The sequence below is a fragment of the Cupriavidus sp. 05N40 genome, assembly GCF_056397305.1.
Genome location: NZ_JBFTND010000037.1, coordinates 1 through 54,364 on the forward strand (window position 1 = coordinate 1; position 54,364 = coordinate 54,364).

General features: G+C 67.9%; 56 protein-coding genes and 2 pseudogenes (1 of these 58 cut by a window edge). 25 read left to right on the forward strand and 33 right to left on the reverse strand.

Annotated elements, in window-relative coordinates; genetic code table 11:
• From AC1DO7_RS11135 to AC1DO7_RS11155, 5 genes and pseudogenes are all read left to right on the forward strand, one after another.
• A pseudogene (locus AC1DO7_RS11135) lies at positions 1–226 on the forward strand (hypothetical protein); the annotation flags it as partial.
• Positions 227–356: 130 nt separating this feature from the next.
• Entirely contained in the window at positions 357–650 is a 294-nt protein-coding gene (locus AC1DO7_RS11140; RefSeq protein ID WP_441612168.1) for an EF-hand domain-containing protein, read from the forward strand.
• Positions 651–677: 27 nt separating this feature from the next.
• Entirely contained in the window at positions 678–1,391 is a 714-nt protein-coding gene (locus AC1DO7_RS11145; RefSeq protein ID WP_441612167.1) for a response regulator, read from the forward strand.
• The gene (locus AC1DO7_RS11150; RefSeq protein WP_477116109.1) at positions 1,391–2,725 is read left to right on the forward strand and encodes an ATP-binding protein; all 1,335 of its coding nucleotides are present in this window, start codon (positions 1,391–1,393) and stop codon (positions 2,723–2,725) included. The genes AC1DO7_RS11145 and AC1DO7_RS11150 overlap by 1 nt, the downstream gene beginning before the upstream one ends.
• Positions 2,726–2,852: 127 nt before the next feature.
• On the forward strand, positions 2,853–3,350 hold the full coding sequence (locus tag AC1DO7_RS11155; protein ID WP_441612165.1) for an FAD synthase family protein: 498 nt from the start codon (positions 2,853–2,855) through the stop codon (positions 3,348–3,350).
• A 28-nt stretch (positions 3,351–3,378) separates the two neighbouring features.
• Here AC1DO7_RS11155 and AC1DO7_RS11160 read toward each other — a convergent pair whose 3' ends face one another.
• From AC1DO7_RS11160 to yfiR, 4 genes are all read right to left on the reverse strand, one after another.
• Positions 3,379–4,359: a hypothetical protein gene (locus tag AC1DO7_RS11160; protein ID WP_477116110.1), complete on the reverse strand. Its 981-nt coding sequence runs from the start codon at positions 4,357–4,359 to the stop codon at positions 3,379–3,381.
• Positions 4,360–4,562: 203 nt separating this feature from the next.
• The gene (yfiB, locus tag AC1DO7_RS11165; RefSeq protein ID WP_441612163.1) at positions 4,563–5,069 is read right to left on the reverse strand and encodes an outer membrane lipoprotein YfiB; all 507 of its coding nucleotides are present in this window, start codon (positions 5,067–5,069) and stop codon (positions 4,563–4,565) included.
• Positions 5,070–5,158: 89 nt separating this feature from the next.
• Positions 5,159–6,439, reverse strand: a complete 1,281-nt coding sequence (gene dgcN, locus AC1DO7_RS11170) for a diguanylate cyclase DgcN/YfiN (protein WP_477116111.1) — start codon at positions 6,437–6,439, stop codon at positions 5,159–5,161.
• Entirely contained in the window at positions 6,436–7,020 is a 585-nt protein-coding gene (gene yfiR, locus AC1DO7_RS11175; protein ID WP_441612160.1) for a regulatory sequestration protein YfiR, read from the reverse strand. Before yfiR ends, dgcN begins: the two co-directional genes overlap by 4 nt.
• Positions 7,021–7,281: 261 nt before the next feature.
• On the opposite strand from yfiR, the gene AC1DO7_RS11180 reads away from it, so the two are divergent.
• The gene (locus AC1DO7_RS11180; RefSeq protein WP_441612159.1) at positions 7,282–7,665 is read left to right on the forward strand and encodes a hypothetical protein; all 384 of its coding nucleotides are present in this window, start codon (positions 7,282–7,284) and stop codon (positions 7,663–7,665) included.
• An 18-nt stretch (positions 7,666–7,683) separates the two neighbouring features.
• On the opposite strand, the gene AC1DO7_RS11185 is transcribed toward AC1DO7_RS11180, so the two are convergent.
• Positions 7,684–8,145: an Lrp/AsnC family transcriptional regulator gene (locus AC1DO7_RS11185; protein ID WP_441612158.1), complete on the reverse strand. Its 462-nt coding sequence runs from the start codon at positions 8,143–8,145 to the stop codon at positions 7,684–7,686.
• A 129-nt stretch (positions 8,146–8,274) separates the two neighbouring features.
• On the opposite strand from AC1DO7_RS11185, the gene AC1DO7_RS11190 reads away from it, so the two are divergent.
• Positions 8,275–8,904 (forward strand): LysE family translocator, encoded by a 630-nt coding sequence (locus AC1DO7_RS11190; RefSeq protein WP_441612156.1) that lies wholly within the window; start codon positions 8,275–8,277, stop codon positions 8,902–8,904.
• A gap of 64 nt (positions 8,905–8,968) precedes the next feature.
• On the opposite strand, the gene AC1DO7_RS11195 is transcribed toward AC1DO7_RS11190, so the two are convergent.
• Positions 8,969–9,859 (reverse strand): LysR family transcriptional regulator, encoded by an 891-nt coding sequence (locus AC1DO7_RS11195; RefSeq protein ID WP_477116112.1) that lies wholly within the window; start codon positions 9,857–9,859, stop codon positions 8,969–8,971.
• 200 nt (positions 9,860–10,059) lie between these two features.
• Here AC1DO7_RS11195 and AC1DO7_RS11200 point away from each other — a divergent pair, with 200 nt between their 5' ends.
• Positions 10,060–11,628: an MFS transporter gene (locus AC1DO7_RS11200; protein WP_441612153.1), complete on the forward strand. Its 1,569-nt coding sequence runs from the start codon at positions 10,060–10,062 to the stop codon at positions 11,626–11,628.
• Here the strand turns inward: AC1DO7_RS11200 and AC1DO7_RS11205 are convergent.
• Genes AC1DO7_RS11205 through AC1DO7_RS11230 form a run of 6 tightly spaced genes read right to left on the reverse strand, consistent with a single transcriptional unit; the run spans position 11,625 to position 17,255 of the window.
• Positions 11,625–12,611, reverse strand: a complete 987-nt coding sequence (locus AC1DO7_RS11205; protein WP_441612152.1) for a tripartite tricarboxylate transporter substrate binding protein — start codon at positions 12,609–12,611, stop codon at positions 11,625–11,627. The two genes, AC1DO7_RS11200 and AC1DO7_RS11205, sit on opposite strands and share 4 nt — an antisense overlap.
• Positions 12,612–12,648: 37 nt before the next feature.
• Entirely contained in the window at positions 12,649–13,665 is a 1,017-nt protein-coding gene (locus AC1DO7_RS11210; RefSeq protein ID WP_441612151.1) for a tripartite tricarboxylate transporter substrate binding protein, read from the reverse strand.
• 38 nt (positions 13,666–13,703) lie between these two features.
• Positions 13,704–14,327: a YbhB/YbcL family Raf kinase inhibitor-like protein gene (locus tag AC1DO7_RS11215; RefSeq protein WP_477116113.1), complete on the reverse strand. Its 624-nt coding sequence runs from the start codon at positions 14,325–14,327 to the stop codon at positions 13,704–13,706.
• Positions 14,324–14,950, reverse strand: a complete 627-nt coding sequence (leuD, locus tag AC1DO7_RS11220) for a 3-isopropylmalate dehydratase small subunit (RefSeq protein ID WP_441612279.1) — start codon at positions 14,948–14,950, stop codon at positions 14,324–14,326. Before leuD ends, AC1DO7_RS11215 begins: the two co-directional genes overlap by 4 nt.
• A gap of 2 nt (positions 14,951–14,952) precedes the next feature.
• Complete coding sequence (gene leuC / locus AC1DO7_RS11225; RefSeq protein ID WP_441612149.1) at positions 14,953–16,353, reverse strand: 3-isopropylmalate dehydratase large subunit; 1,401 nt, start codon at positions 16,351–16,353, stop codon at positions 14,953–14,955.
• A 2-nt stretch (positions 16,354–16,355) separates the two neighbouring features.
• A complete protein-coding gene (locus AC1DO7_RS11230) occupies positions 16,356–17,255 on the reverse strand; it encodes an isocitrate lyase/PEP mutase family protein (protein ID WP_477116114.1) in 900 nt (299 codons plus the stop codon).
• A 165-nt stretch (positions 17,256–17,420) separates the two neighbouring features.
• Here AC1DO7_RS11230 and AC1DO7_RS11235 point away from each other — a divergent pair, with 165 nt between their 5' ends.
• Positions 17,421–18,224, forward strand: coding sequence for a GntR family transcriptional regulator (locus AC1DO7_RS11235; RefSeq protein WP_477116115.1), 804 nt, complete (start codon positions 17,421–17,423; stop codon positions 18,222–18,224).
• Between the two features lie 69 nt (positions 18,225–18,293).
• Here AC1DO7_RS11235 and AC1DO7_RS11240 read toward each other — a convergent pair whose 3' ends face one another.
• Both AC1DO7_RS11240 and purT read right to left on the reverse strand, forming a co-directional pair.
• On the reverse strand, positions 18,294–19,010 hold the full coding sequence (locus AC1DO7_RS11240; RefSeq protein WP_441612146.1) for an aspartate/glutamate racemase family protein: 717 nt from the start codon (positions 19,008–19,010) through the stop codon (positions 18,294–18,296).
• Between the two features lie 78 nt (positions 19,011–19,088).
• Positions 19,089–20,294: a formate-dependent phosphoribosylglycinamide formyltransferase gene (purT, locus tag AC1DO7_RS11245; protein ID WP_441612145.1), complete on the reverse strand. Its 1,206-nt coding sequence runs from the start codon at positions 20,292–20,294 to the stop codon at positions 19,089–19,091.
• A 249-nt stretch (positions 20,295–20,543) separates the two neighbouring features.
• Here purT and AC1DO7_RS11250 point away from each other — a divergent pair.
• The 3 genes and pseudogenes from AC1DO7_RS11250 to AC1DO7_RS11260 form a co-directional block, all read left to right on the forward strand.
• Positions 20,544–21,023 (forward strand): annotated as a pseudogene (locus AC1DO7_RS11250) (SDR family NAD(P)-dependent oxidoreductase); the annotation flags it as partial.
• A 91-nt stretch (positions 21,024–21,114) separates the two neighbouring features.
• Complete coding sequence (locus AC1DO7_RS11255; protein ID WP_441612142.1) at positions 21,115–21,636, forward strand: LysR family transcriptional regulator; 522 nt, start codon at positions 21,115–21,117, stop codon at positions 21,634–21,636.
• A gap of 221 nt (positions 21,637–21,857) precedes the next feature.
• Complete coding sequence (locus AC1DO7_RS11260; RefSeq protein ID WP_441612141.1) at positions 21,858–22,409, forward strand: RrF2 family transcriptional regulator; 552 nt, start codon at positions 21,858–21,860, stop codon at positions 22,407–22,409.
• A gap of 199 nt (positions 22,410–22,608) precedes the next feature.
• Here AC1DO7_RS11260 and AC1DO7_RS11265 read toward each other — a convergent pair whose 3' ends face one another.
• Positions 22,609–23,814 carry an NAD(P)/FAD-dependent oxidoreductase gene (locus AC1DO7_RS11265; RefSeq protein WP_477116116.1) on the reverse strand — a complete coding sequence of 402 codons (1,206 nt, stop codon included), beginning with the start codon at positions 23,812–23,814 and terminating at the stop codon, positions 22,609–22,611.
• 443 nt (positions 23,815–24,257) lie between these two features.
• On the opposite strand from AC1DO7_RS11265, the gene AC1DO7_RS11270 reads away from it, so the two are divergent.
• Both AC1DO7_RS11270 and AC1DO7_RS11275 read left to right on the forward strand, forming a co-directional pair.
• Positions 24,258–24,707: a cupin domain-containing protein gene (locus AC1DO7_RS11270; RefSeq protein WP_441612139.1), complete on the forward strand. Its 450-nt coding sequence runs from the start codon at positions 24,258–24,260 to the stop codon at positions 24,705–24,707.
• 108 nt (positions 24,708–24,815) lie between these two features.
• Positions 24,816–25,211: a copper resistance protein CopQ gene (locus tag AC1DO7_RS11275; protein WP_441612138.1), complete on the forward strand. Its 396-nt coding sequence runs from the start codon at positions 24,816–24,818 to the stop codon at positions 25,209–25,211.
• Between the two features lie 24 nt (positions 25,212–25,235).
• Here the strand turns inward: AC1DO7_RS11275 and AC1DO7_RS11280 are convergent, their stop codons facing one another.
• Positions 25,236–25,490 (reverse strand): DUF3175 domain-containing protein, encoded by a 255-nt coding sequence (locus tag AC1DO7_RS11280; RefSeq protein WP_441612137.1) that lies wholly within the window; start codon positions 25,488–25,490, stop codon positions 25,236–25,238.
• A 62-nt stretch (positions 25,491–25,552) separates the two neighbouring features.
• Here AC1DO7_RS11280 and AC1DO7_RS11285 point away from each other — a divergent pair, with 62 nt between their 5' ends.
• Complete coding sequence (locus AC1DO7_RS11285) at positions 25,553–25,804, forward strand: hypothetical protein (protein ID WP_441612136.1); 252 nt, start codon at positions 25,553–25,555, stop codon at positions 25,802–25,804.
• A 62-nt stretch (positions 25,805–25,866) separates the two neighbouring features.
• Here AC1DO7_RS11285 and AC1DO7_RS11290 read toward each other — a convergent pair whose 3' ends face one another.
• On the reverse strand, positions 25,867–26,340 hold the full coding sequence (locus AC1DO7_RS11290) for a YbhB/YbcL family Raf kinase inhibitor-like protein (protein ID WP_441612278.1): 474 nt from the start codon (positions 26,338–26,340) through the stop codon (positions 25,867–25,869).
• A 324-nt stretch (positions 26,341–26,664) separates the two neighbouring features.
• On the opposite strand from AC1DO7_RS11290, the gene AC1DO7_RS11295 reads away from it, so the two are divergent.
• On the forward strand, positions 26,665–26,832 hold the full coding sequence (locus tag AC1DO7_RS11295; protein ID WP_441612135.1) for a hypothetical protein: 168 nt from the start codon (positions 26,665–26,667) through the stop codon (positions 26,830–26,832).
• A gap of 788 nt (positions 26,833–27,620) precedes the next feature.
• Positions 27,621–29,276 (forward strand): AMP-binding protein, encoded by a 1,656-nt coding sequence (locus tag AC1DO7_RS11300; RefSeq protein WP_441612133.1) that lies wholly within the window; start codon positions 27,621–27,623, stop codon positions 29,274–29,276.
• A 37-nt stretch (positions 29,277–29,313) separates the two neighbouring features.
• Here the strand turns inward: AC1DO7_RS11300 and AC1DO7_RS11305 are convergent, their stop codons facing one another.
• Complete coding sequence (locus tag AC1DO7_RS11305) at positions 29,314–30,522, reverse strand: GNAT family N-acetyltransferase (RefSeq protein ID WP_441612132.1); 1,209 nt, start codon at positions 30,520–30,522, stop codon at positions 29,314–29,316.
• Positions 30,523–30,842: 320 nt separating this feature from the next.
• Here AC1DO7_RS11305 and phaP point away from each other — a divergent pair, with 320 nt between their 5' ends.
• Positions 30,843–31,403 carry a TIGR01841 family phasin gene (gene phaP / locus AC1DO7_RS11310; protein WP_441612130.1) on the forward strand — a complete coding sequence of 187 codons (561 nt, stop codon included), beginning with the start codon at positions 30,843–30,845 and terminating at the stop codon, positions 31,401–31,403.
• Positions 31,404–31,575: 172 nt separating this feature from the next.
• Here the strand turns inward: phaP and AC1DO7_RS11315 are convergent, their stop codons facing one another.
• The 4 genes from AC1DO7_RS11315 to AC1DO7_RS11330 form a co-directional block, all read right to left on the reverse strand.
• Complete coding sequence (locus tag AC1DO7_RS11315; RefSeq protein WP_477116117.1) at positions 31,576–32,814, reverse strand: thiolase family protein; 1,239 nt, start codon at positions 32,812–32,814, stop codon at positions 31,576–31,578.
• 32 nt (positions 32,815–32,846) lie between these two features.
• On the reverse strand, positions 32,847–33,818 hold the full coding sequence (locus tag AC1DO7_RS11320) for a quinone oxidoreductase family protein (protein WP_441612128.1): 972 nt from the start codon (positions 33,816–33,818) through the stop codon (positions 32,847–32,849).
• Positions 33,819–33,916: 98 nt separating this feature from the next.
• On the reverse strand, positions 33,917–35,518 hold the full coding sequence (locus AC1DO7_RS11325) for an AMP-binding protein (RefSeq protein WP_441612127.1): 1,602 nt from the start codon (positions 35,516–35,518) through the stop codon (positions 33,917–33,919).
• A gap of 4 nt (positions 35,519–35,522) precedes the next feature.
• Positions 35,523–36,086 carry a VOC family protein gene (locus tag AC1DO7_RS11330; protein WP_441612126.1) on the reverse strand — a complete coding sequence of 188 codons (564 nt, stop codon included), beginning with the start codon at positions 36,084–36,086 and terminating at the stop codon, positions 35,523–35,525.
• A 463-nt stretch (positions 36,087–36,549) separates the two neighbouring features.
• Here AC1DO7_RS11330 and AC1DO7_RS11335 point away from each other — a divergent pair, with 463 nt between their 5' ends.
• Both AC1DO7_RS11335 and AC1DO7_RS11340 read left to right on the forward strand, forming a co-directional pair.
• Positions 36,550–37,806 (forward strand): MFS transporter, encoded by a 1,257-nt coding sequence (locus AC1DO7_RS11335; RefSeq protein WP_441612125.1) that lies wholly within the window; start codon positions 36,550–36,552, stop codon positions 37,804–37,806.
• Between the two features lie 24 nt (positions 37,807–37,830).
• Complete coding sequence (locus tag AC1DO7_RS11340; protein WP_441612124.1) at positions 37,831–38,631, forward strand: SDR family NAD(P)-dependent oxidoreductase; 801 nt, start codon at positions 37,831–37,833, stop codon at positions 38,629–38,631.
• Here AC1DO7_RS11340 and AC1DO7_RS11345 read toward each other — a convergent pair.
• The 7 genes from AC1DO7_RS11345 to AC1DO7_RS11375 all read right to left on the reverse strand — a co-directional run bounded on the left by AC1DO7_RS11345 (position 38,619) and on the right by AC1DO7_RS11375 (position 45,786).
• A complete protein-coding gene (locus tag AC1DO7_RS11345; RefSeq protein ID WP_441612123.1) occupies positions 38,619–39,644 on the reverse strand; it encodes a LacI family DNA-binding transcriptional regulator in 1,026 nt (341 codons plus the stop codon). The genes AC1DO7_RS11340 and AC1DO7_RS11345 overlap by 13 nt on opposite strands.
• Before the next feature lie 163 nt (positions 39,645–39,807).
• Positions 39,808–40,779: a Bug family tripartite tricarboxylate transporter substrate binding protein gene (locus tag AC1DO7_RS11350; protein WP_441612122.1), complete on the reverse strand. Its 972-nt coding sequence runs from the start codon at positions 40,777–40,779 to the stop codon at positions 39,808–39,810.
• Positions 40,780–40,904: 125 nt separating this feature from the next.
• Positions 40,905–41,411, reverse strand: coding sequence for a 2,4'-dihydroxyacetophenone dioxygenase family protein (locus AC1DO7_RS11355; RefSeq protein WP_477116118.1), 507 nt, complete (start codon positions 41,409–41,411; stop codon positions 40,905–40,907).
• An 89-nt stretch (positions 41,412–41,500) separates the two neighbouring features.
• On the reverse strand, positions 41,501–42,577 hold the full coding sequence (locus AC1DO7_RS11360) for a Bug family tripartite tricarboxylate transporter substrate binding protein (protein WP_441650033.1): 1,077 nt from the start codon (positions 42,575–42,577) through the stop codon (positions 41,501–41,503).
• Positions 42,578–42,753: 176 nt separating this feature from the next.
• Complete coding sequence (locus tag AC1DO7_RS11365) at positions 42,754–43,731, reverse strand: quinone oxidoreductase family protein (RefSeq protein ID WP_477116119.1); 978 nt, start codon at positions 43,729–43,731, stop codon at positions 42,754–42,756.
• Positions 43,732–43,901: 170 nt separating this feature from the next.
• Complete coding sequence (locus AC1DO7_RS11370; protein WP_441612118.1) at positions 43,902–44,936, reverse strand: LacI family DNA-binding transcriptional regulator; 1,035 nt, start codon at positions 44,934–44,936, stop codon at positions 43,902–43,904.
• Positions 44,937–45,243: 307 nt separating this feature from the next.
• Positions 45,244–45,786, reverse strand: coding sequence for a VOC family protein (locus tag AC1DO7_RS11375; protein ID WP_441612117.1), 543 nt, complete (start codon positions 45,784–45,786; stop codon positions 45,244–45,246).
• Positions 45,787–46,010: 224 nt separating this feature from the next.
• Between AC1DO7_RS11375 and AC1DO7_RS11380 the strand changes: the two genes are divergently transcribed.
• Both AC1DO7_RS11380 and AC1DO7_RS11385 read left to right on the forward strand, forming a co-directional pair.
• A complete protein-coding gene (locus AC1DO7_RS11380; protein WP_441612116.1) occupies positions 46,011–46,790 on the forward strand; it encodes an SDR family NAD(P)-dependent oxidoreductase in 780 nt (259 codons plus the stop codon).
• 130 nt (positions 46,791–46,920) lie between these two features.
• The gene (locus tag AC1DO7_RS11385) at positions 46,921–47,355 is read left to right on the forward strand and encodes an ester cyclase (RefSeq protein WP_441612115.1); all 435 of its coding nucleotides are present in this window, start codon (positions 46,921–46,923) and stop codon (positions 47,353–47,355) included.
• A gap of 291 nt (positions 47,356–47,646) precedes the next feature.
• Here AC1DO7_RS11385 and AC1DO7_RS11390 read toward each other — a convergent pair whose 3' ends face one another.
• A complete protein-coding gene (locus AC1DO7_RS11390) occupies positions 47,647–48,066 on the reverse strand; it encodes a phasin family protein (protein WP_441612114.1) in 420 nt (139 codons plus the stop codon).
• 273 nt (positions 48,067–48,339) lie between these two features.
• On the opposite strand from AC1DO7_RS11390, the gene AC1DO7_RS11395 reads away from it, so the two are divergent.
• The 3 genes from AC1DO7_RS11395 (at position 48,340) to AC1DO7_RS11405 (ending at position 51,359) form a co-directional block, all read left to right on the forward strand.
• On the forward strand, positions 48,340–49,503 hold the full coding sequence (locus AC1DO7_RS11395; RefSeq protein ID WP_441612113.1) for a CaiB/BaiF CoA transferase family protein: 1,164 nt from the start codon (positions 48,340–48,342) through the stop codon (positions 49,501–49,503).
• Positions 49,504–49,583: 80 nt separating this feature from the next.
• A complete protein-coding gene (locus AC1DO7_RS11400) occupies positions 49,584–50,555 on the forward strand; it encodes a Bug family tripartite tricarboxylate transporter substrate binding protein (protein WP_441612112.1) in 972 nt (323 codons plus the stop codon).
• A gap of 9 nt (positions 50,556–50,564) precedes the next feature.
• Positions 50,565–51,359 carry an enoyl-CoA hydratase gene (locus AC1DO7_RS11405; protein ID WP_441612111.1) on the forward strand — a complete coding sequence of 265 codons (795 nt, stop codon included), beginning with the start codon at positions 50,565–50,567 and terminating at the stop codon, positions 51,357–51,359.
• A gap of 59 nt (positions 51,360–51,418) precedes the next feature.
• Here AC1DO7_RS11405 and AC1DO7_RS11410 read toward each other — a convergent pair whose 3' ends face one another.
• From AC1DO7_RS11410 to AC1DO7_RS11420, 3 genes are all read right to left on the reverse strand, one after another.
• Positions 51,419–52,534 carry an NAD(P)/FAD-dependent oxidoreductase gene (locus tag AC1DO7_RS11410; RefSeq protein WP_441612110.1) on the reverse strand — a complete coding sequence of 372 codons (1,116 nt, stop codon included), beginning with the start codon at positions 52,532–52,534 and terminating at the stop codon, positions 51,419–51,421.
• Positions 52,535–52,665: 131 nt separating this feature from the next.
• Positions 52,666–53,880 carry an SMP-30/gluconolactonase/LRE family protein gene (locus AC1DO7_RS11415; protein WP_441612109.1) on the reverse strand — a complete coding sequence of 405 codons (1,215 nt, stop codon included), beginning with the start codon at positions 53,878–53,880 and terminating at the stop codon, positions 52,666–52,668.
• 60 nt (positions 53,881–53,940) lie between these two features.
• On the reverse strand, positions 53,941–54,364 hold the final stretch of the coding sequence (locus AC1DO7_RS11420) for a Bug family tripartite tricarboxylate transporter substrate binding protein (RefSeq protein WP_441612108.1). 551 nt of this gene lie beyond the right edge of the window; the window shows 424 of its 975 coding nt (coding positions 552–975); its start codon lies beyond the right edge, outside the window; the stop codon is at positions 53,941–53,943.

The following is a 54,364-nucleotide window of genomic DNA, read 5'->3' on the forward strand; positions in this document are numbered from 1 at the left end:
GGCCTATGTGCCGCCGCCGCCCCCGCAGCCGGTCTACGTCGCGCCGGCGCCCAAGGTGGTGTATGTCGCGCCCCCGCCGCCCAAGGTCGTGTACGTCGCACCGCCGCCGCCGAGGGTCGTCTATGTCGCGCCGCGCGCGGTCTATTTCGCGCGGGCGCCGCGTGCGGCGGTATGGGTACCGGCGCACTGGGCTGGCGGCGTCCTGGTACCCGCGCACTGGGCGTAACGGCACCATCATCCACCCGGTATCCGGTCCTTCCGGTCCTTCCGGTCCTTCCGGTCTTTCCAGCCCTTTCAACCCTTCGGCATCCATCACCAGGCCGGCACCGAGTGTCGGCTACACCACGGAGTCCATCATGAAGAAGATGATCGCAGTTCTTATCTTGTGTATTGTTTCTGCAGGCGCGTCCGCTCAGGTCGCCGCGCCGCCCGCGGGTGGCGGTGCCCGGATCGAGCGTGCGATGCAGCAATTGCAGGCGCGCTTCGCCAGCGCCAACACGACGCACGACGGCAAGCTGACCCGGGACCAGGCGGCGGCCGGCATGCCGATGGTCGCCAGCCGCTTCGACGAAATCGACACGCAGCGCGCCGGCTACGTCACGTTGGCGCAGATCGAGGAATTCATGAGACAGAAATCGATGGCCCGCTGATTCCCCGATCATCGCCGGAGACGCACCATGGAGCAGTCGAACAGGATCATCGTGCTCGATGATGAAGCCGAGTTGCGCAATATGCTGCAACGGTTCCTGACCGGGCACGGCTTCCAGGTGCGCGTGGTCGCCGACGGCAAGCGCCTCGACCGCTACCTGCAGCGCGAGCCGTACGACCTGCTCGTGCTGGACCTGATGATGGAGCCGGAAGACGGCCTGACCATCTGCCGCCGGCTACGCGCCGAAGGACAGACACTGCCGATCCTGATGCTGACCGCCAAGGGCGATCCGGTCGACCGGGTGGCCGGGCTGGAGACCGGCGCCGACGACTACCTCGCCAAGCCGTTCGTGCCGGACGAGCTGGTCGCGCGCATCCGTGCGCTGCTGCGCAGGCAGAGAATGGCGGCCGGCGAGCCGACCGTGACCTCGCAGACCCTGCGCTTCGGCGAATTCCAGTTCGACGTCGGCAAGCAGACGCTGATGCTGCGCGGCGAACCGGTCGAGGTGCATTCCGCGCAGATGCTGCTGTTGCACGCCCTGGGGTCGTCGCCGAACCGGCCGGTGAGCCGCGAGAACCTGCTCGCGCGCGCCCGCGGCCGCGACCACGACGCGCTCGACCGCAGCATCGACGTGCAGATCCTGCGGCTGCGCCAGATCCTCGAAGAAGATCCTTCGAAGCCGCGTTTCATCAAGACCGTGTGGGGCGTAGGCTATATGCTGATCGCCGGCATCGAGTCGTGATGCGGCTCGCGCTGCCCCGTTCGCTGCTCGCGCGCAACATCGCCTTGCTGGTGGCGCTCGTTGCGCTCACCCAGGTCTGCTCGCTCACTGTCTTGCTGCATTTCGTGCAGCGCCCGCACATCGAACGCGCGGCGGTCATCTTTTCCAACTACGTGAAGACGCTCGATGGCGTGCTTGCCGCCATGCCGGCCGACGAGGGCCGCGCGGCGGCCGCGCGGCTTGGCGCCATGGCGCAGCCGCCCGGGCAAGTCGCACTCGAGCCGCCGCCCAGTCCGGTCCGCATTTTTCGTACGTACCAGCGCGATGTCTTCATGGAAGCATTGCAGCGCTATCTGCCGCCGGACATGCCGGTACGATGGCAGACCGGCGAGGGGGACGCGGAGCGGCTATGGATCCGCGTGCATGTGGCCGGCGCGCCCAGCTGGATCGCCTTGCCGATGACCGAAGACGCGCGCGCGAGCGGCATCGCCGCCGCGCTCGCGCTGTCGGCGGCCTTTGCGTTGCTCGCGGCACTCACGGGCTACCTGATCCAGCTGCACATCAACCGTCCGCTGCAGGACCTGGCACGGGCGGCGCGCCACGTCAGCGCCGGCGAAGCCCCGGTGCCGCTGCCCACGGACGGGCCGACCGAGATCGCCCAGGTGAGCGGCGCGTTCAACCAGATGACGCAGGCCTTGCAACAGGCCGAAGCGACCCGCACGCTGATGCTGGCCGGCGTGTCGCACGACATCCGCACGCCGCTGACCAAGCTGCGCCTCGCCATGGCGATGGCGATCCCGCGCGGCGCCGACGACACCTTCGTGGCATCGGTGGAGGGCTATCTCGACCAGATCGACACCATCCTCCAGCAGTTCATGGACTACGCGGGCAGCGGCGAGCGCGAGGTCCCGCAGCCCGGCGATGTCGATGCGCTCATCAGCCAGCTCGCGGCGGATTTCGCGGGGCTCGGGCACGAGTTCGAGCTGTCGCTCGGCGGCATGCCGGTGTTCCCGTTCAGGCCGGTAAGCCTGATGCGCCTGCTGATGAACCTGATGCAGAACGCGGTCGTCTACGGACGGGCGGGTTTTGCCGTGCGCACCTGGGCCGAAGGCGATACGGCGTACGTCGCCGTGTGCGACCGGGGCAACGGCATCGGCGCGGAGGAACTGGAACAGCTCAAGGCGCCGTTCAGCCGCGGCAGGAACGCGCGCGGCCATTCGGGCGGCAYCGGGCTCGGACTCGCGATCGTCGAACGCATCGCGCGCCTGCATGGCGGCTCGCTGCGGTTCCGCGCGCGCGACGRCGGCGGTCTCGAAGCGGTGGTGGCACTGCCGCTGAAAGGGCATTCCGCGTAGAGGCGGGACACGCCGCCCCCAATCCCCCCCTTATTCCCTCGATTGCCCTGCGCCCCACCGCACTATCATCGCGGGCGATCCCGCCGTGCGGTCCCCGCCGGCAAGCCATCCCCGACAGCGTTCACCCATGACCGACAACCTGCCACACACGCACGGCGCAACCACCCTGCCTCTCTACGCGCTCCCGGCCCGCGGCCTGGCCGTGGGCGTGTTCGATCTCTTCCATGTCGGCCACCTGCGCTACCTGCAATACATCCGCGCGCGCTGCGCCACGCTGGTGACGGTGGTCACGCGCGATGCCACCGTGCTGGCCAGGAAGGGGCGCACGCCGGCCGTGCCGGAGGCCGAGCGGCTGGAAATCGTGCGGGGGCTGGGGTGGGTGGACGAGGCCTTGCTCCAGCCGGGCGGGCTGGATGACACCGAAGGCGCGGTGCGCTGGGTGGCGGACCTGGGAGTCGATCACGTCTTCATCGGCGAGGACTGGCGCGGCAGCGCGCGCTGGGAGCGGCTGGCGCCACGGCTGGCGGCGCTCGGCATCGGGCTGAGCTGGACGCCGCGCGCCAGCGAGGTCTCGACCACGGCGCTGCGCGAGCGCATTCTGGCCAGCCTGGAGCGCGCCGCTTAACGGTGCGTAGCGGTGCGGGCGCGGCGCTTCAGGCTGGCGGGCGCAACCCGGCCAGCCGGCCTTCGAGCACCCCGCCGATGCGCAGCAGCAGCCTGTCTTYCGGCGTATGGCGCTCCAGCACCAGCCGCACGAGCCGCAGCGCCTTCTCCCAGTAGCCGTTCAGGCAGGCATTGGCGATGCGCGAGTAGGCATACCACTGCGTCAGGGCGGAGAAGCCAAGCAGGTTATGCGCGCCGATGATGGTGTCGAAGGCCGGATCCGGCACGCGCCAGGCCTTGCCATAGACCGCCTCGAGCCAGCCATGCGGATCCTGCAGCTGCCACACCTGACCGGCGGGGCTGCCGGCTTGTTCAAGTTGCAGCGGGCCGGGGAAGCGGGTCACGCGCTGGTGGCTGGCGGGCGTGCCGCCGCCGGTCCAGAAGCCGCCCAGCAGCGTGGCACCATCCGCTTGCGGCTGCAGGCCGCAGAGGTCCAGCACCACGTCCAGGCGCGGATGATGGTAGGTCGCCATATTGTCGATGGCGAAGACAGGCTGCGGGCGCTGCCAGCCGTGGGCGCTCAGGATGGCGTGCGCGGCCGGCAGTTCCGCCACCAGCAGGCCCAGGTCGAGGTCCTTGTCGAACGGAAGCAGGCGGCCTTCGCGCACCAGCCCGAGCAGGGTGCCGGCATGCGCGAAGGCGCGCACCCCGCTGCCCGCGAGTTGCGCCAGCACCTGCCACAGCAGAGCCTGTACCTGCGGATCGGCAAGCTTGCGCATGGCGGGCTGCGGATTGTGGACCAGCGGCGCCGCGCACAAGGCTTCGAGCGCCTGCCGCTCCACCAGCACGCCCTCTTCGATGCGCTGCTGATGCAGCAATGCGGTGCCGAGGAAGAACAACCAGTACGGCAGGAGCGCCGGATGCGCCTGCGGCGCCGCCAGCAGGTTCTGGCAGACCTGCTGCACGGCGGCGGCGTAGCCCTGTTCGAGGCCGAGCTGGCACCATTGGCGAATATCGTCCGGCGGCAGCACGCCGCCTTGCTGCAGGCGTGCGGTCAGCGCGCCAAACTGGGCGGCGGCCTGGGCGGCGCCCTGGCCGGCCGGATGTGGTGCCGGTTGTGTGTCYATGCTGCTGCGTTGTCGATGCGGAGCCGCCAGTCTAGGCGCAATGCGCGGCGGGCAATCGCCGGATCAGCGGGCAGGCTTGCACGCAAACTTCACGCAAGGCGCGTCCCCTACTCCACCGTCACCACGATGGCAACCCGCCGGTTCTCCGCGCGGCCCGCGGCGGTGCGGTTGTCCGCCACCGGGCGGCTCTTGCCCAGCCCGCGCACCTCGATGTCCTGCGCCGCGAAGGCATTCACGGCCAGCACCCTGGCCACTGCCTGCGCGCGCCGCACCGAGAGTTGCTGGTTGTAGTCGGCCGGGCCGGAGTCGTCGGTGTGGCCGTCGAGCCGGACACGGCCGATGCCCGCGCTCTTCAACGCCATGCCGATGCGCAGCACGATCGCCTCGTGGTCGGTGCCGATGGTGTCTTCGTTCAGGCCGAACAGCACTTTCTCGGACAGGTTCAGCTCCCAGCCGCTCTCGGTCTGCGTGAAGCCTTGTTCCTTGAGCGTCTCGATCTGCGGAACGCTGAGCCCGGCGCCGCTCGTGCTCTGGCAGGCGCCCAGGGCCAGCGTGGCGGCGGCCAGGACGGCGGCCAGGCATCGCCTTGCGCTTCCCGACAGGTTCGATGACACGATGCTTCTCCTATCCTCTTTGCGATTTGTACGGCGCCCATGGCGCTGCTTTCGCGCCGGCGCCGGCGCACCCTGCTCCCGGCACTGGCCTATTGCGGCTCGGCGACGGGCTCGCCGGCAACCAGTCCCGGCTCCGCGATCTGCCAGCGTCGCCCGCGGCCGCGCTTGGCCTCGTACATCGCCTCGTCGGCCTTGTGCAGCAACTCGGCGGCGCTCTGCCCATGCTGCGGGAACACCGACAGGCCGATGCTGAGCGAGGCCTCGATGCTGGTGCCGCCGCTGAGCCGGACCGGATCCTTCATGCGCTGCAGGATGTGCTCGGCCACCTGGACGATGTCGGCGGGCCGGCGCAGGGGCGTGACCAGCACCGCGAACTCGTCGCCACCCAGCCGCGCGACCAGGTCGCCCTCGCGCAGGCAGGCACGGATGCGCTGGGCGATGCCGGCCAGCACTTCGTCGCCGGCGGCATGGCCAAAGGTGTCATTGATCTCCTTGAACGCATCGCTGTCCAGGTAGAGCACGCCCACGTGCGAGCGGGAAATCGCGGCAAAGCGCACGGCGCGGTGCAGCGCATCCTCGAACGCGCCGCGGTTGAGCAGCCCTGTCAGGCTGTCGTGGCTGGCGCGGTGCGCCAGCGAGCGATTCTCGTGCTGCAGCTGGTCCTGCCAGCTTTCGAGCTCGTCGAGCAGGCCGTTGAAGTCCTCGCCCAGCGCATTGAGCTCGGCAATGCGCGCCGGCGGCGTGCGCTGGTCGAACGCGCGCCCGGAGCGCACCGCGTGGGCCACGCGCATCAGGTTGCGCACCGGCTCGATGATATGCACCAGCATGCGGCTCGACATGTAGTGCGCGCTCACCGCGGTCAGCAACAGGCAGGCCAGCAGGCCAAGCAGGCCGCTGAGCACGAACTGGAACAGCTTGGCGGGATCGGCCGACAGGCGCACGGTGCCTACCACCTGGGTCTCGTGCAGGATGACCTGTTCCACCGGGCCTGGCGCCATCAGCCTGCTCGCCATGCGCTGCAGGCCGGCGAGGCGCTTGTTGGCCGGGTGATGCCATTCGGCCAGCAGCCGGTTGTCGCGGTGGTAGACGCTGGCCTGCGCCACCTCGGCGGTGGCGATGGCCACCAGCGCTTCGCTTGCCGCCGCCGGGTCGCGGAACACCACCGGGGCCTCCAGCGTGTAGGCGAGCGAGCGTGCGATCAGGTGCAGGTTGTGGTCGGCGTAGACGCGCAGTGCGGCCAGGCCGAGCGCCGTGAGCGAGAGCCCCGCCGTGCAGACGGCGATCAGCGCCACGCTCAGGTGGATGCGGCGCAGCGTGTGGTAGAGCGTGGGGCGCGCGGCCGCCGCGCCGGGGCGGGAGCGCGGCCTCATGACGCCGCCCCCCGCCGGCGCCCGAGCTGCAGCACGCCGGGATGGATATGGATGCCGCTGCGCGCGACGGAATCGAGGTTGACGCGGAACGAGACGCGGTTGTCCGCCACGCTCAGGCAGAACATGCTGCCGACCTCGCACTCGAAGTCTTCTTCGGTGATGACCAGCACGGGGCGCCCGCCCAGATCGGCCGCGACCTTCTTGCGGCTGGCGTCGGTCATCGCGGCCAGGTAGACCGAGTCGCAGCCTGTCATCGAGCCCGCGGCCATGACATCGATGCGCCGCGACTGTATCGGGCGCCCGCTGGCCAGCGTGCCGCCGTCGGACAGCTTGCCGGCGTAGCGCGCCGAGCTGTCCACGCACAGGCGCAGCACCTCGCGTTCGACGGGCCAGCGCGCATAGCCGAGCAGGCTGTACACGGTGCGCATCACCGCCTCGGAGCGCGGCTGGGCCGTATCGGCCGCGGCGCCGGGCGGCTGCACGCACAGCAGCGCCGCGAACAGGGCCGGCACGATGCGCAAGAGAAGAAGCCGGCGCAAGCGCTTCGAGCGGTTGCTCGCATCGCCTGGGTCAGTAGCCATGGAATGGGGCAAGGAGGGGTGCCTGCCAATTGTCTTGTTCGGGGCAGACCAGGTCGCAGCATGCGCGCCGGTCTGGCTCTGGCTAGAAAAACGGCAGCGCGCCGATGCAACGCACCCGCAAGCCTTGCTAGCCCACTCCCTATATCGGCGCGCCGGCAGCGATATTTACCCCGGCGCACGGCCGGGACGGAGGCGGGGGCGGAGGCTTAGGCGGACTTTGCCTACAATGCCTGGAACATCCAGGCACGACCCCGCGCCCCAATGAACGAGACCGAAACCCCGCCGCCCGCGCGCAAGCGCCTGACCCTGCCGGCCCGGCTCTACCTGCTGGGCGCCGTCATCCTCGGCGCGGGCTGGATCGGTGCTGCGCTGATCTACCTGAACGCCGCGCGCGAAGAGGCCTCCGCCGACTTGCTGTACGGCCCGGGCTGGCAGCGGCAATACGATTTCCAGCTCGAGCGCATCGGCGGCAAGGCAGCGGTGCTGGCGGCCGAGTTTTCGCAGTGGTTCGGCGGCCTGTGGCACGGGAGGCAACTGGCGATCACGCTGGCGATCCTGGCCACGGCGGCGGCCCTGCTGTGCTTCGCGGTGGCGCGCGAAGTAGCGCTGGCGGCCCGGCATCGCGGCGGGGACAGCGAGGGCTGAAGGGCGCCCCGCCTGCCTTCAGAGCAACGGCAAACCCGCGTTGCGCTTGACCTCGCGCAGCGACAGCATCGACTCGACGGCCGTCACGCCGGGCAAGGTGCGCAGCACATCGCGCATGAAGATGCCGTAGTCGTCCAGGTCCCGCGACACCACCAGCAGCAGGTAGTCCGCGCTGCCGGAGACGTTATGGCAGGAAATGATGCGCGGAATCGCCTGCACCTCGCGCTCGAAGCGGTCGGACAGTTCGCGGCTGTGCACGCCGAAGCGCACCTGCGTGAACGCCATCACTCCAAGCCCGAGCGCCTGCCGCGACAGCAACGCGCGATAGCCCTCGATATAGCCCTCCGCCTCCAGCCGCTTCAGCCGGCGCGCGCAGGGCGTCTCGCTGAGCCCTGCGGATTCCGCCACGCTGGCGTTGGTGGCGCGGCCGTCGGCCTGTACCGCCATCAGGATCGCGCGATCCACTTTATCGAGTTCCATCGTCCTGCCTCCACGGAATCCCGGAAGATTAGCGCATTCCCCCAATTTCCATAACTTTTCCGTGGAAAAACGCCAAAAATCCCTCCGCGCCGTGCGTCATCATGACGCCATCCCCGACAGGAGTGCATCATGGTTTCGCTTCACCTGCTGCTCACGTTCATTGGCGCGCTGGCCGTGGTCTACGCCTTGCCCGGCCCCGACATGGCGCTGGTGCTGCAGACCAGCACCAGCCGCGGCGTCCGCCATGGCCTGGCCAACGCGGCCGGGCTGGCGCTCGCGCGCGCCACCCATGTCACGTTGTCTGCCTGTGGCGTGGCCGCGCTGCTGCGCGCCGCGCCGTGGCTTTACCAGGGCGTGCGCGTGGCGGGCGGGCTCTACCTTGCCTGGGTGGCCATCCAGATCCTGCGCAGCCCCGCCTTCGGCATCGACACCGGCGCGGGCGGCGCCGGCGCGGCCGCGCCCCTGCGCGCCTCGGTCGCGCGCGGCGCGCTGAGCAGCCTGCTGAACCCGAAGGCGCTGTTGTTCTGCTCGGTGCTGCTGCCGCAGTTCGTCGATCCGCACGGCGCGCCGGTGTGGTCGCAGGTGGTGGAACTTGGCGTGGTGCTGGTGCTGACCGGCATCGCCTTCGACCTGGCCTGCGTGTTCGGCGCCGCGCGCATGGCCGCCTGGCTGCGCGGCAGCCCGCGCGCGCAGGCGGTCCAGCGCTGGTCGTTCTCGGCGGTGCTGCTGGCGTTTGCGGCACGGCTGTCGATGGAGTGAGTGCCTGCCTCCGCCCGCCCCGCCGGCGCGCATCGGGCGGTCTGCCGCGCCGCCGAGGCTGCCATCATCGAACGGGTTCCGGGCCGGGCGGCGGCCGCGACACCAGTTCGATATAGCGCCGGATCGCCGCACCCCGTTCGTGCCTGCGCGACATCAGCGAGAGGTAGGAAGTCACCCCGAGCCCGGCGATCTCGCGGTACACCAGGCTGGGCAGGCTGATATGGCCGGCCACCGCGTTCGGCACGATCGCCACCCCTTCGCCCAGCGATACCAGCGTCAGCACCGCGACCAGCCCGCCGGGCTGCGGCCCCAGCCGCGGCGCGAAGCCGCCCTGCTCCGCGGTGGAAAGCGTGCCCGAGACCTGCTCGGGCAGGATAAACGTCTCTTCCTTGAGATGCGCAGGCTGGATCTCGGGCAGGCCACGCAGCCAGGACGCGGCATGCAGCGCCAGGATGAAGCCTTCGGGGGCCAGCGGCAGCGCGTCCACGCCCTCGGGCACGCGCACCGGCGAGCGCACGTAGGCAATATCGAACCGGCCATCCCTGACCTGGTCCGGCAGGCTGTCCATCGGCGCCTCGCGCACCAGCAGGCGTACATCGGGGCAAGCGGCGCGGAAGGCCTCCACCTGCCGCTGCAGCACGCCCGAATACGCCGCCGAGGCCACATAGCCGATATGGATCTCGCCGGTTTCGCCGCGCGCCTCGCGCTGCGCATGCAGTTGCGCTGACTCGAACTGCGCCACCACCGCGCGCGCTTCCACCAGCAGCACCTCGCCGGCCGGCGTCAGCGCCACCGACCGCTGGTTGCGCTCCAGCAGCCGGATCCCTAGCGCGGACTCCATCTCCTGGATCTGCCTGGTCAGGGTGGGCGTGGAAATGCCAAGCCGGGCCGYGGCCCGCGTGAAATGCAGGTCCTGGGCAACGGCGATGAAGTAGCGGAAATGACGCAGTTCCATTGGTTGCCAACCACTCCCAAGGCTTTGTTAGCTAGTAGGCAACAAAATAGCATGGCCAGCGCAACAACGCCGGCCACGGCCAGACGTATGCTGGCGCTCCTCTAGACAGGAAGCAACGACATGCGGTATACGGCGAACCAGCGGCGAAAAGGCCGCCTGCGCGGCACAAGTGGCGCAAYTGTTTCATCGGGGGCAATAGCATGAGCGGCGGCACCGGCTCCCGCGCGGCGCTCCTGACGGCGTCCGGCGCCTGCGCCCTGATCGTGCTCGACACCAATATCGTGGCCGTCACGCTGCCGCGCATCGCGGCGGACCTGCATGCCACGTTCTCCGATATCGAATGGGTGGTCAGCGCCTATATGCTGACCTTCGCCGGCGGCCTGCTGCCGGCGGGCAGCCTGGCCGACAAGTTCGGCCGCAAGCGCATGCTGCTGGTGGGACTGGCGGTGTTCATGCTGGCCTCGCTGGGTTGCGGCCTTGCCGCCACCAGCCTGCAGCTGAACCTGGCGCGCGCGGCCAAGGGCGTGGGCGCGGCGCTGCTGCTGACCTCGGCCCTGGCCACCATCGCGCATGCGTTCCACGACGAGCGCGAGCGCGCCCGCGCCTGGGCGTTCTGGGGCGCGTGCATGGGCATGGCCACGCTGGTGGCGCCCGGGCTGGGCGGCATCATCAGCCAGACCATGGGCTGGCGCTGGGTGTTCCTGCTGAACCTGCCGGTGGGCTTGCTGCTGGGCGCCATGGTGATCCGGCATGTGGAGAACTCGCGCGATGCCGGCGCCGCGCGCATCGATGCGAGCGGCGCCCTCACCTTCAGCGGCAGCCTGTTCCTGATGATCTGGGCCCTGATCGAGGCCAACCGCATCGGCTGGGGCGATCCGCACACGCTGCTGCGCGTGGCCGGCGGCGCGGCGCTGTTCGCGCTCTTTATCGTCACGCAGCGCGTGCAGCGCCGGCCGATGCTGGACCTGTCGCTGTTCCGTAACCCGCGCCTGATCGGCGCGCTGCTGGCGATGGCGGCCTACGCCGGCTGCGCGCAGGTGATGATGACGCTGATCCCGCTCTACCTGCAGACCGGGCTGGGCTTCTCGGCCATCGCCTCGGGCGCGGCGATGTTGCCGTTCGCGCTGACCATGCTGGTCTTTCCGCGCATCGGCGTGCGCCTGTCGCACCGGATCGACGCATCCACCATGCTGGTGACCGGCCTGGTGCTGGTCGGCCTGGGCAACCTGCTGAGCGCGTGGGCCGCCACCACCATGAGCTACCTGCCATTCGCGCTGGCAATGGCGGTCACCGGCAGCGGCGCGGGCCTGCTCAACGGCGATACGCAGAAGAACATCATGGCCTGCATCCCGCGCGAACGCTCGGGCATGGCGTCGGGCATCAGCACCACCACCCGCTTCAGCGCCATCGTGCTGTCGTTCGGCCTGCTCGCCGGCCTGCTGGCCTGGCACATGCAAGCGCTGTTCGATGCGGCCTTGCGCGCCCTGGCGCCCGGCGCCTTGCCGCAGGACGCCGCTGCCCGCGTCGTGGCGCGCGTGGCGGCCGGCGACCTCGACGGCGCGCTGGCCGCCTTCGCCCCGCCGCTGCGCGACACGCTGGCGCCGCTCGCGCGCGGCGCGTTCGCGGGCGGCTTTTCGTGGGTGCTGTGCGTGGCCGCGGCGGCGGCGCTGACGAGTGCCGTGCTGGTGCGCCTGCTGATGCGCGACAACACCGTGCGCCAGCCGGCGCGCGAAAAAGTGGCGGCGGAGGTAGCGAGTGATGCCGGCTAGTCGATGCGCATCTGCGCATCGTGCACGATCTTGCCCAGGCGCGCTTTCTCCTGCTGGATAAAGCGCGTGAACTCGACCCGCGTGCCGGCCACGGGCCGGTAGCCATAGGTCTCGAACTGCGCGCGCAGGGCCGCGTCGCCCTGGAACGCGGCCTGCGTGGCCTGCGCGATTCGGTCCAGCACCGGCCCCGGCGTGCCCCGGGGCGCGTAGATGCCGCCCCAATGCTCCATGCGGATGCCGGCAAAGCCCTGCTCCACCGTGGTGGGCACATCGGGCAGCGACGGCGCCCGCTGGTCGTCGGCCACCGCCAGCGCGCGCAGCTTGCCACCGCGCACGAAGCCCATCACGCCCACCGGCGCTTCCGAAGCCAGGTCGATCTGGCCGCCGATCACCGCGTTGAGCGTCTCCGATCCGCTCTTGTAGTGCACCAGCGTGACCGGCACGCCCAGCGCCGCCTGCACCATCTCCGCGACGAAATGCCCGGTGCTGCCCGCGCCCGCGGTGCCGAACGTGATGCCGCCCCTGGCCTTGCCATAGGCCCGCAGGGATTTGAGATCGCTGAACGGCGCGGCGCTGCCCGCCACCATCACCGACGGCGCGGCGTTGGTGCTGACCACGGGCACGAGGTCGCTGTCCGCATAGGGCATCTTCGGGCGCAACAGCGCGTTGGCCACCGCGCCGTTGCCGGCGATCAGCAGCGTGTAGCCGTCCGGCGCGCTCTTGGCGACGAACTCGGTGCCGATGATGCCGCCCGCGCCCGGCTTGTTGTCCACGATCACGCTCTGGCCCAGCTGCGCGCCAAGCGCGCGCGCGATCATGCGGGTGGTGATGTCGCCCGGACCGCCGGCCGCGAACGGCAGCACCAGGCGGATTGGCCTGGCTGGCCACCGTGGCTGCGCAAAGGCGGGCAGGCCCGCCAGCGCGAGCGCCAGGCACGCGGCGGCGCGCGTCATTGCGGCGCGCCGGTCGGTTGAATGCTTCATGTCTTGCTCCTGGTCGTTGCCTTGCCGTGCGGCATGCCTACTCGAACGGGTAGCGCTTGACCAGCGCGCCGAGTCGCTCGCTGTCCTGGCGCACCTGGGTCGCGAACTCGGCGGGCGAGTTGACCACCGGCTCGGCGCCGGCGGCGGCGATGGTCTTCTGCACGTCCGGGTCCTTCACGGCTTCGCGTAGCGCGGCCACCACGCCCTGCGTGACCGCGGCCGGGGTGCCCTTCGGCGCGAACAGGCCGTACCACGTGACCGACTGGAACTGCGGGTAGCCGGCCTCGGCGGTGGTGGGCACTTCCGGCAGCGCGGCCGCGCGCTTTTGCCCCTGGGTGGCCAGGATCCGCAGCGTGCCGGCCTTGTAGTGCGGCAGCGCCGCGGTGATGCCGGTAAACGACAGGTTGACGTTGTTGGCGATCAGGTCCGTGACGATGGGTCCGGTGCCGCGGTAGTTGACGATGATGAGATTGGGCAGGCCGGTTTCTTCCGCCAGTTGCCTGCCGGAGATGCGCGCCACGCTTTCGCCGGTGCCCAGCGAGCACGCCCTGCCCACTGCCTTGCAGTACTGCACGAACTCGGCCATGGTCCTCACCGGCAGCTTGCCGCTCGCCACCACGGCGGCGGGCGACTGCGAGATGGCCGTGACAGGCTCCAGCCGCGCGAGCGGGTCGATGCCTTTCAGGCCCGGCGTGTATTTGGTGACGACGATGGCGGGCACCTGCAGCAGCAGGGTGTAGCCGTCGGGCCTGGCTTCCATCACGCGGCGCGTGCCGATCAGGCCGTCGGCGCCGGGCAGGTTCTCCACCACCACGGGCTGTCCCCACAGCACGCCGAGCTGCTTCGAGACGGCGCGCGCGGTGGCGTCGGTGCCGCCGCCGGCGGCGTAGGGCACCACCAGGGTGACAGGTCGCTCAGGGCGCCAGGCTGCCTGCGCTGCGGCGGCCATCGCCGGTGCCTCGGCGCAGGCCAGCAGCCATGCCGCGCAGGCGAGTGCTGCCGGCGCCGGCCCCGGGCGCCGGCGGCCGGCTTGTTGTTCGGTACTGGGTTGCATGTCGTCTCCTTGTGTTTTTGTCGGGTACATCCGGGCGCTCACGGCAACGCCGCGGCCGGCGCCAGCACGCGGCCGCGCCAGTCGCGCTGGAACACGCCGTCGAGGCGGCCACGCGCGACGGCGTGCCGGCGCAGCCACGCCACCAGCGTGGCGCGCTCCAGCGCCGCGGGCGGCGAAGCCGACAGCGCGTAGAGCTGGAACACGTAGCGGTGCGGGCCGTGCCCGTGCAGGGGACGCGGGCCGTCATAGCCCGCCGCGCCCAGGCCGTTGAGCGCCAGCGTCACGCCTGCCGGCGCCTGCCCGCCGGCGAGCGCGCCTTCGGCCAGGCCGCGCCRCGCGGCCGGTCCCCACGCCAGCGCATGCACCAGCGCGCGGGCCAGCGGCACGTCCGGGTCTTCCACCAGCAGCAGCCAGTGCGTGGCGGCTCCCGGCAGCGGGTTCCAGTCCAGCGCGGGCGAACGGTTGGCGCCGACGCCGGTGCCGGCGCTGCGCAGCGGCATCGCGCCGCCATCGGAAAACGCGGGGCTGCGCAACGCCAGCGTGGCGGGCAGCGCCGCTAGCGATGCATCGTTGCAGGCCAGCGCGGTATCGCCGGCATGGCGCCCGCGCAGCAGCAGGCCGATCCAGCGCACTACCCAGGGGGGCGGCATCCGGCTTGTCATGGCGCGCTCTTGCGTTCCACCGTCCACGCCCATGGCCTGCGCGCGCGGTCCGCCTGCTGCCAGGCGCGGATCAGGTGATCGTCCTTGAGCGTGAGGCCGATATCGTCCAGGCCGTGCAGCAATGCTTCGCGCCGCAGCGGGTCGATCGGAAAGGCGATGACAGTGCCGTCGGGCGCGGTCAGCGTGGCTGTCACCAGGTCCACCCGCAGCGCAGCGCCGCGCGCGCACTGGGCGGCCAGCGCCTGCACCGCCTGCGCCGGCAGGTGGATCGGCAGCATGCCGTTCTGGAAGCAGTTGTTGTAGAAGATGTCGCCGTAGCTCGGCGCGATCACGCAGCGCACGCCCATGGCCATCAGCGCCCACACCGCGCCCTCGCGCGAGGAGCCGCAGCCGAAGTTGGCGCCGGCCAGCAGCACCGGCGCGCTCCGGAACACAGCCCGGTTGAGCACGAAGTCCGGGTCCTCGCTGCCGTCGGCGCGATAGCGCAGCGCCTCCAGCGCGTACGGACCCAGCGCCTCGCGCGACAGGCTGGTCAGGCGCTCGATGCGGATGATCACGTCGGTGTCGACGTTGGCCCGCATCAGGGGCGCGGCGGCGCCCGTTACCACGGTGAAAGGTTGCATTGTCATCGGAGGTTGCGCACATCGGTGATGCAGCCGGTCACCGCAGCCGCGGCGGCCATGGCGGGACTGGCGAGGTGGGTGCGGGCGCCCGGTCCCTGGCGCCCGACGAAGTTGCGGTTGGAGGTCGACACCGAGCGCTGCCCCGGCGGGACCTGCTCGCCGTTGGCGGCCACGCACATGCTGCAGCCCGGCTCGCGCCACGCGAAGCCGGCGTCCTCGAACACGGCGCGCAGGCCTTCGGCCTCCGCCGCGCGCTTGACGTTCTCCGAGCCCGGCACCACCCAGGCGGTCACGCCTGGCGCCACGCGGCGCCCGCGCGCCACGGCGGCGGCGGCGCGCAGGTCGGACAAGCGCGAGTTGGCGCACGAGCCGATGAAGACCCAGTCGACCGGCGTGCCGGCAATCGGCGCGTTGGCTGCCAGGCCCATGTATTCGAGCGCGGCATCGATGGCATCGCGCGCCGGCTGGTCGGCCGCGGTGGCCGGGTCCGGGATCGTGCCGCCGACCGGGATGGCGTGCTCGGGGCTGGTGCCCCAGGTGATGGTGGGCGCCACCTCGCTGGCATCGATCGCTTCCTCGTGGTCGAAGACCGCGCCGTCGTCGCTGACCAGCGTGCGCCAGTAGGCGGCGGCGGCCTCGAAGGCGTCGCCGGCCGGGGCATGGGGGCGGCCGCGCAGCCACTCGATGGTGCGTTCGTCCGGCGCCACCATGCCGAAGCGCGCGCCCAGCTCGACGCTGAGGTTGCACAGCGTCAGGCGCCCTTCCACATCGAGCGCGTCGATGGCCGTGCCGGCGAACTCGATGGCATGGCCCACGCCGGCGGCCGTCCCGAGCCTGGCGATGATATGCAGCGCCAGATCCTTGGCGGTGATGCCCTCGGCCAGCACGCCGTCGCAGCGGATGCGCATGCGGCGCGGCTTCTGCTGGCGCAGCGTCTGCGTGGCGAGCGCATGCGTGCTCTGCGACGAGCCCACGCCGAACGCCATCGCACCCAGGCCGCCGTTGGTGCAAGTGTGGCTGTCGCCGCAGATCACGGTCAGGCCCGGCAGCACGATGCCCAGCTCGGGGCCCATCACGTGGACGATGCCCTGCCCCGGCTGGCCGAGATCGAACATCGTCACGCCGGCCGCGGCCGACTGATCGCGCAGCGCGGTCCACAAGCGTCCGCCCAGGGGGAAGGTATGGCCGTCGCGCCCCGGCTGGCTGGATACCGCGTGGTCCGGCGTGGAAAACACCAGCGCCGGATCGTGCAGCGGCAAGCCGCGCGCGGCCACCTCGCCCAGCGCGGGCGGGCCGGACAGGTCGTGCAGCAGGTGGCGGTCGATATGCAGCAGGGCCCAGCCGTCCCCCAGTTCGCGCACGACATGCGCATCCCAGAGCTTGTCGAACAGAGTGCGGGCCATGGTCAGGCTGCCCTGGCGCCGGCCGGCGCGTCGGGGCTGGTGGCGCGCGCGCCGGCGTTGAAGCGCTGGCGCAGGCCGTCCCATTCGTCGGCGCCGAAGCGGCGGAAGGTCTGGCCCACGCTGGCCGATACGGCCGGCGCGGTGAAGCTCGACTTGAGTTCGGCCAGCGCGGCGTCCCCGGCCTCGATGGCCGCCTTGAGCATCAGGCCGGGCAGTATCGCCAGCTTGTAGCCCATCGCCTCGGCCTCGCGCAGGTCGAAGATCGGCGTGCGGCCGCCGGGCACCACATYGAGCAGGCAGGGGCCGCGCACCAGCCTTGGTACCGCGGCCACTTCCTCGAGGGTCTGCGCGGCCTCGACGAAGGCCATGTCGGCGCCGGCCTCGAGCGCGGCGTTGGCCCGCCACACGGCTTCGTCCAGGCCCAGCACGGCGCGCGCATCGGTACGCGCGATGACGACGAAGTCAGGCGTGCGGCGCGCTTGCACCGCGGCCCGGATCTTGGAGACGAACGCCTCGCGCGACACCACTTCCTTGCCGTCGAGGTGGCCGCAGCGCTTGGGCGCGACCTGGTCTTCGATATGGATTGCCGCCACGCCGCGCGCCTCGTACTCGCGCACGGTCCGGGTGACGTTCAGTTCATTGCCGTAGCCGGTGTCGGCGTCCGCGATCAGCGGGATGCCCGTGGCGCGCGCCATCACCGCGGCATTCTCGACCATCTCGCTCATGGTCAGCAGGCCAAAATCGGGAAAGCCGCGCGCGGCCGAGGTGCCGGCGCCGGTCATGTAGCAGGCGGCAAAGCCGGCCTGCTCGATCAGGCGTGCGCCGATGGCGTCATAGGCGCCCGGGGCGATGATCATGCCGGGCGCCTGGAGGCGCTGGCGGAGGGTGGCTGCGGGAGTCATCGGGTGGATCCTGTTCTGCCGTTCGGTGGGTGACGGATCAGCGGCTGCTGTCCGGTTCGTGTTTATGTGTTTATATTCTAGATACAACTACTCGGGTGCGTCAAGGAGGGGAAAAACCCGCAAGGTCCTTGTGCTATGCTCCCCACGCCACCCATCCGCCATCCCATGTCGCGCACCACCTCTACCGCCTCGCCGCTGGGCCATGCGCCCGGCACCTCGCTGCATCGCCAGTTGTTCATCGTGTTGCGTGACGAAATCACGCGCGGCGTCTATGCGCAGACCGGCGCGCTGCCGAAGGAAGAAGCGCTGTGCGAGCGCTTCGGGGTATCGCGCATCACCGTGCGGCGCGCGCTGGCGGACCTGGCCGCGCTGGGTATCGTCGAACGCCGGCACGGCCTGGGCACCTTCGTGCGTCCCGATGCGCCGGTGGGGCGCAGCAGCCCCAGCCTCAGCGTGATCGACGGCCTGCGCAAGGCCGCGCTGGAAACCGATGTGGAAGTGCTCGGCGTGAGCACCGCCGTGCCGCCGCCGGATATTGCCGGCCTGCTGCAACTCCAGCCGGGCGAGAGCGCCRTGCACGCGCTGCGCCTGCGCAGCATGGCGGGCACGCCGGTCATGCTGACCGATGCCTGGGTGCCCGCCACGCTGGGCAAGCGCGTGACGGCCGCGGCGCTGCGCAAGCACGCGCTCTACGAGATCCTGYAGGCCCAGGGCGTGAAGTTCGGCCGCGTGGTGCAGGAGATCACGGCGCAGGCGGCCGATCCCGCCTTCGCCGGCTGGCTGCGTACCGAGGTGGGAGCGCCGCTGCTAAAGCTGGTGCGGCTGATGCATGATCCCGAGTCGCGGCCGGTCCTGTACATCACGGTGCAGATGTCGCCTGAGCGAAGCCGGATCCTGATGGATATTTCGGCGGACCAGGTCAACACGCTCAGCGCCGGCCGCTTTGTTCACGACGCGCCCGGGCAATAGCGCCCCGGCGTCTTGGCGCCTTGGCGGCGCCAAGGAATCAAGGAATCAAGGACTCAGGAACGCAAGGGTTCAGGGTCCAGGGCTTGCAGGCTGCGGGCAACCCACCGCCCGCCGCAGCGCCGCCCTTGCGAGCAAGCGTGTCGAGTCCAGCGTGGGCAGCGGCGAGTTGGCGTCGTTGACGATCAGCGGGATCTCGGTGCAGCCGAGCACGACCGCGTCGCATCCCTTCGCCTTCATGTTTGCGATCACCCGCAGGAAGCAAGCGAGCGCTTGCGGCGTGACGACGCCGTTCACCAGTTCATCCATGATGATGCGGCCGATCTCGTCGCGCTCGGCGTCATCGGGCAGCATATGGCGCATGCCGCGCGCGGCGAGCTTCCCGGGGTAGACCTCGCTGTCCATGAGCCACGCGGTGCCGGTGATGCCCAGACAGGAAAAGCCGCGCTCGGCCGCGCTGGCGGCGACCACCTCGGCGATATGCAGCCAGGGCAGCGGCGAGCGCGGCGCCACGTACGCCATGGCCTGGTGGATGGTGTTGTCGGGGCAGATCAGGAAGTCGGCGCCCATGCCGGCGAGCTTGCTGGCGGAGGTGAGCATCAACTCACCCACGGCCTCCCAGTCGCCGCGCCCGAGGTGTCCGACGTATTCGGCCAGCGATGGCGTGTGCATCGAGATCTCGGGATGCGCGTGCGGCCCGAGCAGGGCCGCGCCCTCCATGCAGATAGTGCGGTAGCACAGCGCGGCGCCTTCGGCCGAGCAGGCGACGATTCCGATATGGCCAGGCATGGGGATCGGCTCCGTGGGAAGGTGCGGCATATCCTGTGCGCGGCGCGCCCGCGCGCGGTGCGTCGCGCGTGCGGCCCGTCAGCCGGCGATGCGGGGCTTGACGCGGCTGGCCGCGTCCTTGGCGCGGGCACGGGCGGTCTCCACGTCGGCGTCGTAGGCCAGCGCCACGCCCATGCGGCGCTTGGCGAAGCTTTCCGGCTTGCCGAACAGGCGCAGCTCGGTCTGCGGCACGCGCAGCGCCTCGTCCACGCCATCGAAGACCACGCCGGCGGCGTCCACGCCGCCATAGATCACGGCGCTGGCGCCGGGGCTCTTGAGCGCGGTGCTGACCGGCAAGCCGAGGATGGCGCGCGCGTGCAGTTCGAACTCGTTCTGCCACTGGGTGATCATGGTGACCATGCCGGTGTCGTGCGGGCGCGGGCTGACCTCGCTGAACCAGACCTGCTCGCCCTTGACGAACAGCTCCACGCCGAACAGGCCCTGCCCGCCGAGGTTGGCGGTGACGGCCTGCGCGATCTGCTGGGCGGTCTCCAGCGCGGCCGGGTGCATGGGATGCGGCTGCCAGCTCTCCACATAGTCGCCGCTCACCTGCACATGGCCGATGGGCTCGCAGAACTGCGTCTGGACCTCGCCGCCGGCGCCGACGGCGCGCACCGTCAGCAGCGTGATCTCGTAGTCGAAATCGATGAAGCCTTCCACGATCACGCGGCCGTGGCTGACGCGGCCGCCGGCCATGGCGTAGTCCCATGCCGCCTTGACGCCTTCAGGGCCGTCGATCTTGCTCTGGCCCTTGCCGGAGCTGCTCATCACGGGCTTGACCACGCACGGGTAGCCGATGCCGCCGTCGATGGCGGCCTGCAGCTCTTCCAGCGAGTCGCAGAACTTGTAGGGGCTGGTCGGTACGCCAAGGGTTTCCGCGGCCAGGCGGCGGATGCCTTCGCGGTCCATGGTCAGGCGCGCGGCGCGGGCGGTGGGAATCACGCGCACCGCGCCGCCGGCCTCCAGCGCCTCGAGCATCGGCGTGGCGATGGCTTCGATCTCCGGCACCACCAGGTCAGGCTTCTCGGCTTCGATCAGCGCCTTGAGCTGCTCCGGATCGCTCATCGCGATGGTGCGGGCGTGGTGGGCCACCTGCTGCCCGGGGGCGTTGTCGTAGCGGTCCACCGCAATGGTCTCGACGCCGAGCCGTTGCAGCGCGATCAGGACTTCCTTGCCGAGTTCGCCGGAGCCCAGCAACATGACTTTGGTCGCGTTGGGCGAGAGAGGGGTGCCGAGAGTGGTCATGTGAGAGCGTCGAAAGCGAGTCAAAAGCGGAATTGTACGTCGGCGTGGGCCGGCGCCCGCCGATCTGCGGATGCGCTTGCGGACTTCCTGCTGCCAGGATGGCTCGCCGCACCCGGACGGGTTCGCCGGACCGAGCGGCGTGACGTAGCCCCGGCCCCGCATGCACGCCGCATGGCCAGCCATCGTTCAACGCAGCCGAAAGGTGCTTTGTCCGGCGCTGCCTTGGAGGAAGGGCATGTGGCAAATACATGGACGCGTTTCTTTGAAGTCAACGTATTGTCCGGCGTGCGGCTGTCGCGCGCCTACGCGCCTTCCATGGTCGCGCACAAATGGGGACGGATCGTGTTCATCTCGTCGGAATCGGGCCTGAACATCCCCGCCGACATGATCCACTACGGTTTCTCCAAGACCGCGCAACTGGCCGTCTCGCGTGGCCTGGCCAAGCGGCTGGCCGGCACCGGCGTGACGGTCAACGCCGTGCTCCCGGGCCCGACCCTGTCCGAAGGCGTCGCGCAGATGCTCAAGGACGAGGTGCAGAAGACCGGCCATTCGCCCGAGCAGGTCGCCGCGGATTTCGTCAAGGCGCACCGCTCGACGTCGATCATCCAGCGCGCGGCGACCGTGGAAGAAGTCGCCAACATGATCGTCTATGTCTGCTCGCCGCAGGCTTCCGCCACCACCGGCGCCGCGCTGCGCGTCGATGGCGGCGTGGTGGACACCATCGCCTGACAAGTATCGACGAGGGGCCCGGTGCGCTTGCGCCGGGGATGCCTGCCGGGAATCCGCTACCATCATGGACTCGGATTCCGGCGAAGAAACCATGGACAGACTGGACGCGCTGCGCCTGCTGGTGGACGTAGCGGAGGCTGGCAGCTTCTCGGCTGCGGCACGCAAGCGCACGCTCGCCACGTCCACCGTGACGCTGGCGGTGCAGCAACTCGAGGATGAGCTCGGCGCCAGCCTGATCACCCGCTCCACCCGCCGCCTGGCCTTCACCCACGAAGGCGAGCGCTTCCTCGCGCATGCCCGCCGCCTGCTGGCGGACTGGGATGCCTCGGTCAGCGCCATGCATGAAGATGGCCCGTTGCGCGGGCCTATCCGCCTGACCGCCACCAATGATTTCGGCCGCGCGCACGTCGTTCCCCTGCTGGACCGCTTCCTCGAACTGCACCCTGCGGTCAGCATCACCCTGCTGTTCGACGACAGCGTGGTCGACCTGATCGACACCGCGAACTCGCGTCCGGCGAACTGGAAAGCGCGCTCGACGAGTTTATCGCCGAGCGCGTGGATCTCTATGCCGTGTATCCCGGCACCGCGCCGAGCCGGCGCGTGGCGGCCCTGATCGACTTCCTGGCCGCCGGGCTGGCGGGCTAGAGGCCCGTCGCATCCGGCCAGGGCGGATCCCCGTCCCGGCGCGTTGCGCAAACGGACTCGATGTGTTTCGCCCGGCGGAGCGCGCCGCACATCGCTGTGCTCGGGCAGGCCCCTTGTCGCCTGCGGTCTTGCCCTTTGCCCCGATTCCGTATAGGCTTAAACTACGATTCAATTCATCTTAGTTAAGCCATGTCATTCATCAGCACAGGGGTCGAGTACGGGCTGCATTGCATGCTCTTTCTTGCCGATACCCCCGCCGGCGTGAAGGAAGCCAGCGTGCGCGACCTCGCCGAGTTGCAGGGCGTGCCGGTCGAGTACCTGGCCAAGCTCTTCACCAAGCTGGCCAAGGCCGAGCTGGTGGTCGCCACGGAAGGCATACGGGGCGGCTTCGCGCTGGCCCGGCCCGCGTCCAGGATCACGGTCCAGGACGTCGTGGAAGCCATCGACGGCGACAAGCCGCTGTTCGACTGCCGCGAGATCCGCTCCCGCTGCGCCCTGTTCGACCCCGATGCGCCGCCTGCGTGGGCGACCCGCGGGGTCTGCTCCATTCACGCGGTCATGCAGTCCGCGGAAAAAACCATGCGGCAGGAGCTGGCCAGGCACACGCTCGCGGATCTTGCCGACAAGACGCTGGCCAAGGCATCGGCCGGCTTCGGCCCGCATGTGGTGCAGTGGTTGACCGACCGCTCGGTCAACCGGCGGGGGGACCGCGCGGAAGCGGCCCCCAAGGCAAGGAAGTAAGACCCGCTTGGTGCGGCGCCGGCAAGGGCCGGCCCGCACACCCCGCTGCCGCTACGCGGCGAAAGCGCCATGAACACGAAAGCCGGCCAGTCCACGCAAATGGACCGGCCGGCTTTTCTACTTGCTTCGCCCGCGGCGGCGCGAAGGCTCTGCGCACCGCCGCGGGCGAACACCCAACCCGCTACACAAGCACCCGCGCTCAGGCAACCACGATGCGCAGGGGATCCGCCGCCTCGAACACGTCGGCGCGGTTGGCGCTGGGCGGGTAGATCCATTCGGTGTTGATCCTGGTCTTGAGTTGCTTGGCGTCGGCGCCGGCCATCTTCACCTCGCGCTCCCATCCTTCGGTATAGACCGCCCCCCACGGGCCCAGGTCCAGGCAGGTCACGTACTTCGGCTGGCTGTAGGGAATCGGCTCGACACCGAGCAGGTCGGCGGTCACGTTGTGACCTGCCGAGCGTCCGAGGTTCATGGCGTGCTGGCACGACATGGCGGCGTAGTTGCCCTCGTCATCGGTGGCGGCGTAGGCCACGTCGCCGGTGGCGAAGATGTTCTTCACACCCTTGACCTGCAGGTTGCGGTCCACGTGCAGGCGACCGAAGTTGTCGCGCTGCGCGGGGATCTGCTCGGTCAGCGAGCTGGCACGCACGCCGGCCGTCCAGATCACGGTGCTGGCGTCGATGCGCTCGCCGTCGGCCGTGGTCAGGCCGGTGGCATCGACCGACGCCACCGCGGAGCCGAGCTTCCACTTCACGCCGAGCGCTTCCAGCGCTTGCGAGATGACGGGTCGCGGGCCGGCGCCGAGTTCGGCGGCGACTTCGGTATTGCGGTCGACCACGATCACGTTCACGTCGGCGCTTGCGCCCAGCGCGGCACGCAGGCGCGCCGGCATTTCCGCCGCGGTCTCGATGCCGGTGAAGCCGCCGCCGGCCACCACGATGGTGTTGCGCGCCGGCGTGTCAGGTTGTTCGCCGAGGGCCTTGATAWGGGCTTCGAGCTCCGCCGCTTCATCGACCTGGTCCACGCTGAACGCATGCTCCTTCAGGCCGGGGATGCCCGGGCGGAACAGGCGGCTGCCGGTGGCCAGCACCAGGCGATCGTAGGCCAGGACCGACTTCGCCTGATCCGCGCCGACGACTTCGACTTCGTTGCGATCGTGGTGGACGCGTTCCACCGTGCCCTGGATGAAGCTCACGCCAACCGAGTTGAAGATATCCATCAGCGGGGCTTTCATCTGGCCGGGGGCTTCCTCATACAGGCGCGGGCGGACGTGCAGTTCCGGCGCCGGCGCGATCAGCGCGACTTCGACGTCCGTCCGCTTCTGCTGGTCGAGCAGACGCGCCGCGCTCAGTGCGGCCCACATGCCGGCGAAGCCGGCGCCAATTACCAGGATACGTTTGCTCATATGCATCTCCATTGATGTTTGCAAGTGTCACTGCGCCGGACCTGCAGCCGCGCCTCGCGCATGCCCGATCCGCCTTGGAAGGGTGTTGGGGATGGGCCGCACCGGTTTCGCGCCTGCGTCCGTAGCCTTCCCTCGTCCGGGCAGCCGGTGCGCCGGCCGCCCTTCGGACTCTGGCCCGGAACACTGCTTTGCCGCGGGCCCTTCCATAACTCCGATTCTAATTGTCGTAGTTTAAAGATTCAAGAATTTTTTTGCACCCCGCATGAAGGTGGCGCGTCCTGCTCGCGATCCCGGTGATCCGGTGGGCCCACGCGCCGACAGCACGCAAGAAAATCGCCTTGCGCGGTCCGCAGAAACGGACTACGCTCCATAACTACGATACCTCGAGTCGTAGTTATGGAGCAGCCGAACCCGCTTCAAGGCTGCAGCAAGGAGCCGAGACCATGAAATTCCAACCCGTGACGCTGGCGAATGTGCTGGCAATAGTGCTGGCCGGCTACGGCCTGGGCGGGACGCCCGCGCCCGCGGCCGCCGCGCCGGAGGTCGCCGCGCCGCGCGAGACCATCGCCCCGGCGTTCCGCTATCCGATCGCCAACGTGCAGGGCAAGACCATCACGACCATCGTGGTGGACTACCCGCCGGGCGGCAAGACGCCCGGCCACCGCCACGGCGGTGCCTTCGTGGTGGGCTATGTGCTGCAAGGCGCCATCCGCAGCAAGATCGACGACGGCAAGGAGCACGTCTTCCACGCCGGCGAGAGCTGGACGGAAACACCGGGCGTGGACCACCGCATGAGCGAGAACGCCAGCGACACCGAGCCGGCGAAGATGCTTGCCATCTTCATTGCCGACACCAAGGAAACGGACCTCGTGAAGTTCGGCAAGAAGAAGTAGGGAAGCGGAAGCGAAGGCAGCGGACTTTGAAACGGAACCCGGACCTCTCCGGGGCCCGCAACCCCGCCGGCAAGGCGGATCTATAGCAGCAAGGAGAGTATCTTCATCATGAACAAGCATCTCATTTTCAAGGACCTGCTGATCGCGGGCAGTCTCGTGGCCGCCTGTCTATCGGGCGCGGCACAAGCCACCGGCCCGCGCGAAAGCACGCATCCCGGGGACAGGTACGGCTACAACCTGCATCGGCCGGCCTCGGATGCCTTTACCGACAGGATGCACGACGGCAAGGCCGCACCTGCCGCGGACCCGGCACGCATCGTCGCCGGCCAGGACCAGAGCGGCGTGTCGGCGGCGCCGGCGCGCACCATGAGCCCGGCCGCCGAAGGCGCCGCCGGCCATCCGGGAACGAGGGGTGCCGAAGGCGGCCGCCTGCTTGCCGGGCGCGATCTTGCCTGGCCCTCTTCGCAACCCGAACATGCGCGGGTCCGGCCCGCCGGCGCATGACACCATGCCGGAAGCGCCCGCCCTTCAGGCCGGACGACCGCATGGCTCGCGCAACTTGCGGCTGGCTTGATTGAGCGTGGCGCGGCGTGCCATCGGCAACTGGCGGGCTGCGCGATCGATGCAGAAGCCGGGCATCGACATCGCCGGCTGCAACGGCACATCCGCCACGTCGTCGGCAGCCCGCGAACACCCTGGCACACCATGTCTGCCGCGAGCCACCACCTTGCCGCGGCGCTGCCGCCTGCGGCGCACAGTGCGGCCGATTTCCCGATGGCACATTCCATGCGTCTTGCCTGTGAGCGCACCTCTGCCGCTCGCAATCAAACCGTCTGGAGACTGTCATGCAAACCCTGTTGATCCGAGACCTGTCCCGTGCCGATGGCATGGACCGCCACGCCATGGCCGCCACGCGTGGCGGCATCGCCTATCTCAACCGCGACCTCGACCCCGGCTTTTCCCCGCCATCGGCGTCCTGTGGCTTTCCATGGCTGCCGCCGCAGATGCGCGACTTGCTCAAGTCGATGCCACTGCCAGTGACCCTGCCCGGCATGGGTCATGCGGAATCGCCGCCGCCCAAGGTCGTCCCGCTGTGATGCGCAACCGGCGCCGGCACCTGGTGTCACGGTGCCGGCGCCATATCCCGCTGACGGCGCACTCAGCGCCCGTACCTGCCGACCACGCTCTGTGCGCCGAGCGCGTGCCCCTTGAGCGCAGAGAACAATTCGTCCCGGCTCAGTCCCTGCGGTAGCGCGCCAGGCGCGAGGTCGCTGGCGACCACGCTCAGCACATAGTGATGCGGCACGTCGCCGACCGTCGGACAGGGGCCCCGGTAGGCCATGTCGCCAGTCACGTTCTTGCCCACCGTGATGCCATCCCCGCTGCTCCTCCCTTCGCCCTGCTTGAGCTGCCCGCGCTCGGCCGCGATGTTGTACGCGACCCAGTGCGAGACGCTGAGCCCGTTTGCGCCATCGGGGTCGAACAACAGCACCGCGACCGATTTCGCGCCGGCGGGAAGATTGGACCAGGAGACCTGCGGTGTCACCCCCTTGCCGCCGCAATTCTGCGTGTCATTGGCATGCAGCGAGGGTATGGAGGTGCCTTCCGCATACGAGGAAGAAGACACCTGCATTCCCGCCGCGCGAGCATTGCCGAGCCCGCAGGCGAGGCCAATCGCGATCAGTGCGCCGGCGGCCGGCGCGTGCCATCTGCATTTGAATTCCATTCGTGTCCCCTGCCGATCAGATAAGTGAAATGCATGGATCCGCGCGAACGGGAATGCGCGTGATTTCGTGCGGCGCGCGCGAGGAATGTGCGCGTATACCCTCTGGCCGTCCCGATTGCAGCGCGGAGGTTACAGGCATACCATGAACTCGAACGTGCTCAAGGCAGCTCTGCGTACGGACGGTGTCATTAGATATAACGTTAAAGATATAACGGCTAAGGGAGACATCAAATGCAAGATTATCAAAGCCTTGTCTTCGTGTGCGCTATTGTCCTGGTGTGCCTCTATGTCCTGCTCGGCACGCTCGCGCAATCCCGCGCCATCAAATTCGGCGCCCCCGCCATCGTCTCGGCCCTGATGGTCGCGTTCTCGGTCTCGCCATGGCACACCATGGGGTGAACGGGGCAAGCCGTTAGCACGGCCCCGATTCGCTGTCCGCTGCACTGCAGCGGCATGATCCATGCCGCGGTCTTCGCCTGCGCCCGGCTTCGAGCAGGAGACACACAATGCACCGCAGCATAGTGCAATGCGCCCTGGCGGTATTCGCCACCGCGGCGGCCTTGCCCGGCGCGGTCCATGCGCAACCCGGGCGGGCATTCACGGCCGGCCCCGTCAACCTGCTGGCCGGACCGGGACAGGAATACCCGGTGGTTGCCCAACTCGCGGGCGGCACGCCACTCTCGGTCATGGGCTGCATCGCCCAGTACACCTGGTGCGACGTGKCCTTGCCCAACCTGCGTGGCTGGGTCTATGCGGGCATGCTCAGCTACCCCTACCAGGGCAGCCAGGTACCGGTGCTCAACTACGGCACCATGATCGGCTTGCCCATCGTCAGCTTCACCATCGGTTCGTATTGGGGTAACTACTATCGCAATCGTCCCTGGTATCACGACCAGGGACGCTGGGCGCCGCGCCCGTCACCGTACGGACATGGCCCCGGCTATGCGCCGCCGCATGCGCGCCCGCCCGGCGGTCCTCCGCACGGAGAGCGTCCGCCGGGCTACGGCGGCGGGCATGGTGGCGGCGGAGGTGGTCACGGCGGCGGTAGCGGCGGTGGTCACGGTGGTGGTCGTTCAGTCAGCGTGCGCGGCGAGGCCATTGCCGCGCACGCGGGCCTGGCCCAGAATTTCGCCAGACGCGGTCCGCACGCACGCCCGCCAATCACGAGAGACACCAAGGAGACCACCATGCGCGATTACGCCGAGGCCATCGCAGGCTTTTCCTATGAGGCATCGCTGGCGGAGCGCCTGAGCGGCACGCCGGACGCCCTCAACGCCTGCGTCGAATGTTGCGACCGCCATGCGCTGCCCGGACGCATCGCGCTGTTCTGGGAAGGCCGCGACGGTAGCAGCGAAACCTACACCTTCGCCCAGTTGCAAAAGCTCTCGGCGCAGTTCGCCGGGTTCCTCAAGGCGCAGGGCATCGGCCCCGGAGACCGGGTCGCGGGGCTGCTGCCGCGCACGCCGGAGCTGCTGGCCACCATCCTCGGCACGTGGCGCGCAGGCGCGGTCTACCAGCCGCTGTTTACCGCCTTCGGGCCAAAAGCCATCGAGCACCGCCTGCAGGCATCGGGAGCGCGCCTGGTCGTCACCGACGGCGCCAACCGCGGCAAGCTCGACGACGTGCAGGGCTGCCCCGCGGTGCTCACCGTGGCCGGCGCCAAGGGCCGCGGCCTGGTGCGCGGGGACTTCAGCTTCTGGGCCGAGCTGGACCGCCAGCCGGCGGACTTCGCGCCGGTCATGCGCAAGGGCAGCGACCCTTTCCTGATGATGTTCACCTCCGGCACCACCGGCCCCGCCAAGCCCTTGCTGGTGCCGCTCAAGGCCGTGGCCGCATTCGCCGGCTATATGCGCGACGCGGTGGACCTGCGCCCCGATGACGCGTTCTGGAACCTGGCCGATCCCGGCTGGGCATACGGCCTGTACTACGCGGTCACCGGCCCGCTGGCCCTGGGCCATCCGACCACCTTCTACGACGGCCCGTTCAGCATCGAAAGCACCTGCCGCGTCATCAACAAATACGGCATCACCAACCTCGCCGGCTCGCCCACCGCATACCGGCTGCTGATCGCCGCCGGGCAGGCGGTGTCCGGTCCGTTGCGCGGCAAGCTGCGCGCGGTCAGCAGCGCCGGCGAGCCGCTCAACCCCGAGGTCATCCGCTGGTTCGCCGACCAGCTCGGCGTCACCATCCACGACCACTACGGCCAGACCGAGCTTGGCATGGTGCTATGCAATCACCACGCCTTGCGTCATCCGGTCCACCTGGGCGCGGCCGGCTTCGCCAGCCCCGGCCATCGCGTGGTCGTGCTCGACGACGAAGCGCGCGAACTGCCGGCGGGCCAGCCAGGCACGCTGGCGCTGGACCTGGCGCAGTCGCCGATGTGCTGGTTCGGCGGCTATCACGAAACGCACACCAGCGCCTTCGTCGGCAAGTACTACCTGACCGGCGACACGGCGGAGCTGAACGAGGACAACAGCATCAGCTTCATCGGCCGCAACGACGATGTCATCACCACCTCGGGCTACCGCGTCGGCCCCTTCGACGTGGAGAGCGCGCTGATCGAGCACCCGGCCGTGATCGAGACCGCGGTGATCGGCAAACCCGATCCGGAACGCACGGAGCTGATCAAGGCCTTCGTCGTGCTGGACCCGCAATACCGCGCGGGACCCGAACTGGCCGAGCAACTGCGCCTGCATGTGCGCAACCGCCTGGCGGCCCACGCCTATCCGCGCGAGATCGAGTTCGTAGCCGAACTGCCCAAGACGCCGAGCGGCAAGGTCCAGCGCTTCATCCTGCGCAACCAGGAAGTGGCCAAGCTGCGCGAAGCCGGAACGCACGCCTAGCAGCGCACCGGCCCGCGCCGTCCATCTGCAAGAGGGCTCACGCGGACCGGGTGGCGCGAGCGGACGCGCTGCCGTCGCGGCCGTCCTCATCCTCTGCATGCCCGCGCAGCCGGGCGATGCGCCCGCGCGCCCAGCGCGCGCCCTGCAGCAGCCTGTAGCCCGCCAGCCCCCATTGCGTATGCGCGACATGGAGGCTGGCCGTGGCGTAAGCGACACCATTGCTCCAGAACTGCTTGTAGTGCTGCCGTCCGGAGCCGAAGTCGAAATCGAAGCGATGGTCGAAGGCCCATTTCACGCACCAGTCGATCAGCACCGTGCCCGGCGACAACTTCGCGTACGCGGCGTCGTAGGTGTTGATGACGAGGTCGACGCAATGGTTCTGGATGGCGAGCAGGTTGAGCGCTACCGGCACGCCGTCGAGCGTCAGCACAAAGAAGCGGAAGGGCTGGGCATGCCGGCTGGCATGCATGTCGCCGACCGCCATCAGGCGCATCAGGAACGCGTGGCTGTCGTCGGAGAACAGCCACGCGCTTTCTATCTCGCCGCGCTCGGCCCAGCGCCGCTTGTGCAGCAGCAACCAGTCGACGAAGAAGGCGGCCCGGCTGTCGTTGTGATCGACGATCAGGACCTCGGCCTTGCCCTGCCCCTCGAATCGCCGCAGCAGGTAGTCCGGCGGATTGCGCGAGCGGCCGGTGCGCGAACGGCAGAATGCGGTCCACCCGGCCTGCTCGCGCATCCGCGCCACGGGGGTGATCTCGTCCAGGCGATAGGCAACCCGGCCGCTTTCGCTTGCGCAGCGGTGCAGCAGCGAGCTGCTGCGCACGCGCGGCAGGTAGACGAGGTCCGGCCTGGCACTGGCGAGCATGGCGTGCCAGGCGGCAGACACGATCGCCGCGGCATCGGCGCCGGGTTCGACCAGGATGTCGTGAGGCGGGTTGTAGCCGGGCCCCAGCGGCTGCATGAAACGCCAGCCCGCCCTGCGGTAGACGACCAGCGGCCATAGCACCACGAGCCGGCCCTGCGAGCGTCCGGCCAGGCACTGCAGCTTGCGGCCCGCCATGGTGGCGGCCACCCCTAGGCTGCTTGCGCAATAGGCAAACGACTGGAAATGCGCGCCATTGGCCCTCTGCCACAGCGCATCCCATTCCGGCGCGAGCGCGTGAAAGGCCTGGGTATCGCTGATCACTTCGTGCTGGACGGCGCAGTGGCGCATGGCAGGTCCGTGCGTCGGGAAGAACAGCGGCATGGTAGCCGCCGATTCCGCCAGCGCGACGTGCGGTAGCCAACATAAGCCCGCCGGTTGAAACCGCTCCCCACGTCACGGGGGTGCGCTTGATGTCGACCATGCTGCACAGCAACAGCGATAAGCGCCAGATGTCCGGGTATGTCCCTAGGGGCTATCCAAATAGCCCCCTCTAGAATCTGCCCTTGGATGGTGCACTGCGCAAACCGGTGACGCCCATCCCTTCCGAACCAGACCCTCGACCCGATCCGCACGGCATCCACATCCAGTGCATGCCGGCCCTGAGTCGGCCAAGCGGCCGGGCGATTCACAGGAGAGCACGCATGTTCGTTTTTTCGTCCGACCAGTTCGCAGAAGCCCAGAAAGCCCATTTCGCCAACCTGTTCGCGCTGACGAATACGGCCTTCGACGGTTTCCAGAAACTGGCCGAGCTGAACCTGCAGGCAGTCAAATCGTCGATCGCCGAAAGCCAGGATAATATCCAGGCCGCCCTGTCGGGCCGCGACCTGCGCGACGTCTTCACCACGCGAGGCACGCTGGCGCAACCGGCGGCCGACAAGGCGCTGTCGTACGTGCAACACGTGTACGAGATCGCCTCCGACACGCAGACCGAACTCGCCAAGGCCGTGGAAGCGCAGTACGAACAACACACCCGCCGCGTGCAGGCTTTCGTCGACACCTTCGTGAAGAACGCGCCGGCCGGCTCGGAAGCCCTCACCGCGCTCCTGCAGTCGACGGTCGCGGCCGCCAACAACACCTATGAATCGGTGCAGAAGGCAACCAAGCAAGCCGCCGAGACGGTCAAGTCGAACTTCGAGGCCTCGACCGCGGTAGCCTCCGGCGCCGTGCAGCAAGGCGCCCGCCGCGCCGTCAAGGTAGCCTGACGGCGCATCGCGCGGCACAGCTCTCGTGCCGCGCGGCAGCAGACGCTCAGGTGGCAGGCGTCGCGCGACGACGCCGCGACCCGCCTGATCGTCCTGCCGGGAACAACAGGAACGCGCAGCGTTCCTGTTGTCATCCTTCTCCTGGACGAGAAAGAAGAAGAGCCCTTCGGACTCAGCGCGAAAGAATCGTCACGCAGGCAACTGCCTCTTCCACGCCGATCAGTCCGCCACCATTCTCGGCAATGCCCACCGCGGCATGTTCAACCTGCCGCCCCTGCGCCTCGCCACGAAGCTGGAGCACCAGTTCGTGTATCTGTGCCAGGCCTGTCGCGCCAATGGGGTGCCCTTTGGACTCCAGTCCGCCGGAGGGATTCACAGGGATCCGTCCGCCGAGCGCCGTGTCGCCGCGCTCCGCCAGCGCCCCGCCCTCGCCGAACGCGCAGAGGCCAAGGTTCTCGGTCTGGACAATCTCGCCCATCGCGGTGGCGTCGTGAACTTCGGCCACCGATACGTCCGACGGAGCGATGCCGGCCTTTTCGTAAGCTAGCCTGGCCGCGATCGCGGTGCAGGCGTTCTCGACATCGTTCACATCCCGATCGGCCCCGGTGCGTACGACCGACGCGGCGATGCGCACCGCCCGGGAGCGGCTCAGGCCGAGCCTTCGCRAGACGCTCTCGCTGCAGACGATCGCCGCGGCCGCACCGTCCGACACGGGCGAGCACATCGGCGCGGTCAGCGGATAGACGATCGGGGGCGCCGCCAGGATCTCCTCGACGGAGTACGGGTTCCGGTACTGGGAGAGCGGGTTGTACTGCGAGTGCTTGTGGTTCTTGGACGCGACGGCTGCGATCTGGCGCTGGGTGGTGCCGTAGCGCTTCATGTGCTCGCGTGCCGAAGCCGCATAGATGTCCATGAACACACTGTACGGCTTTGCAGAGGTGCTGCCCGGCGGGACTTCGACGCCCCGGCCGAGCTTGAGCAGCCGCTCCCTGGCGGCCTCGACCTCTGCGATGTCCCAGCCGCTGTCGAACGCAGAGAACATGCGCTCCCGGTCCTGCGAATACATCTTCTCGGCGCCGACGGCGAGCGCGATATCCCCCTCCCCCGACCTGACGAAGTTGTACGCCAGGTTCAGCGCGGTACTGCCGCTGGCACAGGCATTCTCGACGCTGGTGACCGGGATGCCACCGATACCCATATGGCGCAGTGCCACGGGGCCGCGGATCATATGCTGCCCTTCCATATGGCCCTGCACGCAATTCGCAAAGAATGCCGCCTGCAGTCTTTCCTTTTCAACGCCGGCATCCTTGAGCGCCGCGTCGACGGCTGCGCTTGCCATCTGCTTGATGCTCAGATCCAGCAAGCGGCCGAATGGCGTCATCCCGACGCCAATGACATATACGTTTTCCATGTTGTCTCCTGTTTCTCGTCCCGGTCACCGCGCTAGCCGGCGGTGACGACAATCTTTCCGAAATGCCCGTTCTGCGCCATGTGCTCCAGCGCGCCGGCGAGGTCGGCGAGCGGATACACCTTGTCCACCGGCATGCTGATCTTGCCCAGCTTCAATGCCGGCTCCAGGTCGTGCCTGGCGCGCGCCACGACGGCGGCCACCTCGGCCGGGGTCCGGGTGCGGAAGCTCACGCCGATGTAGGTGATCCTGCGCATCGAATGCAGGTCGAAGTCGAAGTCGCCGCTCTCGCCGGCGACCCGCCCGACATTCACCATGCGGCCGCCCACGCGGGTTGCGGACATCCCGCCATTCACGAACGGCCCACCGATCAGATCGACCAGCAGGTCGACGCCCATCCCTGCGGTGGCCTTGGTCACCTCCTGGACCCAGTCGCTCCTGCCGGTGTCGACCGGCAGGTTCGCACCGTAGTCGCGCAGCCTTTGCCGGCGCGCCGCGGAGGTCGAGGAGCCCAGCACCAGGCCCGCGCCAAGCAGCCTGGCAATCTGCATCCCCATCAGCCCCATCCCTGAACTCGCCCCCTGGATCAGGACCGACTGGCCGGCCTGCATGGCGCCGTGCGTCGAGATGGCGTCGTGCATGGTCTGCATGGCTACGGGCAATGCCGCGGCCTCTTCGAAGGGCATGCCCTGCGGGATGGCGTACATCATGGCCGGATGGGCCAGCGTGTACTCCGCGAATGCGCCGATGCCGGCGCCCATCACCCGGTCACCGATTTGCCAGGCCTTGACCTGGCTGCCGACAGCGACGACTTCGCCGGCCCATTCGACACCCAGAGGCACGCCCTGGCCACCCGCCGCGCCATGCCGTTTGCCCTTGGCCATCGTCAGGTCGATACGATTCAACGCGCTGGCGCGGACCTTGACGAGCACTTGCCCGTCGGCCGGCGAAGGGCGAGGCACGTCGGCCGGGACGACACTGTCGCCGTCAGATAAAAATGCACGCATGGTTTTCCTTGTGACATGAAGTTCCGATTGCCTTGGCCCGGGCTATGCCGCGCATGGCCATGCCGGCAATCCACACGATCCGGGCCGGCCCGCGCCGGCTAGCGGCGCAGCGTATAGCCCGCCTTTTCCCGGTCCCAGGTCGAAGGCGTGATCCCTTCTTCGCGCAAGCGATACTTTTCAACGCGATGCGTCGGCGTCTTGGGAAAGTCGCTGCGGAAGTCGACAAAACGAGGCACCGAGAAATACGGCATGAGCTTCTCGCAGTGCTGGATCAGCTCGAGCGCGGATAGCGCCGAGCCCTCCTTGCGCACCACGCAAACCATGACCTCGTCCTCGCCAACCTCGGATGGCACGGCAATGGCAGCGGACTCGAGAACCGCCGGGTGCGCGTTGACGACCATCTCGACCTCGAATGCGGAGATGTTCTCGCCGCGACGGCGGATCGCATCCTTCTTGCGGTCGACGAAGTAGAAGTAGCCGTCGCTGTCCCGCTTCATCAGGTCGCCGGTGTGGAACCACAGGTTCTGGCTCTGCGCCAGCGTCGCCTCGGGATTCTTGTAGTAGCCGTCCATCATGATGTACGGCTCCTGGGGCCGGAACACGAGCTCGCCGATCGCATCCACGCCAACCGGCTCGTCGTTGCCGTCGACAAGATCGACGTCATAGCCGCAGATCGGCAATCCCACCGAACCCACGCGCGGCGCGTCGATGGGGCTTGCGAGCGCGACACAGTTCTCGGTCTGGCCATACCCCTCGTAGAGCTTCAGGCCGAAGCGCTGCTCGAATGCTTCCCACAGGTCCCTGGGCGCACCGCCGCCCGAGGCAAACCTGACGGCGTGGTCGCGATCGGCGGGGCTGTCGGGCTGCTTCATCAGGATCGGGATCATGCCGCCGATGTAGTTGATCTGCGTTGCGCCGAAGCCCTTGAGACGCTCCCAGAAATTCGACGCGCTGAAGCGATCGTCCACGATCAGCGTGGCGCCGGCCATCAGCGCCGGCGTGACCGTCACCAGCTGGGCATTGGCGTGGAACAGCGGCAGGCAGGTGTAGAGGCGGTCATCGTCGCCGATGTGCCGCCCGTCGGCGGTCTTGCTGCCATGCCACCAGAAGTAGTTGTGGCAGAGCTGGATGCCCTTCGATGGCCCTGTCGTCCCCGACGAGTACATGATTGCCAGCGGGTCYCGGTTCGAGACGTGCACATCGGGCAGGGGCACGCCGGACGATTCCAGCGTTTCGAAGCGGACGCCCGGGATCGGCAAGTCCGGGAGCGCTTCGCCGTCCGCCCGCGGCACGATCATGGCCTCGAGCTTGCCGAAGCCGACGTGCGCATCCTGGAAGCGTTCGACAAACGCTTTCGAGACCACGGCCATGCGCGCATCCGAGTGCTCGATCACGTGCCGCAGCAGCGGGCCACGGTAGGCCGTGTTGACGGTCACCTCCAGCAGCCCGAGACGCGCGCACGCGAACCACAAGCCCATGAACTCGGCGCAGTTGGGCAGCATGATCGCGAGCTTGTCCCCCTTGCGCAGGCCGAGCCCGGTCAGTCCGCGCGCCAGGCGGGTCACCCAGGCATCGAACTCGCCGTAGGTATAGGTCCGGTCTTCGAAGACAAGGAATACCTTGTCGGGGCGCAGTGCCGCCTGCATGGCGAGGCACGCGCCCAGCGTCCGTTGCTCGTTCTTGAGTGAGAGCGCATCCACGGGATCAGTCCCCCGCACCGGTCTGCGCCGCTGCCGGCGGAACCTCGACGATGCGCACCGGATCGGATCCGTCCCACGCCAGCCCGGCCTGCCTGATCGCCTCGAAGTACTGCGCCTTCCCGCCCGCCATCTCCGAGATCTCGAACATCCCGCTCGGAAAGTCCGGGTGCACGAAGTACGCAAAGCGGCCGGCGCCACCCATGCGACCGCCATGCCCCTCCACATAGCCAAGTCCGAGCAAGGTTGCGACGATCTCGTCGTAGCGGTCCTCCGTCCAGTAGGCGACGTGCTGCGCGATTTCCCCGTTGCGCTTCAGGGAATCGTTATACAGCGACGGCGCATCGTCCCTTTGCTGGATCAGTTCGATCTGCAGGTCGCCCGAGTTCGCCAGCGCGATCGAGAGTTTCGGCAAGCGGGAGTTCTCGCCGAAGTAGCGAAACTCCCTGGTGCCGACGTCGTCCATGTAGAACCAGGGCCCGATCCCCAGGTTGACCCAATGCGCCATCGCGGCCTTGATGTCGCGCACGACGTACCCGACCTGGCGGACGCCGCCGAATTTCTGACTCATTCCTTGTCTCCTCGATCCTCGTTGATTCGCCCCCGGCACGCACCGGCCGGCCCTGACCGCCCGCCGTTGCCGCTCGAAGTGAGGCGAGTTTAGTTCGTTTCTGGAATCGATTCCCAATAGGGATAACCCTAGGATGAGAGACCGGCATTCCTCTCGCTGGCGAACGGATAGTGCAGCGATTGCGAAATACGCCGCATTTTTGTGGGTTTTGGCCGCCATCGAGACATGAGCACGCATCCGGCGACCGCAGATCGGTTCGTCCGATGCGCGCCCATGGTTATCCCTATGTGCAATCGATTCCAGTCGAACTACACTTGCCTCGGACAAGCCCCCGACAGTGCGGGCTGGTACCAAAACGAGGAGACAATTCATGCACTCAACATCGGGCGCCGGCCCCAGCGAAGCGGCAAGCGCTTCGACGCCATCCGCAGACGACGCGCTCTTCCGGCGCATATCCTGGCGATTGCTGCCGCTGCTGTTCCTGGCGTACTTCATCAACTACCTGGACCGCACGAACATCGGGTACGCGCAACTGCAGATGCAGGAAACGCTCAGGTTCGCGGACACCGTCTTCGGGCTGGGCGCGACCGTGCTCTTTCTCGGCTACGTGCTGTTCGAGATTCCCAGCAACTTGCTGCTGACGCGTATCGGGGCAAAGCGCACGCTGGTCCGGATCATGGTCCTGTGGGGGGTGGCGTCCGCGGCGACGGCGTTCGTCACCACACCCACCCAGTTCTACGTGGCGCGATTCTTCCTCGGCATGTTCGAGGCCGGGCTCGTGCCGGGCGCGCTCTACTACCTGACGCTCTGGTATCCGCCGGAACGCAGGGGCCGCGCCAACGCCATCTTCCTGATGGGCGCCGGCTTTGCGCCGATCCTTTCCGGGCCGATTGCCGGCGGCGTCATGACCTGGCTGCACGGCAAAGGCGGGCTCGAAGGGTGGCAGTGGCTGTTCGCGCTGGAAAGCCTCCCGGCGTTCGCCCTCGCCACGGTCACCCTGCTGCGCTTTGACGACCATCCCGGCCGCGCGCACTGGCTTGCGCCGGAGGAGAAGTCGCGCGTGCAGGCATTGGCGCGCTCCGGCAACGAAGGCCGGGCCGCCGGCCACCTTGGCACCGCACTGCGGCAGCCGAGGGCCTGGGGCTTCGGCCTGGTCTGCTTCCTGACCGTCCTGGGCATCTATGCCCTTGCCTTCTGGCAGCCGACGCTGCTGAAAAGCATGGGCTTGTCATTGATGGAAATCGGCCTGCTGTCGTCGCTGCCCGCCATCGCCGGCGCGACAGCCTCGTTCTGGATGGCCTCCCACTCCGACAAAACGCGCGAGCGCCGCGGACATTTCGCGGTTGCGGCGCTGGTGGGCGCGGCGGGCCTGACGACGGCGGCGCTGATGCAACAGCACCTGTTCATCGCCATGGTGGGCCTGGTGTTTGCAGGTGCCGGCCTGGCAAGCGCACTCACGCTGGTATGGGCGAGCGTCGGGGAAGTGCTGCCGCGCGAGGGGCTCGCGGCTTCCATCGCGCTGATCACCACCTGCTCGAACTGCTCCGGCCTGGTCGGACCGCTGCTGGTGGCGACCATCCGCCAGGCCACGGGCGGATTCGGATGGAGCCTCGTCATCTTGTCCTGCACCCTGCTCCTGGCGTGCGTCGTGATGCAGATCATCCTGTGGCCGTCGAAACGGATCGCCGCCTCCATGGGCGTCCCCGCCGGCCACCGCTAAGTATTTGAACAGCCAGAGACCAGCATGAACCGCATTGAAACCAGAACCATGACCGGGAAACTGCTTGCCGGGAAGACCGCCGTGATCTCCGGCGCGGGCCGCGCCAAGGGAATCGGACGGGCAACTGCCAGGCTCTTCATCGAACACGGCGCGCGGGTGGCGCTGCTCGACCTCGACGAGGACGAGGTCAGGGAGGCCGCGCGCGATGTCGCCCGGGGCGAGCCGGTGGCCCTGGGGGTTCGTTGCGACGTTACGAGCATGGAATCCTGCCTCGCCGCTATCAGCGAGGTGCGGGAATGGGGTGCTTCGGGCGGGCACATCGATGTCCTGATCAACAACGCCGGCCTCACGCAGAAGGTCTGCGCGGCCGACATCACGCTGCAGGACTACCTGCGGGTCACCGACGTTGTGCTCAGAGGCACCATGCAGCTCTCCCAGGCGGCGATCCCGGCCATGCGGAGCCAGAAGGCCAGCTCGATCATCGCCGTGTCGTCAATGTCGGCGCAGCAAGGCGGCGGGGTATTTGGCGGCGCGCACTACTGCGCGGCGAAGGCCGGCGTGCTCGGCTACATCCGTGCACTCGCCCGGGAACTGGGTCCCGACGGCATCCGCGCGAATGCGATCACGCCTGGGCTGATCGTCACCGACTTCTCTCGCACCAATACGCCGGAGGATGTCCTGCATGCCGCGGCGGGGAGCTGGCCGCTCGGCCGCGCCGGGAGCGCCGGCGAGATCGCGGGCGCGTGCCTGTTCCTTGCCTCGGACCTGTCGTCGTACATGACCGGCAGCACGCTCGATGTGAACGGGGGCGCCTATATGCGCTGAGCTTCCGGCGGCGGCATGCACGAGCGTCGCAGCAGGAGTTCGGTCGGGAACATCACCGTCCTGCTGTCGCCGCCGCGGCCCTCGATGCGATCCAGCAGCAGTTCCGCCGCCGTRCGGCCGAACTGCTTCAAGTCCCAGCGCAGCGCGGTGATGCCGGGCGCGGCAAACTGTGCCAGGACGGTGTCGCCGATACTGATGACCGAGATATCCTCCGGAATCCTGAGGCGACTCGCTTCCACTGCCGCCAGGGCACCCGCGAGCATCTCCGTGCCGAGCGAAACGATGGCGGTCGGCCGCGCTGGCTTCGACAACTCGTGCAGAACGTCGCTGAATACGCGCGTCTGCGAAGGGTCGGCATGCTCGATGACCGTGAGTACCGACAACGGCAGGCCGGCCGCCTGAACTGCCTCTTGCGCGCCCGCGATGCGCTCGCGGCCCGGCCGGACACTCGCCGGCGGCGTCTCCAGCAGGATATGCCGRTGCCCGAGGCTGAGAAGAAACGCGATCGCTGAACGCGCGCCTTGCCGATGATCCACCGTGACGCGATCGCAAGACAGGGGACTGTCGCGATCCAGCAGCACAAGGGGCGCTTCCGCACCCCGCATGGCATCGAGCACATCCTCACGCGTATCGTCATCCACGGTCAGCAGCAGGCCATCCATGCGCCGGCGCCTGAACATGTTCAGGAGTTCGAGTTCCTTCGTGCCATTGCGCGAATTCGCCACGATCATCAGGTATCCGGCTTCCTGGAACCGAAGCTCCGCCGCGCCGACGATCTCCGCGTACATTGGATTGGTCACGTCGGAAACCATGCATGCGATGGTACGACTGGACTGGTTGCGCAGGCTCTGGGCCAGCGAATTCGGCTCGTACCCCAGCGTTGCCACGGCGTCCGCAACCCGGGCGCGGAGTTCTTCGCTGGCGTAGCGGTCACGATTCAGGGCGCGCGACACGCTGCTCGCCGATACCCCGGCTAGCTTGGCCACATCGCGGATTTGGACAGGTCGCTTCATGCCGAAAGTATACCCCAGCGCACTGACTGGAACGCGCCGCAAAGCATAGGGCCRCACCCCCGGAGAGCTGCGGCCCGCTTGTGGTCGATCCGGCGTCTTCGACCTGATTTTCGCCCTGATTTCCGGCCTGATTTCCGGCCTGACTTGCGCCTGCCGATGTCGATCAATCGAGCGTGATATTCGCTTCCCTGGCAACCCGCTTCCAGACTTCGATCTCGCGGGCATTGACGGCTGCCTGCTCTTCGCCGGCCAGGTAGTCCGGGGTAATGCCCCAGTCAAGCATCCTGGCCTTGACGGCGGGGTCCTGCAGCGCATCCCTGAGCGCAGCCGAGAGCTTTTCGACGAACGGCTTCGGGACGCCTGCGGGGGCGTACATGGCCCAGCCGGTCCACTGGTCGAAATCAACCCCCTGCTCCTTGTACGTCGCCACGTTCGGGAAGTTCGACGTACGCCGGGTGCACATGGCAAGCGCCTTGATCTTGCCGGTCTTCACTGCCGCGGTTCCCGAGCCGATATCGAGCCAGCCCACCTTCACGACATCGCCCATCATCGCCGTCATGACGGCGGCGCCGCCCTTGAACGGAATGTGATCGAGCTTGATGCCGGTCTTTTGCGCAAGCACCTCCGCGCAGAAATGGCCGGTCGAGCCCGCACCCCAGGTACCGAACTGAATGGGCCTGGGACTCTTCCTGGCCAGCTCGATGAACTCCTTGAGGTTGTTTGCAGGCAGATCATTTGTCGCCACGAGAATGATCGGCGACGTGCCAACCCGCGCCAGCGTGGTGAGGCTCTTGACGGGATCGTAGGGCAGCTGATGATAGACCGCGGGCGCTAGCGTGGTAGTGGTCATCGTCCCCAGCGCAATCGTGTAGCCATCCGGCTTGGCATGAGCGAGCTGCGCGATCGCGATCGTGCCTGCGGCCCCTGCGATGTTCTCCACCACGAACGACTGCCTGAGTCGCTTGCCGAGCTGCTCGCCGAGCAGCCGACCGAACGCATCCGCGCCGCCGCCCGCCGCCGACGGCACGATCAGCTTGACGGGACGCGCCGGGTATTCATCGGGGGTTTCGGCCATGGCAGTGCCAGCGAACGCCGCGCATAAGGCCAAGAGACCCAAGCAGAGGGACTTCTTCATGACACTTGTCTCCGTTGTTTTCTTATCGGTGAGGATCGATCGACCACGCCTTGCGCAGCGTGCGCCGACCGCGCATGCCCTGTCCCAGGGCACGCATGGGGAAGCGCATTTCGAACTATCGAGAGTCAGTCCCGCGAAAACTCCGCGCCGCCCTTGGGCCGGATATAGCGGGGCACGGGGRGGCCTGCCTGCCGGGCCGCGGCAAGAATGCCTTCTTCGATGGCTCCGGCATCCCGGACACTCTGGTATTCCCCGTCGGAGAAGATGACGTTGGCGCCGTACACCACCATGAAGCCCTCGGCCGGCTCCTTGGCATCGGCCGGCACTGAAAACGTATGCGCCGAGCCACCGGGCTCGTAAAGGTAGCTACCCGCGGTTTGCGGGTCGGCCGGGTACTCTACATAGTTCCACTGCCCCTTGGTCGTAAAGAAATGCACGGTGCCGGTGTGGAAGTGCGGCGGCAGCGTCGTGCCCGGCTCGAACTTGCCATACAGCACCCAGACGCCGTTCTCGCGGTCGAGAAACAAGGGGATGATCGTGGAGCCCGGTTCGGATCCCGGGAACTCTTGCGACTCATGGATATTGACCGTCAGCAAACGGTCCTGATGCGTAACAACCTTCGGTAGTGCCATCTCAACCTCCTATGGAATGATCGCCTGCTGGTGCAGCACATGGCGGTGGCCAGCCACCCGGCGGCCCGGCCACCGCATCCGGCGCCTGCCTACTCCAGCGTGATATTTGCTTCGCGCGCGATCCGCTTCCAGACCTCGATATCGCGGGCGTTGATCGCGGCTTGCTCGCTGCCTGGCACGAAGTCCGGCGTAATGCCGAGATCGGCCATCTTGCTGGTCACGGCCGGATCCTTCAGCGCTTGCTGAACCGCTGCGGCAAGCTTGTCTGCGATCGCCCTGGGCAGGCCCGCCGGAGCAAACATGGCCCAGCCGGTCCATTGGTCGAAATCGACGCCCTGCTCCTTGTACGTCGCGACGTTGGGGAAATTCGCGCTGCGGCGGGTGCACATGGCCAGCGCCTTGATCTTCCCGGACCTGACCGCGGAAGTGCCGCTGCCAATGTCCAGCCAGCCCACCTTCACGATGCCGCCGAGCATTGCGGTAACCACCGGGGAGGTCCCCTTGAACGGAATATGGTCGAGCTTGATGCCAGTCTTCTGGGCAAGGACCTCGGCACAGAAGTGCCCGGTGGAGCCGGGCCCCCACGTGCCGAACTGGATGGGTGTCGGGCTCTTTTTCGCTACCGCCACGAATTCCCTCAGGTTGTTGGCGGGAAAGTCCTTGGTGGCGACCAGGATGATTGGCGATGTGCCAACGCGAGCGATCGTGGTCAGGTCCTTGACCGGGTCGTATGGCAAGGCCTGGTACACGGCGGGCGCGAGCGTGGTCGTGGTCATCGTGCCAAGGCCGATCGTGTAGCCATCCGGGGTGGCGCGCGCCAGTTGCCCGATGGCGATCGTGCCGCCGGCGCCGGCATTGTTCTCGACCACCAGTGGCTGCTTCAGGCGACGGCCGACCTGGTCCGCCAGGATGCGGGCAAACACATCGCCACCGCCGCCTGGCGCCGTGGGAACAATCAGGCGGATCGGCTTGCTGGGATACGCCACTTCGCCCTGTGCTTGAGCCGCAACGGACAGGGTGATCGCAGTGAGCAAGGTGAGGGCGCTGAGCTTCTTCATTTCTGTCTCCAACTTGTGGGGCGGTGCACCACTCTTTTCAGATTTCTGATCAGACTTCTGATCGTGGCACTTATCATGTCGATGGAACAAGGTAAAACGTTTCCACATATTTTGCGGTGACAGCCTTTACGATCAAATGGTGGTAAACCCGCGGGGAATTTGATGCCGGGTGCGCAAAGGCACTCCGGTGCAGGCGRCCAGGGAGATCCGGTATCCCCGCCCGGCCTGGGTCCGGAGACTATCGGCGGCGGACCGGCATTCGGGACGTCTGCCAGCCAGGTCGCTCAGGAATCCTGGGTGAGGACGATCTTCCCGAAATGTGTGTTCTCGCGCATCATTTCGCACGCCTGCGCCACGCGATCGAGCGGCAGCCGCACATCGATGGGAAGGCGCAGCTCCCCACGCGCGAGTGCGGGCCAGAAGTCCTTGCGCACGCGCTCTGCGATCGCCCCCACGTCTTCGACCGAGCGGGTCCTGAACGTCATGCCGAGATACTGGATCCGGCGCATCGAGTGAAGATCGAAATCGAAGGTTCCGCTCTCTCCCGCCATCCGGCCGATATTGACGATCCGCCCTACTATGGCCACGGCGCGCATGCTGTCGTTGATCAGCGGCCCCGCCAGGAAGTCGACGAGAAGGTCGACGCCGCGGCCGTCCGTGAGCTCGAGCACCTTTTTCACCCAGCCCGGATCGTTGCTGTCGAGCGCGACATCGGCACCGAACCCGGCCAGCCGATCACGCCGGTCCGCTTTGGTCGAGGTGCCGATCACCAGGCTCGCGCCGAAGTGCCTGGCCACCTGGAGACTCATCAGGCCGACGCCGGACGATGCCCCCAGCACCATGACCGACTGGCCCGCTTCCAGTTGCGCGGTCTGCCGCATCGCCGTGTGCGTCGTTCGCAGCGCGACACAGAGACAGGCGGCGGTTTCATAGTCCATGTCGGCCGCCGGAAACGGGAAAGCGCGACGCCAGTCCGTGACGGCATACTCGGCGAACCCGCCGATGCCGGAGCACATGACCTTGTCGCCGGCTTTGTATGCGGTGACCGCCTCTCCCACTTCGACCACGTCACCAGACCACTCAAGACCCAGGACCGTGCCGGGGCCCCCGACGGAGCCGTGCGACTTGCCATCGACGAGCGACAGGTCTGCGCGATTCAGGGAACTCGCCCGCACCTTCACAAGGATTTCGGTGGCTTTGGGGCGAGGGATCTCGATATCTGCAATGACCAGTCCGGTCTCGTTGCGAATCGCAGCTTTCATGCATGTCTCCTGTCGAAATAGTTCTGGCGCGACCTCGTGTCCGAAGGCTACGACGCCGTTGGCATGATCATTGTAGAAACGTTTCTACCGTTTGGGCAAGTGGATGCAGGACAAAAAAACCGCTTCAGTTCGAAGCGGCGCTGTCCGGGTTCCGTCGGGGTCGGGAATGTCTATGCCGTGGTCTTCTTGCGGCTGGCGGCAACGGGCCCGCAAGACTCTCTGAGAACGAGCTGGGTCGTGATGGCGATCGTCTCCGGCTCGACCTCCGCATCCTTCTCCAGGCGCTTGAGCATGATCTGGGAGAGGACCGTGCCGACTACGTCGAGGTCCCAGGTCAACGAGGTGATCGATGGGCTGAACAGTTGCGAGAGATCGGTATCGCCGATACTGATCACGCTCACGTCATCCGGCACAACCCTGCCGGTGTGCCGCAGCGCCTGGAGCACGCCCGACAGGATCCGCGTCCCGAGACACAGGAATGCGGTGGGGGCATCCGGACCGGACAATAGCGACAGCGCTTCGCTGAAAGCGAATTCCATCGCCGATTTCTCCGAACGGATGAGCTTGGGCGCGGGCTTGAGCCCGCGCTCCTTGTACGCATCCGTGAATCCGGCAATCCGCTCCCGCCCGGGTCGAAGCGCACTCCCAGGCGTCAATAACGCGATGCGCGTATGCCCCAGGTTCAGCAGATAGCGGGTCGCCTGCATGGCACCGCCATAGTGATCGACATGAACACCGGTTCCGACCACGGAAAGGTCCCGGTCAAGGGCGATGACCGGCATTTCCTGCGAAAGCTGCTCCAGCATCCTTGGATTCTCTGCATCGCAAGGGGCAAGGATCAGCCCGTCCACCCGTCGCCGGCGAAAGAGGTCGATCAGGTTCTTCTCGCGCTTGCCATCGTTATGCGTACTCGCGATCAGCAGCGCGTAGCCCGCGGCCTGCAGGGACGCCTCGATGGAGATGATGATGCGTGCGTAAAGCGGGTTCGACAGATCGGAGACCAGGATGCCGATGGCTCCCGACGAGCGCGTGCGCATGCTCTGGGCAATGGCGTCCGGCTCATACCCCAGGCGGGTCGCGGCCTTGGTGACAGCGGCAATGGCGGCTTCGCTCACCCGCCCTGCACGATTGAGCGCGCGCGAAGCCGTGCCAATGGAGACGCCCGCTTCCTTTGCCACCTCCCGGATCGTGATGCGCGGCTTCATTTGGCGTGCATCGTTGTGCGCTGGCTGGCCAAAGCGCCCGGGGCCACGCGCATGCTCGACCAAACACCCGACACAGTCTGGTGCGACACGCTGCGCCACACATGTTCAGGCAGTGCACGGGACTGCAACATCGATTCTCTCCTTTTGCCCCAACGTGCGCCGCGAGGCAGCGGGTTCAGGCTGAGTAACGTCTTATATGAATGCCGAGCATTCTAGCTCACCGGATGACGCGCACTCGTGGAGGCAGAGATCGTCCCGCCCCGAGGTCAGAGCGCCCCTCGCGGAACGCTCCAGCCCCGGATGGCAACTATCGCGGGGCGCCGATCAGCCGGATGGCCTCGCCCTTGCCGTCCCAGGCGAGGCCGGCACGCCTCACCTCGGCAAAATATTCGGCCTTGCCGCCGGCCATTTCCGAGATCTCGAACATCCCGCTAGGCAGGTCGGGGTTGACGAAATAGGCAAAGCGACCCCGCGACCCCATGCGGCCGCCATGCCCCTCCACGTAGCCGGCGTCCAGAAGCCGGCCGACGATCTCGTCGAAGCGGTCTTCCGTCCAGTACGCGATGTGCTGCGCGCCCTCGCCGCTTCGCTTCAATGAGTCCAGGTAGAGCGAGGGCGCGTCATCTCGCTGCTGGATCAGTTCGATCTGCAGATCCCCCGAGTTTGCCAGGGCGATGGAGAGCTTGGGCGGCGTCGAATTCTTGCCGTAGTAGCGAAACTCGGTCGTACCAACGTCTTCCTTGTAGAACCAGGGCCCGACACCGAGCTTCTCCGTCCAGTGCGCCATTGCTTTCTCAATGTCGTTCACGACGTAACCAAGCTGCCGAACCGCGCCAAACAGATAACTCATCGGTGTCTCCTAGTGATCTTGAAAAGTCTGCCCTGCCCTTGCAGAAACGTTTTTACAATATATCATCAACAGGCCCGCCAACAAGGCTAGTGTTTACCATGATTGTTGCGATTTAAACCCGGAACAACAATGCAATCCATCTGTGGAAACGTTTCTTCAGTTTGACGAAAACGAGGCTCGCAAACTGGAAAGAGACTGCAGAACAACAAACAGGAGACAGGAAAATGGCGCAGTTCGCGGAGAAAGTAGCCCTGATCACTGGTGGCGCGTCCGGCATCGGAGCCGCCACGGCGCGCTTGCTGGCCCAGCGCGCGGCAACAGTGGTGATTGCCGACCTGGCCAGCAGCAACGGTGCAAAGGTCGCCGCGGAAATTGGCGGCGAGTTCGTGCCGCTCGACGTGACCAGCGAATCGAGCTGGGCGCACACCGTCCAAGCCATTCTGCACCGGCATGGCAGGCTTGATGTGCTGGTCAACGCGGCAGGCATCGTTGGCGACGTCGTCAATGGCACCTTGGCCAAGACCACGCTCGACGACTGGCGCCGCGTGCTTTCGGTCAACCTCGACGGGACCTTCCTGGGATGCCGCGAGGCGATGGCCGCGATGCGGCAGACCGGTGCAGGCTCGATCATCAACCTGGCTTCAGTGGGTGCCTACTACCCGACAACGCAAAGTGTCGCGTACGGCGCCAGCAAAGGGGCGGTCACACAGCTGACCAAGACGGTTGCCCTGGCCGGCGCGGAAAACGGCAACAAGATCCGCTGCAACTCAGTGCATCCCGGGAAGACGTCCACGCCGATGCTTGAGAGCATCTTCACCCAATACCAGCAACGCCAGGCCGCGGGCGGCGCAGACCCCAGGCCGAACGGACGCCAGATTCCGCTCGGCGACCAGGGACGGGCCGAGGATGTCGCCAATCTGATCGCATTCCTGGCATCGGACGAAGCAGGCTATATCACCGGCGGGGAGTTCACCGTGGATGGCGGGTGGCGTCTGCTTCGCTAAAAGCCGGACAGGGCCATGCCGTCGCGCGATCGGCCGACAGGCAACGCCCGGGCAGTTCAGCACCAATTCTCGCGGCGGCCCGACTCGAGCCGCCCATCATTACCCTAGACATATCCGACGGAGAACAAGGATGACCGATACTTTGAGCGCCGCGCGCATTCAGACCGTGCGCGACCACATGGCACTGGAATGCACCCACGAGTGGGACGCCGTGATCAACACATTCCAGCACCCCCGGTATGAAATGCACGCTACGGGGGTCGTGTTTGACGGCGAGGAGCAGGTCCGGGGTTACTTCGATTCCTCGCGCATCCCCTTCCCCGACCTTGCCAATGAGATCATCGCCATCGCCGCGGACGATGACACTGTTCTCGTTGAATTCTGGCTATCTGGCACGCACCTCGGCCCGCTGAAGGCGAACGGCAAGGTCTTCGAGCCAACCGGCCGGAAGTTCCGCGTGCGAATGGCGGCGACGTTCGAGTTTGCCGCGAACTCGGACAAGATCATCTGCGAACGGCCCTACTCGGCGGCGGACGCAAAGCTGCGCGCTCTTGGCCTGGTCTGAGGAATTGCTTCGACTGCCCTGGCCCGCGGCCGCCGGACAAACCCGGCAGACCGGTCACGCTCAGGCAGACCGCCACGGTGTAGCCCGGCAATCGCGGCGTGATCAGGATGCCAGCGCCCAGCCCCATCGGGGGTCGGCACCAGTAATCGCGAGCATGTGGCTTGCCTTTCCTTGAGCACGCGGACCGGCCCGCCGGGGCCGGCGCGATCCGCGCCGGGAAGGCCGTGCGCGGGACACGGCGGCAGGCGCCGGGCGGGAACCTGGTTCGCGCCCGCCGGCATCCGCCCGTGCTTACTTGCCCTTCATCAGGTTCTTGGCTTCTTCGATATTCTGCTCGGCGCGCTTGGTGATCACCGCCAGCGCTTCGGCCTGCGACTTCTGCGCCATCTCGGCCAGCTCGCGCATATTGTTGAAGGCCTTCTGCAGTCCCTGCTGCACGAACTCGCCCTGCTTGGCCATGGCTTCCGCCGGATTGCCGCCCGTGGACATATGCTGCGCGGCCGTCTGGATCTCCTGCATGGTCTTGCTCAGGATCTCCGTCTGTTTCTGCACCAGCGCCTGCATGCCCTGGTAGGCAACCTTGTTCGCTTCCGTCAGCGCATCGATATCCTTGCGCCGGGCTTCGATCACCGAGGTCATGTCGACGCCGGGAAGCTTGAACTGCTCTAGCAACTTGCTGAAATCGGTAAACGGATTTGAGGTCGTAGCCATGGTGCATCTCCTCGCAAGGGGGGGTGAGGTCGGGAAATGAGCCGCGCCAGGCGCAGGCTTGCCGCACCCAGATCGCGGGCGCGGCAGCTCAAGTGTAGCGCGTGCCGCACAAGGCTAGGAAATGAATGCGTCCGGGGCGCCCGGCTGTGCCCGGTTGCAGGCGCGCCTTCCTTCGAATTCCGCGAACGCTTCTTTCAAAACTATGAACTGGCCCGCCCGCGGGGCCGTCGCTACACTCGCCCGCATCATCACCATCAGTCTTGCGGAGAACCCATGCTTCATCAGGCTTTGGCCGGCATCAAGGTGCTGGATTTGTCCCGGATACTGGCCGGCCCCTGGTGCACGCAGAACCTCGCCGACCTCGGCGCAGAAGTCACCAAGGTGGAACGCCCCGGCCACGGCGACGACACGCGCGGCTGGGGGCCGCCCTACCTGCAGGATCCCGCCGGCGACGACAGCCTCTCCGCTTACTTCATCTGCTGCAACCGCGGCAAGCGCTCCGTTGCCATCGACTACACCACGCCCGAGGGCGCCGCGCAGATCCGCCAGCTCGCGCTGGAAGCGGACGTGCTGGTGGAGAACTACAAGGTCGGCACGCTGCGCCGCTACGGGCTGGACTACGAAACGCTCAGGGCACTCAATCCGCGCCTGGTGTACCTGTCGATCACCGGTTTCGGCCAGAGTGGCCCGATGGCCGACAAGCCCGGCTACGACTACGTCTTCCAGGGCATGGGCGGCCTGATGAGCTATACCGGCCACCCCGACGGCCAGCCCGGCGCCGGCCCGCTGCGCACCGGCGTGGCGGTGGTGGACCTGACCACCGGCATGTACGCCACCTCGGCCGTGCTGGCGGCGCTGTTTCGCCGGCACGCCACCGGCGCGGGCGAATACCTGGACATCGCGCTACTGGATGTCGCCGTGGCGCTCAATGCCAACCAGGCTTCGAACTACCTGGTGTCGGGTCGCGCACCGCGGCGCAGCGGCAATTCCCACCCCAACTGCGCACCGTACGAAGTGTTCCGCTGCGCCGACGGCTATCTCATCCTGGCCATCGGCAACGATGCCCAGTTCGCCCGCTTCTGCGAAGTGGCCGGGCTCGGCGCGCTGGCGACGGACGATCGCTACGCCACCAACTCCGCGCGCATCGCCAACCTGCCCGCGCTGCGCCAGGTCCTCACCGATGTCTTCCCGACGCGCGAACGCCAGGCCTGGACCGATGCGTTCGACGCCGCCGGCGTGCCGTGGGGACCGATCAACTCGATGGAGGAGGTCTTCGCCCATCCGCAGGTAGTGCACCGCCGGCTGGTGCAGACCGCCGAGCACCCCACGCTCGGGCCCGTGCCGATGATCCGCAATCCCATGCTGGCCAGTGACGGCGCACCTGCGCGCGCGGCACCTCCCCTGCTCGGCGAGCACGACATGCCGGCCCACGCATGATGCGCGACACCGCGCGGCAGCGGGCAACGCCGGACACCGGCGCCACAACACCAAGACACACCCTTATCCGGAGACAACGCTTGAACACACATATCCTCGCCGCCACCCTGGTCGGCGGCCTTGCCCTCGCCAGCGGCGCCGGCGCCTCCACGTATCCCGACAAGCCCGTCAAGCTGATCGTGCCCTACGCCGCCGGCGGCACCACCGACATCATCGCGCGCATCGTCGGCACCCGCCTCGGCGCCGTGCTCAGGCAGCCCGTGGTGGTGGAAAACCGTCCCGGCGCAGGCGGCGCGGTAGGCAGCGCCTACGCCGCCAAGCAAGCGGCGGACGGCTATACCCTGGTGATGGAGGTGGAAAGCTCGCACGCGGTCAATCCCAATGTGTACGCGAAGAACGCCTACGATCCGGTCAGGGACTTCGACCCCATCAGCAACCTGGCCGACGTGCCCAACGTGCTGGTGGTCAATCCCGCCTTCCCGGCCGCCGACCTGCCCGCCTTCGTCAGGCTGCTCAAGGCCAACCCGGGCAAATACTCGTTCGGCTCCTCCGGCAACGGCGGCCTGAGCCACATGAACGGCGAGCTGTTCATGAACGAGACCGGCACCACGATGCTCCACGTGCCCTACAAGGGCCTGGGCCCCGCGCTCAACGATGCGGTGGCGGGACAGATCCAGGTGGTGTTCGACAACATCCCTTCCTCTTCCAGCCTGATCCAGGGCGGCCGCCTGCGCCCGCTGGCGGTGGCGGCAAAGCAGCGCCTCAAGGCGCTGCCCAATGTGCCGACCTATGCCGAGGCCGGGCTGCCGGCGATGAACAACCCGTCGTGGTTCGGCCTCGGCGCGCCCGCGGGCACGCCCGCGCCGATCCTGGACCAGCTTAACGACGCGGTGCGCCGCGTGCTGGCCGATCCGGAAGTCGTCACCGCCATCGAAAAACAGGGCGCCATCCCCAGCCCGATGACCCGCAAGGCCTTCGGCGACCTGATCCGCGGCCAGAACGCGCACTGGAAAAAGGTCGTCGAAGAGATCCATTTCACCAAACTCCAGTAAGCCGGACCCATGACACAGACAGACACCACCCAGGACAAGACCACCGGCAAGCACGCCGGCGTCGAGGTCGACGAGCGCGGCATCGCCACCCTCACCATCCGCGAAGCCGGCTCGCTGAACATCCTCGGCACGCCGGTGATCGCGGCGCTCACGCAAGCCGTCGGCACGCTCGCCGGCCGCGCCGATATCCGCGTGCTGATCGTGCAGGGCGCGGGAGAAAAAGGCTTTATCGGCGGCGCCGACATCAAGGAAATGGCCAGCCTGACGCGCGCCAGCGGCGAGGCCTTCATCAGCGGCCTGCGCGGCCTGTGCGACGCGCTGCGGCACTTTCCCGCGCCCGTGATCGCCCGCATGCCGGGCTGGTGCCTGGGCGGCGGCCTGGAGCTGGCGCTGGCCTGCGATATCCGCATCGCCGCGGACAACGCCCAGCTCGGCATGCCCGAGGTCAAGGTGGGCATCCCCTCGGTGATCCACGCCGCCCTCATGCCGCGCCTGATCGGCAACGCGCGCGCCGCATGGATGCTGCTGACCGGCGAGATATCGGATGCGAAGGAAGCCCTGGCCTGGGGCCTGGTCAGCAAGGTCGTGCCGCTGGCGGAGCTGGATGCTGAAGTGCAGCGCGTCGCCTCGCTGCTTGCCAGCTTCGGTCCGACCGCGGTGCGCCAGCAGAAGCGCCTGCTGCGCGCATGGGAAGACGCCCCGCTGGATGTCTCCATCAACGACAGCGTGGGCGAGTTCGGCAGCGCCTTCGATACCGGGGAGCCGCAGCGCTTCATGAACGAATTCCTGCAGCGCAAGCGGTAGGCAGCGCCAACATATGCGCGCGGGGCCGGCCTGCCGGCACCACGGTGGCCAGGCCCCCGTCACGCGCCCGCCAGCTCCCGGACATGGTCGCCGAGCGCCAGCGAGGCGGTCAGCCCGGGGGACTCGATGCCGAACAGGTTGACCAGCCCGCGGACGCCGTGCGCCGATGCGTCCTGGATGACGAAGTCCGTCGCGGTGTTGTGCATGGACGAGCCGGGCCCTGCCAGGCGCGCACGGATGCCCGTGTAGCCGGGCTGCAGGTCCTCGTCGCGCAGGCCCGGGTAGTAGTGGCGCACGGCCTCCAGGAAGCGCGGCTTGCGGCTCTCGTCGAAGCGGTAGTCCACCCCGTCGCGCCAGTCGAGGTCAGGGCCGAACTTGCACTGGCCGCCCAGGTCGAGCGTGACATGGGCGCGCAGCGCGCCCTCCCTGCCCGTGGGATAGACCAGGCGCCGGAACGGCGACCTGCCCGCCAGCGTGAAGTAATGACCGATGGCGTAGTACAGGCGGGGAATCCGCTCCGCAGGCATCTGCGCGATGGCGGCGGCAACGCGCTGGGCGCCGAGCCCGGCGGCATTGATCACCGTGCTGCACAGCACCTCCATCGGCTCGGCGCCGCCCACCCGCAACACGATGCCGTCGCGCGTGCTTTCGCCGCCCTGCACGGGGCTGTTGAGCGCCAGCGCGGCGCCGTCGCCCTGCGCATCGCCCAGGTACGAGAGCATCAGCCCATGGCTGTCGACAATGCCGGTCGAGGGTGACAGCAATGCGCCGGCGCAGCGGACTTCCGCTTCCAGGTCGCGCGCCTCGCTGGCCCCGATGATGCGCAGGTCGGTCACGCCTTGCGCGCGGCCGAGCTCCACGTACTTCGGCAGTTCGCCCAGGTCCTGCGGCTCCACCGCGACGATCAGCTTGCCGATCTGCCGATGCCCGATGCCGCGCTCGCGGCAATACGCGTAGAGCGCGGCCTTGCCGGCCACGCAGAGCCGCCCCTTGAGCGATCCGGGCGCATACGAGATGCCGGCGTGAATGACTTCCGAGTTGCGCGCGCTGGTGTGGGTGCCAAAGGCCGCCTCCGCTTCGAGGATGACGACCTCACGCCCCGCGGCCGCCAGGGCCCTGGCGATGGCGAGGCCCGCCACGCCGGCGCCGATGACGGCGCAATCGATTCTGTCCATGGATAGGGATCTCCTGCTTCGGTGCTTCGGTGCTTCGGCCCGGCGCGCGCATGGTGCATCTCGCGCCGGGCCGCCATGCCGCTGCCTGCAATCTGCTGTCTGCAATCTGCAGTCCGCAGTCCGGCGGCTTGCTATTTGTGGTCGTTGCCGGCCGGCTTCTGCCGGATGGCCAGGCGGTAGATCTTCACCGGATACGTGATCTGCGCCGGGGCGCCCGCCAGGTTCGCCGAGGTGCGGTCGAGCTGGGCCGCCGGCATGTAGAGGTCACCGTCGTTGGAAACCCACATGGCATCGATCCAGGTCAGCCGCGGGTCCGCGACCAGCGTGGAAACCGTGCCGTCCGGCGCGATCTTCATCACGCTGCGGTTGGTGACCTTCGACATATAGATGTTGCCGGCGGCATCGATCGCGCTGCCCGCCGCCATCCATGTGTCGGCCACCTTTTCCACGGCCGCGGCAACGGCCGCCTTGGGCGCGCCCGGATCGTCGAGCAGCGCGGTCGGCACCCGTGCCAGCGGGCCGCCGATCGGCTGGAAGTACAGCCACTTGCCGTCGGGGCTGACTTCGAGCTGGTCGATGTTGACGTACTTGCTGCTGGTAGGCTTGCCGGTGCTGTCCGGGATCGGGTCCTTCAGCGTGATCACGCGCCCGCCGTCCGCGATCATCGCGTGCGCGGCCACGGTGGACGGATGATCTTCCAGCGTGCGGTGCATTTTGCCGCTGGCCAGGTCCAGCACGACGACGGCGGGATGGATGGCGGCGGCATCGCTGATATAAGCCGTGTTGCCGTTGAAGCGGATGTCGTTGAAGTAGCTGTATTCGCGGACCACGGCGGGGTCGGCCTGGTAGATGCGGCGGATGCGGTTGGTCCCGACGTCGATCTGCACGATCTTCGCGGCCCCGGGCACGGCCTTGCCGCCTACGCGCGGGCCGCCGGCGTCCACCACCCACAGGTCGCCGTCGGGGCCGATGCGCACCGTGTTGACGTGCAGCAGCGTAGTGCGGGGATCCGCGGCGTCCTTCCACAGGCTCCATTCCAGGTTCGGGTAGGGCAGGAACTTGCCGTCCTTCAGCTCCGCGACCTGCGCGCCGGGTCCCTCCACCTGCGGCATCGACACGAACAGGCGGCCATCCGGCGTGGTCGCCACGGCGTTGACGACGCGGTCCGAGCTGGCCACCTCGACCAGCCGCGGGTCCTGCGCGGTGGGCATCGGATCCGTCGCGGCCGCGGCGCCGAATACCGGACCGGCGAGCATCGCGCCCAGCAAGAACCGGCGCAGGGCGGCGCCGATGCGGGCAGGCGCGTGGCGCTGCGGCGTCGGTGCGTTGGCGTGTGTGCGTTGCATGGTCTGTCTCCTTTCTGGCTTCTTCAATTGCCTTGTGGTGCCGTGTCGCCGGCATCCGCTTCAGGTGAGCTTGATCTGTGCCTCGCGGATCAGCGCGCCCCATTTGGCGTGTTCCGCGCGGATATGGGCGGCGAACTGCGACGACGTGGTGGGCGTGGCGATGCTGCCCTCCTGCGCCAGCTTCTGCTGCACATCGGGGCGTGCCAGCACCTTGATGGTCGACGCGGAAAGCCTTGCGGTGATTTCGGCCGGCAGGCCCGAGGGGCCGACCAGCCCCAGCCATGTGGTCGCCTCGAAGCCGGCGAAGCCCTGCTCGGCGATCGTGGGAGCCGACGGCAGCGCAGGCAGGCGCTGCGCGGAGGTGACCGCGATCGCGCGGATCTTGCCTGCCAGCAGCTGCGGCATCACCGACACGGTATTGCCGAAGTACGCGTCCACCTGCCCGCCGAGCAGGTCGGTCATGGCGGGGCCCGCCCCCTTGTAT

What these genes read in the sequence shown, in the direction of transcription:
- AC1DO7_RS11370 (WP_441612118.1), bottom strand. Translation starts at nt 44,936, where the DNA reads ATGAAGCCGCGCATCACGATCCGGGAGGTGGCAAAGGAAGCGGGCGTC.
- leuD (WP_441612279.1), bottom strand. Translation starts at nt 14,950, where the DNA reads ATGCAACCTTTCACCGTGGTAACGGGCGCCGCCGCGCCCCTGATGCGG.
- AC1DO7_RS11395 (WP_441612113.1), top strand. Translation starts at nt 48,340, where the DNA reads ATGCTTCATCAGGCTTTGGCCGGCATCAAGGTGCTGGATTTGTCCCGG.
- AC1DO7_RS11155 (WP_441612165.1), top strand. Translation starts at nt 2,853, where the DNA reads ATGACCGACAACCTGCCACACACGCACGGCGCAACCACCCTGCCTCTC.
- AC1DO7_RS11290 (WP_441612278.1), bottom strand. Translation starts at nt 26,340, where the DNA reads ATGCAGGTGTCTTCTTCCTCGTATGCGGAAGGCACCTCCATACCCTCG.
- AC1DO7_RS11365 (WP_477116119.1), bottom strand. Translation starts at nt 43,731, where the DNA reads ATGAAAGCTGCGATTCGCAACGAGACCGGACTGGTCATTGCAGATATC.
- phaP (WP_441612130.1), top strand. Translation starts at nt 30,843, where the DNA reads ATGTTCGTTTTTTCGTCCGACCAGTTCGCAGAAGCCCAGAAAGCCCAT.
- AC1DO7_RS11255 (WP_441612142.1), top strand. Translation starts at nt 21,115, where the DNA reads ATGGACAGACTGGACGCGCTGCGCCTGCTGGTGGACGTAGCGGAGGCT.
- AC1DO7_RS11210 (WP_441612151.1), bottom strand. Translation starts at nt 13,665, where the DNA reads ATGCAACCCAGTACCGAACAACAAGCCGGCCGCCGGCGCCCGGGGCCG.
- AC1DO7_RS11180 (WP_441612159.1), top strand. Translation starts at nt 7,282, where the DNA reads ATGAACGAGACCGAAACCCCGCCGCCCGCGCGCAAGCGCCTGACCCTG.
- AC1DO7_RS11280 (WP_441612137.1), bottom strand. Translation starts at nt 25,490, where the DNA reads ATGTGCCATCGGGAAATCGGCCGCACTGTGCGCCGCAGGCGGCAGCGC.
- AC1DO7_RS11330 (WP_441612126.1), bottom strand. Translation starts at nt 36,086, where the DNA reads ATGAGTCAGAAATTCGGCGGCGTCCGCCAGGTCGGGTACGTCGTGCGC.
- AC1DO7_RS11305 (WP_441612132.1), bottom strand. Translation starts at nt 30,522, where the DNA reads ATGCCGCTGTTCTTCCCGACGCACGGACCTGCCATGCGCCACTGCGCC.
- dgcN (WP_477116111.1), bottom strand. Translation starts at nt 6,439, where the DNA reads ATGAGGCCGCGCTCCCGCCCCGGCGCGGCGGCCGCGCGCCCCACGCTC.
- AC1DO7_RS11140 (WP_441612168.1), top strand. Translation starts at nt 357, where the DNA reads ATGAAGAAGATGATCGCAGTTCTTATCTTGTGTATTGTTTCTGCAGGC.
- AC1DO7_RS11145 (WP_441612167.1), top strand. Translation starts at nt 678, where the DNA reads ATGGAGCAGTCGAACAGGATCATCGTGCTCGATGATGAAGCCGAGTTG.
- AC1DO7_RS11300 (WP_441612133.1), top strand. Translation starts at nt 27,621, where the DNA reads ATGCGCGATTACGCCGAGGCCATCGCAGGCTTTTCCTATGAGGCATCG.
- AC1DO7_RS11410 (WP_441612110.1), bottom strand. Translation starts at nt 52,534, where the DNA reads ATGGACAGAATCGATTGCGCCGTCATCGGCGCCGGCGTGGCGGGCCTC.
- AC1DO7_RS11380 (WP_441612116.1), top strand. Translation starts at nt 46,011, where the DNA reads ATGGCGCAGTTCGCGGAGAAAGTAGCCCTGATCACTGGTGGCGCGTCC.
- leuC (WP_441612149.1), bottom strand. Translation starts at nt 16,353, where the DNA reads ATGGCCCGCACTCTGTTCGACAAGCTCTGGGATGCGCATGTCGTGCGC.
- AC1DO7_RS11200 (WP_441612153.1), top strand. Translation starts at nt 10,060, where the DNA reads ATGAGCGGCGGCACCGGCTCCCGCGCGGCGCTCCTGACGGCGTCCGGC.
- AC1DO7_RS11340 (WP_441612124.1), top strand. Translation starts at nt 37,831, where the DNA reads ATGAACCGCATTGAAACCAGAACCATGACCGGGAAACTGCTTGCCGGG.
- AC1DO7_RS11390 (WP_441612114.1), bottom strand. Translation starts at nt 48,066, where the DNA reads ATGGCTACGACCTCAAATCCGTTTACCGATTTCAGCAAGTTGCTAGAG.
- AC1DO7_RS11270 (WP_441612139.1), top strand. Translation starts at nt 24,258, where the DNA reads ATGAAATTCCAACCCGTGACGCTGGCGAATGTGCTGGCAATAGTGCTG.
- yfiR (WP_441612160.1), bottom strand. Translation starts at nt 7,020, where the DNA reads ATGGCTACTGACCCAGGCGATGCGAGCAACCGCTCGAAGCGCTTGCGC.
- AC1DO7_RS11275 (WP_441612138.1), top strand. Translation starts at nt 24,816, where the DNA reads ATGAACAAGCATCTCATTTTCAAGGACCTGCTGATCGCGGGCAGTCTC.
- AC1DO7_RS11185 (WP_441612158.1), bottom strand. Translation starts at nt 8,145, where the DNA reads ATGGAACTCGATAAAGTGGATCGCGCGATCCTGATGGCGGTACAGGCC.
- AC1DO7_RS11375 (WP_441612117.1), bottom strand. Translation starts at nt 45,786, where the DNA reads ATGAGTTATCTGTTTGGCGCGGTTCGGCAGCTTGGTTACGTCGTGAAC.
- AC1DO7_RS11405 (WP_441612111.1), top strand. Translation starts at nt 50,565, where the DNA reads ATGACACAGACAGACACCACCCAGGACAAGACCACCGGCAAGCACGCC.
- AC1DO7_RS11350 (WP_441612122.1), bottom strand. Translation starts at nt 40,779, where the DNA reads ATGAAGAAGTCCCTCTGCTTGGGTCTCTTGGCCTTATGCGCGGCGTTC.
- AC1DO7_RS11205 (WP_441612152.1), bottom strand. Translation starts at nt 12,611, where the DNA reads ATGAAGCATTCAACCGACCGGCGCGCCGCAATGACGCGCGCCGCCGCG.
- AC1DO7_RS11415 (WP_441612109.1), bottom strand. Translation starts at nt 53,880, where the DNA reads ATGCAACGCACACACGCCAACGCACCGACGCCGCAGCGCCACGCGCCT.
- AC1DO7_RS11190 (WP_441612156.1), top strand. Translation starts at nt 8,275, where the DNA reads ATGGTTTCGCTTCACCTGCTGCTCACGTTCATTGGCGCGCTGGCCGTG.
- AC1DO7_RS11240 (WP_441612146.1), bottom strand. Translation starts at nt 19,010, where the DNA reads ATGCCTGGCCATATCGGAATCGTCGCCTGCTCGGCCGAAGGCGCCGCG.
- AC1DO7_RS11295 (WP_441612135.1), top strand. Translation starts at nt 26,665, where the DNA reads ATGCAAGATTATCAAAGCCTTGTCTTCGTGTGCGCTATTGTCCTGGTG.
- AC1DO7_RS11285 (WP_441612136.1), top strand. Translation starts at nt 25,553, where the DNA reads ATGCAAACCCTGTTGATCCGAGACCTGTCCCGTGCCGATGGCATGGAC.
- AC1DO7_RS11360 (WP_441650033.1), bottom strand. Translation starts at nt 42,577, where the DNA reads ATGTGGAAACGTTTTACCTTGTTCCATCGACATGATAAGTGCCACGAT.
- purT (WP_441612145.1), bottom strand. Translation starts at nt 20,294, where the DNA reads ATGACCACTCTCGGCACCCCTCTCTCGCCCAACGCGACCAAAGTCATG.
- AC1DO7_RS11260 (WP_441612141.1), top strand. Translation starts at nt 21,858, where the DNA reads ATGTCATTCATCAGCACAGGGGTCGAGTACGGGCTGCATTGCATGCTC.
- AC1DO7_RS11320 (WP_441612128.1), bottom strand. Translation starts at nt 33,818, where the DNA reads ATGCGTGCATTTTTATCTGACGGCGACAGTGTCGTCCCGGCCGACGTG.
- AC1DO7_RS11385 (WP_441612115.1), top strand. Translation starts at nt 46,921, where the DNA reads ATGACCGATACTTTGAGCGCCGCGCGCATTCAGACCGTGCGCGACCAC.